Genomic DNA, 41,946 nt, shown 5'->3' on the forward strand with positions numbered 1-41,946 from the left:
TTAGCAACAACTAAAGGGAATTTCACTAAAATCTTGCTACTGCTAATGGTTTTGGGTGGCGGATATTTAATTTATCTATTATTAAATTATTTACAATTACCATTCATTGCATTTATAGTAAATATTCTAAGCTCATTTATTATCGTTCCACTATCAAGTGTTGCATTAACTGTGGCTTATCGTAAAATATCAAGCGAATATAAAGGAGATCAACATCCGGATATTTTGCATAATATTGTTTAACCCCCCAACCCCCTGAAGGGGGAGTTCAAATCCGATAAAAATTATGCAGATAGGTAAATACGATCGAAAGGCAAAGCCCCCTTCAGGGGGTTGGGGATTTAAAGCAGCATTAAGTAAACCATTTGCAGCGGTTGCGGTTTGGCAAGTAAACAAATGGAAGCATAATGCGGTCGAAGCTCAAAACAAAATATTATCAAAACTGGTTGAAAGTGCTCGTGAAACTGCTTTCGGAAAAGACCATCTTTTTAATGAAATAAAAAACTATTCCGATTTTAAGAAAAACGTACCTGTTCAGGATTACGAAGGACTAAAACCTTATGTAGACAGAGTTGTAGCTGGCGAAGCTGATGTACTTTGGAAGGGGAAACCACTATATTTTGCCAAAACATCTGGAACAACTTCTGGCGTAAAATATATTCCGCTTTCTAAAGAATCGATGCCTGAGCATATAAAGGCTGCTCGAAATGCTATTCTAACGTACATCAACGAAACGGGTAAAACAGATTTTGTTAATGGTAAAATGATTTTTCTTCAAGGTAGCCCGGTTTTAAATGTTAAAAACGGAATTAACGTAGGCCGCCTTTCGGGTATTGTGGCGCATCATGTTCCTGCATATTTGCAAAAAAATCGTTTACCTTCTTACGAAACCAATATTATTGAGGATTGGGAAGAAAAGGTTGATGCAATAGTTGATGAAACCATTGACGAAGACATGACTTTGATTTCAGGTATTCCGCCTTGGGTTCAAATGTATTTTGATAAGCTTTCAGAAAAATCGGGAGGTAAGAAGATTGCCGATGTTTTTAAAAATTTCAGTCTGTTTATTTATGGAGGTGTAAACTTCGAACCTTATCGTGCAAAAATTGAACAAAGCATTGGTAAGAAAATAGATTCTATTGAAACTTACCCTGCATCTGAGGGTTTTATAGCTTATCAGGATTCTCAAAAAGATAAAGGACTGTTATTATTGGCTGATGCAGGCATCTTTTACGAATTTATTCCTGCTGATGAATATCATAATGATAATCCAACCAGATTATCGCTTGGCGAAATAGAATTAGACACTAATTATGCTTTAGTTTTAAATACGAATGCAGGTTTGTGGGGCTACAGTATTGGAGATACAGTTAAATTTGTATCTAAAAATCCACATAAAATTGTGGTTACTGGTCGCATAAAGCATTTTATATCTGCCTTTGGCGAACATGTAATTGGAGAAGAAGTAGAATATGCACTTTTGAGTGTTGCAAATGAAGAAAATATAGAAATAACAGAATTTACGGTTGCACCACAGGTTAATCCAAAAGAAGGAGAATTGCCTTATCATGAATGGTTTGTAGAGTTTTCTACCACACCTAAAGATATGGCTGCTTTTAGTAAAAAGGTTGATTTAGCTTTGCAAAAGAAAAATATTTATTACTTTGACTTGATTGAAGGGAATATTTTGCAGCCGTTAATTATTCGTACTTTGCAAAAAGATGCTTTCGTTAATTATATGAAAAGCGAGGGAAAATTGGGCGGGCAGAATAAAGTGCCAAGGTTAAGTAATGATAGGAAATTGGCGGATGGATTGGGGAGATATGTTGTTTAATGGTTTTATTGTTATATTGTTGCATGATTCCCTGTTGCAACTTTAAACAATAAAAAATGGAACAGAATTATTTGCAATTGAATCAAATAACCGCTTACAAAAAATCCTTTCATCTTAGTAATTTGATATGGGAACTTACGTCGAAATGGGATAGTTTTGCGAAATAGAGAAAGCAAAAGTTAGGAAATTAATAAGCGAGGAAGATTAAAATAATATTTTTTCGATATTAGAAATTTTGCCAAAGGAAATTCATCAGCTAATAAAATTTACAAACGAAAAATTAAAAATTTGAGTTTCATGCATTTTAGAAAAAGCAATGAAATGATAGAAAGAAATAACAATTGAGCGATATAACAATAAAACAATCTGTTAAAAATATAATCATACTAGGTTCTACAGGAAGTATAGGAACGCAGGCGCTCGAAGTAATTCGAGATAATCCTGCAATCTTTGAGGTTTCTGTATTATCTGCGCTAAAAAATGCTGAATTACTTATTCAACAGGCTAAAGAATTTAAGCCTGATGTTGTTGTAATTTGTGATGAAAGCAAATATCTTGAAGTTAAGAACGCTTTAGCCTCCTTTGATATTAAAGTTTTGGCGGGAGAAGAAGCCCTAACAGAGGTTGCGGTTCACACAAAAGGCGATATCGTACTAACTGCATTAATGGGTTCAGTTGGTTTAAAGCCAACAATTGCAGCTATAAAGGCTGGAAAAAACATAGCGCTTGCAAATAAGGAAACCTTAGTTGTAGCTGGCGAATTGGTTACACAACTGGCTACGGAGAATAATGTTAAAATTCTTCCGGTAGATTCAGAGCATTCGGCAATTTTTCAATGTCTGGTAGGCGAGGAAAAAAACGAAATCGAGAAAATTTATCTTACTGCATCTGGTGGACCCTTTTTAGGTAAAAACAAAGATTTTTTATCAACTGTAAAAAAAGAGCAAGCTTTAAAACACCCAAACTGGGTAATGGGCGCCAAGATTACCATCGATTCTGCTAGCATGATGAATAAAGGCTTAGAAGTAATCGAAGCAAAATGGTTATTTGGTTTAAATGTCGACCAAATCGATGTAATTGTTCATCCACAATCTATAATTCATTCGTTGGTGCAATTTACTGACGGTTCGATGAAGGCACAAATGGGTGTTCCTGATATGAAATTGCCAATTCAGTACGCAATTAATTATCCCGATAGGCTAAAAAACAATTTTAAACGTTTTAACTTCTTGGATTACCCAAATTTTAGCTTTCAAAAAGCCGATATGAAAACATTCAGGAATTTAGAACTGGCCTATAATTCTTTAAGTAAAGGAGGAAATATGCCTTGTATTTTAAATGCGGCTAACGAAATTGTAGTGGAGGCATTCTTGAATGATAAAATTGGATTTTTAGAAATGAGCGATGTAATTGAGCGTTGTATGGAGGAAATCAGTTTTATTCAAAATCCGCAATTGGACGATTATTTAGAAACTGACAAACATAGCCGTATCTTAGCGGCCGAATTAGTAACAAAAAGTATAAATTAACATCTAACATAAAAATTTTATAATAGAGTATGAATGGATTGATTATGGCGGGGCAGCTGCTGCTCGGATTGTCTTTATTAGTAATATTACACGAATTGGGGCATTTTCTGGCGGCCAGAGCATTTGGTATCAAAGTAGAAAAGTTTTATTTATTTTTTGATGCATGGGGTTTTAAACTTTTTAGTTTCAAAAAAGGAGATGTAGAATATGGAGTGGGATGGTTGCCTTTAGGTGGCTATGTAAAAATTGCCGGAATGATTGATGAGAGTATGGATACGGAGCAAATGTCTCAACCTGCTCAGCCTTGGGAATTTCGCTCTAAACCAGCCTGGCAACGCTTAATTGTAATGCTTGGCGGTATTATTGTAAACGTAATTGTGGGTATAGTCATTTTCTGGATGCTAACTTTTAAATACGGTGAAACGTTTACACCAAATAGTGCCGTGGTAAACGGTATTCAGGTTGGTAAGGTTGCATCTGATATTGGTTTAAAGAACGGGGATAAAATATTAGCAATTAATGGTAACAAAGTTATTCGTTTTGAAGAATTAAAAAGCTCGAAAGTTTTAATGGGCAATACCATGCTAACGGTGATTCGTGGCGATAAAACAATCGAAATTAAAGTTCCAGATGATTTTCTGAATAAGGTAGCAGATGGTAAGAGTTTGTTTGCTGAGCCTCGCTTAAAAAGTATTGTAGATAGTTTAATGACTGGCTATGGTGCAGAAAAAGCAGGTATGAAAGTTGGTGATAAAATTACCGCTGTTGACGGTGTTCCTGTAAACTATCAGGATGAAGTAAAACCTCTTGTATTAAAGAAGAAGGGAAAAACTGTTGCGGTTTCAATTGAAAGAAACGGACAGCCGCTACAGTTAAATGTTAATGTTGACACTGCTGGCGCTATCGGTTTTTACGGTCACTTTAACGAAATTCAACGCAAAACTATAAATTACAGCCTTTTTGCCGCACTACCTATTGGTGCAAATATGGCCTGGAGTACCTTTATGGATAACGCAAAGGGCATTGGTAAAATGATAACCGGTAAAGTTAGCGCTCGTAACATTAGTAGTCCGATTGGTATTGCAAAAGTTTATGGTAGTACATTCGACTGGGTTAAATTCTGGACTTTAACGGGTTTAATTTCAATGGCATTAGCTTTTATGAACTTGTTGCCAATTCCTGGTTTAGACGGGGGTCATGTAGTGTTTCTTTTAATCGAAATGGTGCAACGCAAGCCAGTAAGCGAAAAAGTGTTAGAAAAGGCTCAAATTGCTGGTTTTGTGATATTGATAAGTTTAATGGTGTTTGCTTTTGGTAATGATATTTTAAAAATATTCGGTAAGTAAAACCAATTTTATATAATTGCCGCAGCTATTAGAAATTAAAATTCTATTAGTTGCGGCTTTTTTAATTTATACCCATGAGTGAGCAAAAAAAACAACCTAATTATTTTGAGTTCTATGAATTACCTATCCAGTTTAACCCTGATTTAAATACGGTAAAAACAAAATTCTATGCTTTTAGTAAGAAGTTTCATCCTGATTTTTATGCGAATGAAAGCGAAGAAAAGCAACAGGAAGTTTTAGAATTAGCTACATTAAATAATAAAGCATATCAAACTTTAAGTAATCCAAAAAAACGTTTGAAATATGTTTTAGAATTAAAAGGTATCGTAGAAACGGATGAAGGCTATCAGCTGCCTCAAACCTTTTTAATGGAAATGATGGATATAAATGAAGCTTTGATGGATTTAGAATTTGAACCAGATGTTGAAAAAATGATTCAGGTTAAAGCAGGTATAAGTTCAATTGAAAATCAGTTATCATCAGAATTAAATAATTTAGTTGTTAAATATGATGAAACTAGTGATGAATCTTTGTTTCCTGCAATTAAAGACATTCATTATAGAGAAAAATACATTGCCAGATTAAAAGAGCGTTTAAATCCGTAATATTCTGCGGTTAACATGGTATTGTAAAATCATTTATTAGTTTTTGATTGCCATTCTGTTTGCCTTACTTTCGGGAAAACAATCAGATATATGAGTTCTCTTTCCATTTTTAGAAAAGTTGCTGTTTTAGAAGGTATCTCTTACTTGCTGTTACTATTCGTAGCCATGCCTTTAAAATACTTTGCTGATATGCCTCTGGCTGTTAAATACACTGGTTGGGCACATGGGTTATTATTTGTGCTGTATGCAGCGTTATTAGTTTTAGCCTGGCAAGAGCAAAAATGGAAGTTTGGTAAAGCAGTTTTGATTTTCTTAGCTTCTTTATTGCCGTTTATGCCTTTCGTTGTTGATAGAAAATTGAAAGACGAGCGGGCATTATAATTGAATCACAACGGATTAAGATCTATTTTGAAATAATTTTGTGATTTAGCCTTTCGTTGCATACATTTGCATCCCCGCACAATAAGAATGCCCAGTTGGCGGAATTGGTAGACGCGCTGGTCTCAAACACCTGTGGGAAACCGTGCCGGTTCGACTCCGGCACTGGGTACATTAAACCCTCTCTATGTTATTTAGAGAGGGTTTTGTTATTTTAGGGTACGGTTTCGGGTACAAAAATTTTAATAAATTTTTCAAAAGTTATTGTTTACCGAATAGTTTATCAATTTGTTTTACGGTATACATATTAGTATATCCAACAATCCCGTTTTCATCTAAAGAGGTAGAATGATAAAAGCGTATTACTTTACCACCTAAAAATTTGCTAAAGTTCAAAAGCAAATAACCGTCTCCTATATCTAATAAAACATTTTCTTTAGGCATTTCTTTAAATCCATTTTGTAGGTATGAATATAATGTATTAAAATCTTCTGTTGATTTTAAGCTAAATTGTTTCCAGTCCGTAATTTTTGAAAATTTTGCGTCCAGATACCTGAATAAATATGTGCTATCTTCATATTTATAACATTCAATTGAGACGGTGGAGTTTCCACCCGGAGCAATTTTCCCAATCATTTCTTTTTTAGGAATATCCATTTTTTTAATTTGTCCATAACATACTGAACAAATTAATGTGATAGCAAGCAATAGGATTATTTTTCTCATTCTCTTTTTTTAACAAAGTAATAAAAAATAACTCACTTATGAGTGATTGCCTAATTTTCGTTTTAAAGTGATTTTGCTTCACTAATCTATTAGTGAGAATGAGTGCATCAATTGATGATTACGTTATATCAAAAGTAAAGGAATTTAGACTAATAAAAGGTTTCAGTCAAAGCTATATAGCCAACGAATTAAATGTTTCGGTAGGATTTATTGGAATGGTTGAAAGTTCTAAATATTCAAATCACTATAACTTAAAACACCTCAACAAATTAGCAGAGGTGTTAGGGTGCAGTCCAAAAGATTTTTTACCAGATAAGCCGATATTGTAATCTGGTAGGTCGGTTCTTTATCGTTTCCGCTCTTTGGTTTTAAATACGGTTACCCTCAAATTAAAGGTTTTCCTCAATGATTTAATATAGGTTTTAAACTCTGTTTCTGTGAACTCATTATTTTGGCATTTCACTATGCCATATCTTTCAAATGCAGTTATCCATTTATCTGGTTTATTATCTGGTTTAATCCTTTCCAGCACTTCATTAGCCTTTTTTATGTCTCCTGTAAATAAAGCTTTTAAAAACTCTCTTTTATCACTCATTGTTAATTTAATTTAGCCAGTAATCTGTTTACAAGGGCATCAACTTCATGGTCTTTCATTGATGAGATTATTTTTAATTCATCTGTATAAGCTCCTAAATGTCGCATTAGCAAATCCATTGCCCTCAATCTATTGCTCTCAATTTTACCATTCAAGGCGATATTTTTAATCATGTTAATTACTCTGGTTACAGTTATTTCAGCATTTTCAACCGCTATTTTATGGTATTTAGAAATCTCATCAATGATTTCAACATTTTTCAACAACCTTTGCCCTGCACTATATGCAGTTTTTTTAGAGTATCCGGCAAATTTTGCCGCTTCTGTTGCGTTCCCTAATTTTAAATATTCCGAAATAAATTTCTTTTGCTTATGGGTCATGGTTTAAGGTTTGAAAAATAGGATGTTTTAAGGCTGTTTAAAGCATTCAGATTAGCGAACACTTAAATAGTTGCGCTAATACTGATATTGCTTCTGGGTTGTTTTTAATGCGAAATAACATCGCTGTTTAATCAAAATAAATATCCAGTTTTTCTAATGTCGCTAATTCCTTATCTTTTAACTTATTCAGTCGCTCTGTTGTTTTTGCTTCAAGTTCTGCCGGGTCTGGCTCGCCATCATGTTCTCTAATCATTTTTTGACGTTCCTCTAATGTTAAACTGTTATCAGAGAGGTTTTTTATATATTCTGCTTCTGGGTTTGGTTTTCTTTCCCATACCTCTGAAACTTCTAAACGTGTTGCTGGTGGAATATCTGTATTATTCAAAAAATCAAATACTTTGCTCTCATCCATTGCCCACACTTTTACCTCTAATTGAGTTGGCATTTTGCTTGCCTCTGGGCTTCCCGGAGCGTATCTCTTTTCTAAATTCTTTATAATTTCCTCTGGGTTGTGCTGGCAACTAGTTCCACGCTCTGCGCTTGTAAATACTACATCTGTTAAACTAAAATTGTCTGGGTTAACATTCGCTTTTAATACTATATCCGGGAACGCTGAAAATGTTTTCATTATGTCATCATTTACCGGGGCTGGGAGTGTAGTGCCAAATTTGTTTTTCAGCTGGTTTAGTATCCTTGTTTGAACTTCTGTTTTTAGTGTTGAATTTTCCATTTTAATTGGGTTGTTTTTATTGTTAAAAAATGAGATTGACTATTATTTTTATGGGTATGTAAAAAGCAACGTTTGTAAACTCTTATCTAAATTGAACATTTGTTGTCTCGAAATTCTTTAAAACTGCTTTGCAAAAGTGGTTGCTTGCATATTGCAATTAACCGTTTTTATAAAGTCTATATTTTGCAGTTTATTATCATTTACTTCTTTGCTTTTGTGGTTGCTTCCATTAAGTTCAAATAGTTTTGAATTAATCAATTCTAAAACTTCTGTATAGTAATTTTCACAACCGTTTTTTGAGATAATTTGCTCAAATCTTTGTCTGGCTTTTGGGGCTGCATATCTGCTTAATTCCTGCCAATAGTCTGGGTTTCGATAGTTTGCTACTGCATTCCGTTGCCGGCTTGTTAGCTGGCTTAAATTGACTGATTTGTCATTAACCAATACCAGACTTAACATTTTCAATAAATCGTTGCTCAATTCCGCTAAGTTGCTTTGATTTAAGTCTGCCAAAGTGTTGATGTTTATCTTTTGTAGATGCCTTGATTTGATTACTTTTTTTTCAATTCTCAATAATGGATATGATAGATTATACTGTTTTCCTTTATTATAAATTTTCGCCGCCCAATCAGTAAAATAGCAATCACGTCCGCTTACAACTTGGGTGGGCTTCATTCTATTGAAAGGATGATATTTTATGCCAATTAGACGATTTAAAAAGCTGTCTGGCTCAAAACTTGTAGTAATATTTACTCCGTATTCCATTTTTAAGATATTCCAGTTTTTTGGTATTATACTAAACTGGCTTTGTAGGTACTCAATACAATCTGTTAGTTCTGGGTAAGTGAAATTAGAATAGTTGTTGCCATGCCATAGTTTATGCAAACTTCCAGTCAACCATAACTTGCCAGACGGGTATAACTTAACCGTCATAGCTGCATTTGAATAGCCATCTCTGCCAATAGTTGCTTTGTCAAATTTTGTCTTTATTTCGGCTGTATAAATATTTACTTCCCTTGTAAAGTCAAAACTATTCAAAAGTAATTTAGGGTCTGGGTGTTGGGCTTCTAACTTAATCCAGTCAATCATTACCCTTTCGTTTTGCCAATGGCTAAAGCTGCATCAACTTCCGATTTTTTGAAAAATACCGTTCTACCTGTTTGATAGTATTTGAAGATACCTCGCTTCTTGTATGCGTGTATAGTTGGCTTGGTTACTCCTAGATAATTGGCTAACTCTTGGATTGAGAATGTTTGCTCTGTTTCGTTTGTTATCGTTTCTGGCTTTGATACCGCCATTGCTGCGGTAACGCTTTTTTGAATAATTAACTCTAAACTTTGTAGGTTAATTGATGTAAGAATGATATTTTCCATTTGTACTATTTTAATTGATAGCCAAATGTATGCGTGAAATATTCTTTAGAATAATGTGATAACTATATCAAATATACCTTTGTTTATTTTGGTATAGTTGGTATAATGTTATAGTCAATTTCTTTATTGTAAACTGGGGCTTGTTTAAATGTTTGGTTTACCTCGTCCATATTAAACGCTTCGTTTACTAATTTGTGTAATTCAATATCTGTTATCTTTTTGAAATATCCGAGCCGTTTAAATCGCTTAATATACCCGTATAGTAAACTTGCCGTGGCTGTCTGGCTTTTGGTCATTGTATTATCTGGGTTGATTATTTTTTTTGCAATCAAAGTATTCTGCATGAAGATTAAATGGTCATAATCTTTTGCTGCATCTGATAGAGATTTGAAAATCGTTTTAACTTTAGGCTTCGTTTGATTGGTTTTTAGTTCTTCTATTAAGGCGGTAAATAATTTTATTTCTAACATTGCAGTCAATAAAAATGAAGTATATAAAGCAAGGAATATTTTTACTGTTTCATTGTCGTTACTACTATAGCTATAAGGTTTTAAATAATCTCTTTTCTCTTGATAAGACTCTTTTGCTGTATTTATGCGTCCTTTTAGAAAGAAAATAATTTCATTTTTACCCATAATTTCAATGTCCTCTCTAAATCTTTCAATATCCTCCAATGTTTCCTGTTTGATTTTTGGAATTGAAAGTTCAAGATACTCTGAGTAACTCGGATGTTTTTGTTCAAAAAATAGTATGGTGTCATCTGCAATTTTTGAATATTTTTCCATAAGCTACAATCCTAATTTTTTTAAAGTCTCTGCCAATAGATTTGCTTTATCTTCATTGTTAGCCCGGATATACTTTAGAAAACTGGTTTCTGTTTTGTGTCCGGTTGCGCTCATAATAAGCATAGGAGGTACACCTGCTTTAAACATATTGGTAGCATAACTACGTCTGCAACAATGGGAGGTAATAAGGCTATATAAAGGATGTGTGGTTTCATTTTTTGTATTGCCTTTGGTGTCCGTTACTTTGCGCTCCTCTGTTAAGTCTGCAAGTTTTGCAACTTCTTTTATATAATCGTTAAATTTTTGATTTGATAAAGTTGGGAGGTTATTTGAATACTTTTCTAAAACCGGGCGCAAACGGCTCATTATCGGTATGGTTATTCTACCTCCTGTTTTAATCTGTTTAACCTTTATAAAATTGCCATCAATACTTTTAGGCTCTAAAGTATTAAAATCGCTAAAACGCAATCCAGTAAAACAACCAATCAAAAATAAATCCCTTGCCTTGTCTAAAGAGGCATAACTTAATTGTTCAATTATTTTGCCTCTGGAATGTTGTACCGTCTTTTTATGGTCTGATAAATCTAAACCTCCTATTTTGTCAATCTGTTCTAATGTTAAATATAGCGTGTCAGCTTCATAGCTGGGCATTACGAAATCTTTTGCTTTAAACTCTGTTGAGCCTGTTTCGCCCATTACCGTTTTAATGTCTTTAATATAGCTCGCAAATGTGCTTACTTCTTTTTTTTCTTCATTGTAGCAATAAAACCTAAAAGCCTCATAAAAATCTTTATTTATATCATCAAGGGCTAAAATATTAATATTATAAAATTGCATGTATCTTTTTAAGGCAGATACTGTAATTCCGTAATTTTTTATTGTATTGTGAGTGTATCTATTGCCTGCACTTTTGCCAATTGAAATTAAACGTTTGCCACTTGTACTGTCAGCAATCATTTGCTCTAAATAGCTAATTAGATTGTGTTTAAATTTTGGGGCTGGTTGGGGTTCGGCTGGTTTTGGCTTATAGATTAAGTCCAATTGTTCCCTAATATGTTTTACCGTTAAATTTTCGCCTTTGGTTTCGGTTACTATGTTGACTGCATCTAATGCAATATCTGCAAGTCTTTTATTATGTTGCTCTCCATAAGGTGCAATTGTTTTAACTGGCTTAACGTTGGTGCTTGTATTGCACTTAGGTTGAAAATGCTTGTCATTTACACTTACTTGTGTATGGTATTTTAATCTTTGCCCATTAAATGAATAAAGCATTTTTATTGCTTGTGTTCCTTTTGCGCTTATTAAAGTATCTAAATAAAATTTAGGCTTTGCCATACTGTACCCTATTTAATTGTAAGGTACAAATTTAGGTACAGTTTTATCTAAATCCTACTATATTTCATTTTATTTTAAAATAGCTATAAAGTGCTTTATTTGGATAATAAAGGCATTTTAATTGCCTTTATTAAAGTTGTGTAAACTCTAACATCTTTATAAATGTATTCCGGCACTGGGTACAAAGCCGTGATCACTACGAATTTTCGTTCTGACACGGCTTTTTTTATTGCCTAATTTGCTGTTTATCAGATAAATAAGTTGCGCTGCTTCGTTCACTTTTCCGGTTCGATGTACCTGTCCGTCAAAACTCCATTTTTCGGGAAAGATCGAACCGATCATATCCCTCTGCCTCCGAATATCTGCGTTTAAATACAATAGATCAAGCTTTTTAAGATTTTCTACTGCTTTATAAACTACTTTATCAATATCAATTGTCGCAGCGCTATTCGCAAGGAAATTATTCAGTTTGACTTCTAGTCTGGCGATTTTCTCCTCCGCTTCATTTTTAATTAATTTATAATCAGAACCGCTAATATCGTCGGCCAGCAAAAGTTCCCTGGCTTTAGTAATACGGTTATTGTTTTCCGTGATCTCGGATATAAATTTCTTACGTTCGTTGCGTAAATATCCTGTTCCACCTTGATACAAATCCAATATTACTTCTGTATACAATTCGGCCATACCCGGCTTTGGAATAAATTCACGCAGTTTGTCTACAAAAGCCATATTAACCGGCTCTGCCTTATAACGCACACCGCAAGATGGCTGACAATGATAGTAATGATAATAATTATTCCTTCCCGTAGACGCGCTGCCGGTCAGTAAACGGGTACAACGATTACAGTTTAGAAAACCTCTTAACGGCAATTTATCGGGCGTAACAACCAGCACTCCATGAGAACTATTGATGCCAATGTCCCTCACCCTGCCGTCCATTGCTTCTTGTGCTTTGTAAAACAATGCTTCTGATATCAGCGGCTCGTGTAAACCTTGTACCATCTGTTCATCTTCATTCTTATAAGCAGCTACTAAAACTTTTCCGCAATATCCCACATTCCTTAAAGCCGTTCTGAAACTGGTTGCACTGCATTTCAAGCCCCGGTGAACTGCCATTTTCCAAATTTCCTGGGTAGTGAATACGCCTTCAGCAATCTGCTCAAAAGCCCAACGCATATGGGAAGCTTCCGGTTCATCTATTGCTACGTATTTTGTTCCGTTCTCCCTTGTTCTATTAATATATCCAGGTGGCGCAACGCCTAACCAGCGACCTTCTTTTCTCGCCTGGCGCATACCATGCTTGACGTTCAGGGCCCTACGGTCATTTTCAATCTCCGGTGTGGTCAAATAAACAGCCAACATCATCTTGTTTTCCGGCACGTTCATATCAAGTGGCTGTTCAATAGCCTGCGGTTCTACACCTATCTTTCGTAGGGTACTTATCATTTGGTACGCATCACTGGCATTCCGGCTGAACCTGTCCCATTTGGTAAATAGTACGAGATCGGTTTTACCCTTTGATTTCTTCAGCTCGCGAAGCAAATTCTTCCATTCCGGTCGTTCAAATGTTTTCGCTGAATGATCTTCAAAAATGATCTTTCTAACTTTGATAGTATTGATTTCACAGTACTTTAATAGTACGTCTTCCTGTAGCCGCTGGGAGTATCCTTTATCGGCCTGCTCGTCAGTACTTACCCTTATATATAAATCAGCTATCCTCATGATAAATTGTTAATTATAATAAAGCAATCAAAGTTATTTAACATTTTGTTTAAATCTGATTTCCAGTGCTTTAAGTTCTGTATCTATGGCTAATTTACCGAATTTATACATGAAATCCAAAATTAATTTTACCTCTTCAAGGCTAACATTTGTACCATGTTTTTCCAGTATTTCTACTGCTTTAGTGGGTGTTACGTTACGTTTTTGAGAATAGATTATTTCCATGCTTCCTGTTGTTTAGATCACAATATTGCCCACTCTTCAAGTCGGGCGTGGACAACTTGCCTAAAATAAAAGCTGCTTAATTTTTATATTGCAGCTTAAAATAGAAACCAATGGAAGCAATGGAATATGAATATTTAATGAGAAGCGTGTATCAATGTGGCAGAGGTGGTGCGCCTGGTGCGGACGCTGATTATTACAGAAAGATGGAGCATGCCGAAAGAGCCTACAAGTTAGATGTAGAAAACATCAAAAATCGTGTTATGCGCATTAGCACAAAACCTATTGAAGACCTTAAATACGAATACGAAATCGAATGTAATTCTATTTGGCTATACGTGTCAAAGGCCATAAGTAAAGCTACCAAGACTTTTCGTCACAAATTTTCGGACGCTGAAATCTCGGAATTAAGAAGTTTAACAAAAAGGCCAACTAAACTGAATAAAGAAACAATTGATAAAACTATCGACATAGCAAGTGAGGTTTTCATTAAACATGAAATCCAGCCTCAGTAATTGACTGGAAACGTAGATGTATATTGCAGAAATTAGGAATAATATATTTTATATGAAGGCTCAGCAAAAGCACTATATCGATCAGATAGAAGAGTTTAAGGGATTAGTTATACAGTATTATAATAATCCAACGTTAGATATCAGAACTAAGATTAGCAAGGGGATTTTGAATATTCAAAAAATCGTACGTAATGCTGGAACCGAAAAACGTGTAACGATCTCTCCTCCGCCAATGGTAGGCGGTTACCAATTGTCTAATGCAAATCCATTCGATTTAATATTTGATGCCCCTTACGGAATGGATATGACAACCGTTATTATTGATATCCTCGACTCAACTGTTGGTGTAATTGAGCATAACAAAGATTTTAATGTTACCAATCCTAAAAAACAAACAGTAAAGAAATTACCTGGTAAATCTAATTCTAAAAAAATATTTTTAGTTCACGGTCATGACAATGAATTGAAGGAGAAAACGGCACGCTTTCTTGAGAAGTTAGGATTGGAACCTATTATTTTGCACGAACAATCAAATCAAGGCAAGACAATAATTGAAAAATTTGAGGCAAATTCTGATGTTGCTTACGCAATAGTGCTTTTAAGTCCGGATGATGTAGGCCGCTCAATCAAAGATAATTCTGAAAAGCAAAATTTTAGAGCACGTCAGAATGTTATTTTCGAGTTGGGATATTTCATTGGCAAACTTGGAAGGCAAAGTGTATGCGGTCTTTTAAAGGGAGCCATTGAAACCCCTTCTGACTATGATGGTATATTGTATATTCAATATGATGAAGCAGACGGCTGGAAATTACTTTTAGCTAAAGAGATGAAGAATGCAGGATTAAGCGTAAACTTAAATAATGCTATATAGCTCAAATTATTGTGTGGATCAAACTTTATGTTAGGCAACTTGCCTAATCCCTTACACTCACCTTTCCACCTTTGACTATCAATTCAGATAGTCATGAGAAATGCAAAGACAAGACCCGACCTTAAAGGTCGCAAATTCAACGGCACATTGCTGCCGAAAATCAAGCGTATCCGCCAGGAGCCACGCCAGAAAATCCGGCAGCTTTTAAGAAGTTTCGTGCCAATGGAAACTATTCGAGCAAACGAAAAACCGGTTAGCCGATCCGCTAATTCCGGCGATACTTTATAAAGCGAATCCATAACATTTATTCATCACATCACCAAAGTTCAGGACACCTTCCCGAAGGAGCTTTCTTTAGCCCGCGTGGTCTAAGCAAAGATGTATTTTTGCATGCGCAAAAGAATCTTTGCTGGCCTCGAGGCCAGGGAATTTGCTCGGAACTCGCAAATCCTGAACTTTCAAAAAGTGTAGTTTATGACACGAAAGAAAGTGAACGACCCCGAAGGTCTGCTTAGCCACAACCTCATCATCCGGGTTACTGAAAGCACCTATAACGGACTGGAAAAATTAAGGAAAGAAAGTAAAAATCTTTCGATTGCAGCCGTTGCACGCAAGATCTTATCAAGTCAGAAAATCAACCTCTACCACCATGATGTTTCGCTAAACCCAATTATGGAAGAGCTTGCCCTGATCCGAAAGGAACTAAAAGCGATTGGGGTAAATATCAACCAGATCACGCGGAGTTTCAACCAGGACAGAACCGGAACAAGCCGGGCTTACCACGTTACCAAAGCAGCAGAATTATATAAACAGGTTGATGTAAAGGTAGACCGCCTACTAAAGATCATATCCAAACTCGCAGAGAAATGGTTGCAAAAATGAGCATTGGCAAAAGTATCAGGGGAATGCTGCATTACAATGAGAACAAGATCATCGCAGGGGAAGCCAGTCTGATCATGGCCAGCGGCTTTGCAGGAGAAATAGACCAGATGAATTTCCAGCAAAAGCTGCAACGCTTTAATAATCTGACCGAACTGAAGCCCAACGTCAAGACCAATGCGCTGCACATCTCGCTAAATTTCGATGCCAGTGAAACATTGAGCAACAGCAAACTTCAGGACATCGCCATTGCCTACATGGAAAAGATAGGGTTTGGCGACCAGCCTTTCCTGGTCTACCGCCATGACGATGCTGCTCACCAGCACATCCATATTACCACGACCAACATCACAGCGGCAGGCGAACGCATCGACCTGCACAATATCGGTAAACTGCTATCGGAACCTGCCCGCAAATCCATCGAGCAGGAGTATAAGCTCGTCAAAGCCGAAAGTAAAAAATTCAAGCAGGAACCCGGCATTATGCCTGCGGATTTGACTAAAGCACAATATGGACAGTTGCCCACCAAACGGGCGATCAGTAATGTGGTGACAGCGGTAACCAGGGATTATAAATATACCAGCCTTGCCGAACTCAATGGTGTGCTCAAAAGCTTTAATGTAGTCGCTTTGCGTGGTGCCGAGCATACCGCCATGTTTGAAAAGAAAGGCCTGATGTTTTCGCTGATAGACGCAGGTGGCAAAACACTTGGCGTACCGATCAAGGCCAGTTCCTTTTACAGCAAGCCTACGCTACGAAACCTTGAAAAGAAGTTTGAGCGGAATATTGATAAGCGTAAGGTTTACAAAGAGCCGCTTAAAAACGCCATCGACCAGATACTGAACAAATACACGGCGATCAGCAAATCCACATTTGTGGCAGAGCTGAAAAAGCAAAACATCATGGTGGCATTTCGTACCAACGAACAGGGACGCACCTATGGCATCACCTATATAGACCACGGTAATAGAACGGTATTCAATGGAAGTGATCTGGCCAAAGCCTACAGCGCCAAAGCATTGATGGAACAGTTCGCCACTACAGACAATTTAAAAGTAAAACCGCGCCAAACGTCCCTGCTAACCAGAAACAGGCCATCGCTCAACTTGCTGGAAAAAGAACACAAAGATTTACCTAACCTTTTGCACAGAGAACCGGACAAGTTGCTGCAATCTCTGCTGGAAAACCCCAATAAGGAAGACGGTTCACCACTGATGCCGAGAAAAAAACGCAAGAAACGCAAGGGCATGCGCTTCTGAACATCCATTAACCATAAAAATAAAAATATATGCAGACCGGAGAAGACACTCAGGGACTTAGGAAGATCATCGACTTTACGCGATTGATCAGCCTGTTTATACTCAGTATCCATTTTTATATTAGCTGTTATGAAGCCTTTCAGGCATGGCATTTAACAGTGGAGATTACCACCCGTATTATAATCAATATTGGCAAGACAGGCTTATTTATGGGTATGCTCAAACCAAAGTTGGCCGCACTGGTGTTCCTACTTATTTCCCTGGTCGGTGCAAAAGGCAAGAAAGAAGAAAAGACCAGGAAAGAAACTATTGCCATTTATCTGGGGGCGGGTTTGCTGTTATATTTTATCAGTAGTCTATGCTTCTATCTACAAGCTTCGGCGGTAATTATTACGATGAGCTATATCGGACTAACTGCTATTGGTTATTTGTTGATCCTGACTGGGGGTGTTCGCCTTTCCCGCCTGATCAGTCTCGGACTGACCAAGGACGTCTTTAATACCGAAAACGAAACCTTCCCGCAGGAAGAAAGGCTGCTGGAAAATGAATACTCTATCAACTTACCAGCCCGCTACGCTCTGAAAAAGAAAACTCGCAATTCCTGGATCAATTTTATTAACCCTTTCCGGGGGCTGCTCGTAGTCGGTACTCCAGGCGCGGGTAAATCTTATTTCGTTATCCGCCATGTGATAGACCAGCACCTCAAAAAAGGCTTCAGCATGTTCATCTATGATTTTAAGTTTGATGACCTCACAAAGATCGCCTACAACAAGCTGTTAATGTATAAGGATAATTTCAAGGTGAAGCCACAATTCTATCTGATTAATTTTGATGACCTTTCGCGTACCCATCGCAGTAATCCGCTTGATCCGCAGAGCATGGAAGACATTACGGATGCGACAGAAGCGTCCAGAACAATACTTTTGGGATTGAACAGGGACTGGATCAAAAAGCAGGGTGAGTTCTTTGTAGAAAGTCCGATTAACTTTTTGACGGCTATCATCTGGTACCTGCGCAGGTACCGTGACGGCAGGTATTGTACTTTACCGCATGTGATCGAGCTGATGCAGGCCGATTATGAAGAACTGTTTCCTTTATTAAAAGAAGAGGAAGAAATTAAAGTGCTGATCAATCCTTTTATCTCGGCTTACCAGAACAAGGCGACCGATCAGCTGGAGGGACAGGTCGCAAGTGCTAAGATCAGTCTGGCCCGTTTGTCTTCACCGCAACTGTATTATGTACTATCCGGTAATGATTTTACGCTGGACATCAATAATCCGCAAGCACCAAAGGTAGTTTGCATGGGTAATAACCCGCAAAAACTGCAAACCTATGGCGCGGTGCTATCGCTTTATATTTCCAGAGTGATCAAACTAGCGAACCGGAAGAACCAATTGAAAAGCAGTTTGATCTTTGATGAGTTCCCTACTATATTCTTCAATAATATAGACAGCCTGATAGCAACGGCCCGTTCCAATAAGGTATCTACTACTTTAGGGATACAGGATTACAGCCAGTTGAAGAAAGAATACGGACGCGAGCAGGCCGAGGTCATCATGAATATTGTAGGCAACATCATTAGCGGGCAGGTGACCGGCGACACAGCCAAACAACTTTCCGAACGGATAGGTAAGATCATGCAGGAACGCAACAGTGTCAGCATCAACAGTGCGGACACTTCAGTTAGTAAATCCACGCAACTGGAATACGCGGTGCCCGCATCAAAGATCTCAGGCCTGTCTTCGGGTTCTTTTGTAGGTATGGTAGCGGATAATCCGGATAAAAAAATCGACCTTAAAATATTCCATAGTGAGATACAAAACGATCATGCCGCCATCAAAGCTGAGGAAGATCAATACCAACCCATTCCAGCTATTGCAAACGTTAGTGCTTTAGATGTAGAAGAGATTTATAAGATGATCAAAGCAGACATCGCCGACCTGATTGAACTGGAGATTGGGGTTTTAAAGGCAAAGAAAGAAGCGTTGGATGCGGCGCAGACGAAGTTGGCTCCAGAGTCAAGGGAACAAGCCTGCGAAGGCATAAAGATAAAAGATACAAAGCAGAGAATCAAAAGATCTAAGAAAAGTAATATAACCCACGCAAAACAACCTATAATCAAGCTAGGATTAGAAGGTGAAAATGATAAACCGATGTCTATGTAAAGAGTATGTTCCTCGTTTCATCTAAGTTCCATTAAGGGAGGTTGTACTGTTTAGATAGTTTAAAGGGATTTAAGAAAGGCTGTTGGTGACATCTTAAATTGCCTTAAAAAAGTTCTACTGAAATGGTTAGGAGAATTGAATCCCGTGATGTTTGACACTTCTGAAATTCGATAGTCGCCAGTGGCCAGCAGTTCCGCCGCTTTTTTCAAGCGGGCTACTGTAATAAGTTCTACTAAGCTAACCTCCGTAATAGAGCGAATTTTCCGGTACAATGTTGGTTTACTGATGAATAACGCGTCTGCCAAGTGTTCAGATTGCAGATCTGATTTTTCCATATTATCAATTATAACCTGATTTAGTCTTTCCATGAACACTTCATCTTCCCGGTTATTTGCGATCGATTTAAAGTGGATAAGCGGTGAACGGGAAAAGTAAGCCTTGATCATGCTTCTGTTCGTTAGCAAACTGGCAATCTGCGCTTTTAGATGTCTAGGCGAAAATGGCTTTTCTACATAAGCGTCGGCACCGATCTCCAATCCTTCGATCTTTGACAACAAGGTGTTTTTGGCCGTTAGCAATAGTAGTGGAATATGATTCCACTGTGTACTTGCTTTTAAGCGTTTGCATAATTCAAAACCATCTATTATCGGCATCATTACGTCGCTAATGATCAGACTAACGGGATTTCTTTTTAGTATAAAGTCAACTTTGCTAGGGTCTTGCGTTTTAATAATATCATAGTCCTTCGTCAGGGAGTCTTCTATGAACTCCAAGATCTCGGCATTATCATCTATAAGGAGTATTAGAGGTTTCATAACACTTTAGTCAGATTCGAAAGTTTAAATTCTACATCCTGATGGATGGGTAAAGTGAGTAGAAACACGTTTGTTTTGCCGTTGTAAGCCGCAAGTACCAAGGAACCACCGTGAAGTTCCGCCAGGGACCTTGCCAGAGACAGCCCGATCCCAGATCCGGGTTTATGTGCAGAGTCAGGTATCCGGTAGAAACTCTCAAATACCTTGTCTCTCAAAGTATCGGGTATTAGAAAGCCGTCATTACAAATGCTGATCGTAAACGTATTGGGTCCAATTATCACAGCACACAGTTCAACAATTACCATTTTCTCTGCATATTTGATCGCGTTACTAATTAAGTTGTCCATAATCTTGGTAAAAGCTTCCAAGTCAATAAAAGCGGACAAGCGTGGCTCATGAACTAGTGTCTTAAATTCCAGCTCCTTTTCCCTGGACATTACTTGATAGGTTCCCGTTATTTTTTTTACAAATTTGGAAATATCCATCTGCACGTAACTCAAGTTCAATCCGTTGGTTTCTGTGGCCCTGAAATGGAGGAGCTGATTTGTAAGCGCCAGCAGACGGTCGGTATTCCGTTCTATACTTTTTAGGTTCTTTTGTACAGTTTTGTTATCACCAACATCATCCATTACGTTTTCAAGCGGTCCCTTGATTAGCGTGAGCGGTGTTCTAATTTCATGCGCTACATTGGTAAAAAATTCGATCTTAGCATGGTAGACCTCCTTTTCTTTAGCCAGTTCAAGTTGTTCAAGCTTCTTTCTACTTTTTGACTTAATTCTATGGTGATAACTTGTAAAACCCCAATAAATCAATGCTGCCGCCAACAATGCGTATAATATCCAAGCCCAACCACTAAGCCAGTAAGGCTGATGTATGGTGATTACAAGGACTTTTTCGGCCCCCTTTTTTCCAGTGGCGTCTACTGATCTAACCCGAAACGTGTAAGTGCCGGGAGATAGTTCTGTATAGTAAACGCGCCGGTTACTGTTCAGATAATTCCAATTGTGATCTACACCCTCTAATTTGTACGCATATCGTAAAACCTGTGGCGATATGAAGCTTAACGCGGCGAATCCAAGGTTAAATGTGGATTGATCATGCCGCAGTTCAATTGAATCTGTGCTAGTGATGGTTTTTTTTAAAATAGTTTTATCAATCTCAAGTTCATGGTTATCAATTTGAAAACTGGTTAGGTATATTGGCGGAACTACTGTCCCCGTGCTTATCTCCTCTGGTTTGAAGCAAATTAGCCCCGCAACTGTCCCGAAATAAAGCGTATTCCCATCGCTGAAGGCTGAATTATAATTAAATTGATCCGTCAGGAGGCCTTGTGCCCTGGTAAACAAGGACATTTGCTTACTAAACAGGTTCAAGCGCACCAGCCCCTTGGAAGTAGTAATCCAGAGATTTTTTTGCTTGTCTTCTAGTGTTTCCAACACCAAATTACTTGGTAAACCATCATCCGTTGTAAGGCGGGTGAATGTTTTCGCGTTATTGCTCATGTGGGTAAGTCCGCCGTTTTCAGTGGCAAACCAATAATCCCGGTTACTATCTTGGTAAACACCGCAAACCATATCGCTACTTAGGCTGTTCGGGAGTTTTGGATTGTGTCTGTAATTAGTATATGTTTTTAACCTTGGGTTATAGCTAAATACACCTTCTCCTATAGTTCCGATCCAAAGTATTTCTTTGTCATCCTCAATTATGGTGCTGACATACAGGTAAGATGGCAAGCCTCCAACAAGCTTAAAAGTATCTTTTTCCTGTTCATAAATGTAAACCCCGTTGTTTGTACCTACAAATATTTGACCTTTTCTGGTTTTGAAAATAGAGATGATAAAATCTGATTTCAAACCGCTGCGTCGGTCTTTTGCCCTGTAATGTCGTAAAGCTTTTCCGGTATTGATGTCGAGCACATCGAGGCCGCGTTCAAAGGTTCCGACCCATAGTTCTTTGCCCATACACAGCAAACCGTGAATATTATTTGAACTAATGCCACTGTCGCCGGCGCCAGCTCTGAACGAAGTGACTGCGCCCGTCGCTGCGCTTATCCTGTTCAACCCGGCGTCTTCTGTTCCAACCCATAGGTTACCGTTAGCGTCTTTGCGTATTTCTCGTACAGCATTTCCGCTGATGCGATTCACAGAAGAATTGGCAAAATATTTTTTAAAAATAGATCGTTGGGGATGATAATAATTAACGCCGCCAAAATAGGTGGCCAACCACATCCCTCCTTCACTATCTTTTTGAAGAGCGTAAATGGCGTTGTCAGATAGCGCGTACGGATCTGTATAATTCTGCCGAACTTTAGTTATGGTTTTAAGCTTTAAATCGTAGATATACAAGCCTGATTCAGTAGCGACCCATATTTCGTTATCGGTATATCTTGCTATGTCACGCACAAATACAGGTTCACCGGAAGGGACAGGATATATTAAAGGAGTTGTAACTTTTGAGTGCACGTCGAATGCTAGCAAACCGGTTGTTGCCCCAATAAAAAGAATGTTATCTGAGCGATAGATTTTAATGACACGACTAACTTCATTCTCTAATGACTTGATTCCCTGGTTCTGGGGTAAAAAAAGGTTTTTAGATGAATTATAGCTGTAAACGGATCCATAGTCTGTGCAGGCCCATATTTCATTACCATGACAGGTGAAAGATGCAACTGGTGAATGCTCATCTTTCAGATACCGTATCATGCTTTTGTTTCCGCCGTCATAACGGTACAGCTTTGAACTGGTCAATACCCATAACCGGCCAGCAGTATCAGTTTCAATGTGTTCAATCTCAGTTTCCGGGACAGCCTTTACCGCAGTAAATGTTTCGGTTCTCTCATCAAATTTGAAAACACCTTTTCTGGTACCGATCCATAATGCTCCATTTTCGGCATTTATGATCTGTAAAATAAAGCCACGTATAGGTTCCGGAAACCTTTTATCTCGAAAATTTTTAAACGTATAGCCATCAAATCTGCTTAAACCTTCCTTGCTGCCAAACCACATAAAACCTCTGCAGTCTTGCAATAGTGAAAAAACAGTATTGTTACCTAATCCGTCCTCCACGCGGTAGTGCTTGAAGTAATACGGCTGTGCAGCACTGCTGTAACTGACGAACAGGAATAGCAGCAGATGTATGATTTTTAGTTTAACGGACATATCGGTATATCAAATTTACACATACATATTTTAATAGAGAACTTGGAAAGTCAGAACGGTCAATATGATACGATTTGAATAGCATTTGATACCGTCAGTTAAGTCATTGAACGATAAGTGCCTTTAATTTGTAAGACTGCAATAGGTCCGGTCAGTTAACTGATCATTAAGACTATTGCGCATTCTAAACCTGATAACCAAATAAACCAATTATGAAAAAAAAATTACAATTTTTTTGGGCGGAATGGATTCCCAAATATAGGGTGGCTTTTGTATGGCTGGCTATCCTGATTTCGACCTGTAAGCCAGCGGAAGCCCACTTATCGTCATCCTTTTACTGGCAACAGGAGCAACTGCGTATTACCGGTAAGGTGACTGATCAGGCAGGAGTAACATTAACTGGCATAAGTATCAAAGTAAAAGGTCAAAATACAGGTGCAGTGACCGATGACAAAGGCAATTATGCAATCATTGTCAACAATGTGTCTGCCGTATTTATATTTAGCTATTTAGGTTTCACAACACAGGAAGTTGCGATCGGGGACAGACGGATCGTCAACGTCCAAATGATCGCCGCGCCTAATTCACTCAATGAGGTTGCAGTAATAGGCTATGGAACACAAAAGCGCGAACGTGTGACCAGTGCTGTTGCGACGGTTAAAGCTGAAAATTTCGCAAAGGGTGCAGTAACGGATGCCGGTCAACTGCTCCGTGGTAAGGTAGCTGGTTTAAGCGTCGTTACGCCTGACGGAAATCCTACCGGTGTCTCGCAGATTAACCTGCGTGGTATCACTACGATCGTTTCGGGCCGAGAGCCGCTTGTTTTGATCGACAACGTTCCAGGGACTTTGACAACCGTTGCCCCTGAAGACATTGAATCGATCGATGTTCTAAAAGATGGTTCTGCCGCAGCTATCTACGGAACGCGCGGAACAAACGGCGTAATCTTGATCACGACCAAAAAGGTCAACGGAGAAACGCCACCAACGCTGGAGATTAACAGTTACTTTACTACGCAGCGGATCACGCGCAAACTGGATTTTATGTCTCCAAGTCAGTACCGTGACCTAGTATCAATGAAAAAGATCGGTGCCTTTGATTATGGCGCAAGTACGGATTGGTTAAAAGAAGTTACACAAACCCCATTTTCACAGGTGTACAATGCCAGTCTGAAAGGCGGGTCTAATAAAACAAACTACATTGCTAATTTCAACTATCGTAGGCAGGAAGGTTTGATTAGGAAGTCTAATAATAACATCATGTATCCAAGGTTGGAGGTCAACCACCAGATGTTCGATGGAAAGTTAAAGTTTAACGTTAACCTAAACGGGTATCAGCAGGAATATTTCTCCGGGGCAGACGGGAGCGCATTTAGAACAGACGTATATCGTAACGCGCTCACCTACAACCCAACTGACCCAATTCGTGACGCGCAGGGCAACTTTACCGAACATACAGACAAGACAGATTATGCCAACCCTGTCTCTCTGCTGGAAGAGACAGACGGACTTATTCAAAACAGTAATTTCAGGACCATTGGTACAGTTACCTACAGCCCGATTAATGATCTAAAAGTTATGCTTTTAGGTTCGCGCGATCTTTTCAACAGCACCAGGGGCTATTACGAGACCAAGCAGCATTTGTCTACCCGCCGTGACCGTCGCAACGGGTACGCATCCAGAGGTACGACGCGGTCTGTTGAAGACCTCGCAGAACTGACGGCCACTTACAGCAAGGGATTCAATGATCACGACTTTACCGCTCTGGGCGGTTACAGCTGGCGACAGACGAACTACCAGGATTACTTTATGCAGAACTGGGATTTCCCGGCCGACGACTTTTCCTATAATAATATGGGTGCCGGCTTGGCCCTGGAACGTGGGGAAGCGCAGCAGAACTCATACCAGCGTGAAAACAAGTTGGTGGGCTACTTTTTTCGCCTAAACTATAGTTTTAAAAACAGGTATCTCCTTATGGCCAGTGTCAGACGGGAAGGATCATCTAAGTTTGGTACTAATTACAAATACGGTAGCTTTCCGGCAGTTTCACTAGGTTGGAACCTCATCCGTGAATCATTTTTGCGTGATAGCAAAGTCGTTAGCGCACTAAAAATCAGGGGCGGTTATGGTATTACCGGCACCGAACCTTCGGAGCCGTACATGTCGTTGGATCGATTGAACTTCAATACCCAGATTTTGATTAACGGCCAATGGATACAGGCTATAAATCCATCTACCAATGCCAATCCTAACTTACGCTGGGAAAGAAAACAGGAGACAAATCTGGGCGTTGATTTTGGGTTCCTGAATAACCGTATTACCGGTGCGATCGACCTCTATAAGCGGACAACAAAAGACCTCCTGTTAGATTACACGGTGCCGACTCCACCGTACCTGTATAATACAATTCGCGCAAATGCAGCCTCCATGGAGAACAAGGGCATCGAGGTACAGTTGAATTTCCGTGCGATAGAGCGCACTAATTTTAGCTGGAATACGACTATCAACTATTCGACAAACAGAAATAAACTCGTATCGCTATCAGATGAAAACTTTCAATTGGCCAGCGGATACTTCGATGCCGGAGACACCGGAGAGCCTATTCAACAACGCATAAGCAGGGTGCAGATCGGGCAGCCAATTGGTAACTTCTGGGGTTTTAAGTCTCTAGATATTGATCAGAACGGTTACTGGATCATTGAAGGTAAGGATGGAAAACCAAAACCGATCGCACAGCAACAGGCAGATGACAAACAAGTGATCGGCAACGGCCTGCCTAAGCATTTCCTAAACTGGAACCACTCGTTCGCTTATAAAAATTTCGACTTAAACATTATTATGCGCGGGGCTTTTGGATTTCAGATATTAAACACTTCCAGGATGTTCTACGAAGCACCTGTTATGCTCACACGCGGCAATGTGCTATCAACAGCCTACGATAATGTCTATGGCAAACGGCCTCTGGCAGACAACCAGTCGTTGAACTATGTCAGCTATTACATCGAAAATGGTGATTATTGGAAAATCGATAATATCACTTTTGGCTATAACTTAAAGTTAAAGAATACGCCTGTTAAATCGATGCGATTGTATCTGTCTGGTTCCAATATTGCGACCATTACTAAGTATAAAGGTATCGACCCAGAGGTTAGCATGGCGGGCCTTACGCCCGGGTTAGATAACAGAAACCGTTATCCGGCGACATCTACCTACACAATTGGTGCTATGTTGAATTTTTAAATAAAATCTCATGAAAAAGATCATAAAAACAATAACTCTGACTGCACTTGTCGGTCTAACCTTTTCCTGTAATAATAACCTCGACGAAGAGGTATTTTCGGATGTTACCCAAAAGACTTATGAATACAAAAACGCTTATCAGGCGATTGGTATCGTATACGCCAATATGCGTGGTTTGTTTGGCCATACAAACTATTACATGATCCAGGAGACCACTTCGGATGAATTGGTGATGCCCGCAAACGCTTCGGGCTGGGATGACGGTGGCATCTTCAAACGTATGCACCTGCATACCTGGAACTCCGAAAACCCCCAGCTAGCAAACATGTGGGACGCGCTGTACCGGGGCGTGACCAACGCGAACCGGGTAATTGAACAACTGGAAAAGGGGGTCGTTCCGGTGCCAACAGGTGTTACGAGGGAGCAACTGGTAGCCGAGATGAAAGTCGCCAGGGCGTTTAATTACTGGCTGATTTGCGACAACTTTGGTAACGCGCCGCTGGTTACCTCTACATCTACCGTACTTCCTTCCAAAACGAGCAGGGCAGATATCTGCAATTTTATCATCAATGACCTAAAGACGGCAATACCCTTGCTCAGTGAGGAGAATAATAAACTCTATTACGGCCGCTTTAATAAATGGGGTGCAAAGGTGCTACTGGCCAATGTTTATTTAAATAGTGCAGTATACACCGGTCAGGCGAAGTGGGCTGAATGCGAAAAAGAATGTGATGATATCATCGCCTCCGGTAAGTATAAGCTGGAGACAGATTACCGAAAGGCCTTCACAACGGTAAACGAAAACTCTCCGGAGATTATTTTTGCGGTACCCTTTGACGAGAACGTAGCGGGCGGATTTTTCCCGGAAATGTTCTCTTGGCATGGCGCACTAAAAGACAAAGTACTCCTGCAAGCCTCACCTTGGGGAGCGGGTTCAGCTAAGGGCGTTCCACAATTTATCGACACTTACGATCCAGATGATCAACGCTTAGCCAATACATGGTTGATGGGACCCCAATTTGCTGCTAACGGAACTACCGTACTTGTCGGTTCTTATGATCAGGATAAAAAACCACTTATATTTACTAAAGCTTTACCTGATGGCTTGTTTACTGGTGAAGCAGAGGGTTACCGTATGAATAAATTCGATGTGAGAACAGGAAGTCGCTATGATTTGGGAAATGACTTTCCGTATTTTCGATATGCCCAGGTGCTGCTTATGAAAGCAGAATGCCAATTGAGAAGTGGTAACGCATCCGGAGCGGCGCTGTTGGTTACTCAAGTGCGCACTCGCAGCTTTAGCAACGCCTCTAAAGCAACGGTGACTGGTGCCGAACTGTCACAAAACACAAAATACCAATACGGCTTTGTAGAGAATTATGTGGTAACCAACCCAGGTAACACCCAACCGGTTCAATTTGGTCGTTTCCATGACGAATTAGGCTGGGAGTTTGCCTGGGAAGGCCATCGTCGCCGTGATAACATCAGGTTTGGCGTGTTCACCAGCAAAAGTTGGTTGTCGCACAAACCAACAGGTGATGATAGGTCAACATTCATGATACCGCAATCTGTGATCAACTCAAATCCAAAATTAAGTAACTAAATACATATATATCTATGAGGTTTCAGATCCTTTTACTATCCGCACTTCTTTTAAGTACGATAACAGTAGCTGCCCAAACCAATGCACCAGCTACCAACCCCTACCAAGAGCTACCACTTGGAACGATCAAACCGCATGGCTGGCTTCGCGAGATGCTCGTTCGTCAAAAAACTGGCTCTACTGGCAACTTAGAGCAGTTGTACCCGGCCGTTATGGGTAAGAGGAATGGTTGGCTGGGTGGCGATGGTGATCAGTGGGAACGCGGCCCATACTGGCTAGATGGTTTATTGCCATTAGCGTATATACTTAATGATAAAGAGCTCATAGCAAAGGTAAAACCTTGGATTGAGTGGTCAATCGCTAGCCAGCGTGCTGACGGATATTTCGGGCCTTCTAAAGATTATGAGCCCGAAAATGGTCTACAGCGTGATAACGCGCAGGACTGGTGGCCAAAAATGGTCATGCTTAAAGTGCTGAAACAATATTATTCAGCAACTGGCGATAAGCGGATTATCAAGTTGATGACGAACTACTTTCGGTATCAGCTGAAGGAGCTGCCAAACAAACCGCTTGACAATTGGACATTCTGGGCTCGTTACAGAGGAGGTGATAATCTTATGTTAGTGTATTGGTTACATGGTATTACAAAAGACGGCTTTCTGCTTGAACTGGGTGACCTCATCCATAAACAGACATTTGATTATACAAAGGCATTTGCCAACTCGCCGATGCTGTCTACTAAAGCTAGTATACATTGTGTTAACCTTGCTCAGGGATTTAAAGAGCCGATCATTTATTACCAGCACCATCGTGAACAAAAATATCTGGATGCAACTCAAAAAGGATTAGATGACCTTATCAAGTTCAACGGGATGGCTCATGGATTATATGGCGGAGATGAAGCACTTCATGGCAATAACCCCACACAGGGATCAGAGTTGTGCTCTGCGGTAGAGATGATGTTTTCATTAGAAAGTATGTTGGAAATTACCGGAAATATCCGGTTCGCTGATCAACTGGAAAAAATCACCTTTAATGCCCTACCCGCCCAGGCGTCCGATGATTTCGTTACGCATCAATATTTTCAGCAGGCAAACCAGGTGCTCGCCACCCGTAAGACAAGAAACTTCGAGGTAAATCATCATGGTACTGACCTGTGTTATGGCGTACTTACGGGCTTCCCTTGCTGTACATCTAACATGCATCAGGGATGGCCCAAATTTGTGCAAAACTTGTTCTATGCCACGGCTGACAAAGGTATTGCCGCGCTTGTTTATTCTCCTGCTGAAGTGAGTTTGAATGTTTCTGGCAATGTTCCGGTAACTGTTGTGGAAGAAACTGAGTACCCTTTCAATGAAACCGTTCGGTTTAAAATGCAGATCGGCAGCAAATCCGGAGTTGAATTTCCGTTTCATTTAAGGATACCAGCATGGTGCAAAAAGGCTACTATAAAGATCAATGGGGAGGCATTTAGTGAAGAAGTTGGTAACAAGGTCGTTAAAGTAGCCAGGCGATGGAAAAATGGAGATGTTTTGGAGCTGGTCTTACCAATGCATATCTATAAGAATAATTGGTACGAAAACTCGGTATCGATCGAGCGCGGCCCGCTGGTGTACGGGCTTAAGATCGGGGAAGACAAACAACTCGTGAAAAACGAGAAGGATCCGCAGGAATATGGCCCTGACTATTTTGAGATCAAGCCAACTACGCCATGGAATTATGGGCTCACCAATGTGAGAAACGATAAGCTGGCAGAGAACTTTAAAGTTGAAAAGAGCAACGGACAACTGGCGGAATACCCGTGGAACCAGGAAAACGCACCTATCAAGATAACGACTAACGCTAGACGGATACCGTCGTGGCAAGTTTATAATGAAATGGCCGGACCAGTACCGTTCAGTACTATTTTTCAATTCGAAACCGAAAAGCACATGGAAGAAATAACTTTGATACCTTATGGCTGTACACAATTGAGAATTTCACAATTCCCGGTAATCAGGTAATTGCTTAACTAATTCAACGTATTGTACCTAATGGTCTTTGAAATTTGTATAGTGTAAGCTCTTTGTTCAACAGCTACAGGTGGACACCAAGTTTGTTGTGTGGCTTTAATTAAGAACACCTTTGTGATAATATAACATGAGGCAGGCACCTTTATAATATGGTTGCCTGCCTTTATTTGAAAGTTATGACCATACTAAAAAAGTTTCTATTGAATAAACTGTTGACTACTAATTAGACTTTGCAAAAGCGCATTTATAGCCGACTTAATTAATGAATTAATTACGCTCAATTGAGAGCGGTAAAGATATATAACAAATAAATATGATAACCAGGTATATAGTGCGCTTAGCCGCATGTTCAATGTTGACCTTTGCTATGGGTAACGCAGCAGTTGCACAACAAAAAAAATCAACCTTGTATAGCTTTAATAAAGCGCCACTAAAACAGGATGTATACGTTCAACTGCCGCTGGGAAGCATTAAGGCAAAAGGCTGGTTGCTAAAGCAACTTGAACTGCAAAAAGATGGTTTTACAGGAAATGCAGAAGAGCTCTATCCAGGAAAGAATGATCTTGGAAAAGACGCAGACTGGCTGGGTGGTAGTGGGAACAGCTGGGAAAAAGCACCATATTACTTAAAAGGGCTCGTTGCCTTGGCCTACACCTTAGATAATGATACATTGAAAGCCAAGGCTCAAAAATGGATGAATTACACATTGGATCATCAACAGGAAAGTGGTCTGTTCGGACCGGTAAAAATGAAAGACTGGTGGCCAAGAATGCCTTTTATGTATGCGCTACAAAGCTATTATGAAGCGACAAACGATGCAAGAGTTATCCCGTTTTTGTCAAAGTATCTGAAATATGAACTTGCCAATCTCGATCAGGATCCATTAAAGGAATGGGGCAAATCCAGGGCAGGTGACAACATAGAAATTGCTTTGTGGGTATATAATAAAACTGGAGAAAAGTTTTTACTTCAGCTCGCGGAAAAACTAAAAAACCAATCTTACCCATGGGCGGATATTTTTAATAGAAATCAGTTCGATTATTTCGGCAACGATTACCAGCCAAAGCATATGGTCAATGTAGCCCAGGCATTGAAATTTCCCGCTATATACTCGCAGATCAATCAATCAGCTTATTATACTGATGCTTTAGAAAACGGGATAAGCCACCTTTTGGAACATAACGGCCAGCCACATGGCCTTGCATCAGGCACCGAAAGATTGTCAGGGAAAAGCTCTGTACAAGGTGTTGAAACCTGTACCGTTGTAGAATGGATGCAAAGTCTGGAGACTGCATCAAGAATACTTCATGATGTCCAAATAGGCGATCAACTTGAAAAAGTAGCATTTAACGCCCTACCTGCCCAATACAGTAAAGACTTAAAACAACACACCTACTATACGCTACCTAATCAGGTAATCAGTGTGCGGGGTCCGCATGGGTTTAACCAGGATTATGGAAACGGTATAGTTCCCGGCCCATACTCGGGCTTTCCTTGTTGCAGATACAACATGCATATGGGATGGCCTTATTTTGTTAAAAACAGCTGGGCAGCTACACCTGATGGCGGTCTGTCTGTTATTACTTACGGACCAATGACCGTAACAGCAAGAGTGGCTCAAGACGTGCAGGTAACAATTGATGAGGAGACCGGTTATCCGTTCGAGGAGCAGATAAAGATGAATGTTAAATTGAATAGACCCACATACTTTCCGTTAAGATTTAGAATTCCGTCATGGTGTATTAAGCCTGTAGTTAAAATCAACGGGCAACTAGTCTCTGGGGTGAAACGCGGTGAGCAGTTACTAATAAAAAGAAAATGGAGCAACAGGGACCAAATCGTGCTTGAGTTTCCTATGCACCTTAAAACCGAGCAACAAGTTAATAACGGCATAAGTATTGAAAGGGGACCGTTAGTATTCGCATTAAAGATCGACGAAGAGAAAAAAAATATAAAAGAATTCTCAGTAAAAGGTTTCTATGAAACTGAGATTACTCCAAACTCCCCCTGGAATTATGGCTTATTGACGGAAAGTGGCGACATTAATAAAAACGTCACATTAGTAAGATCCTCAATACCAGAAAACCCTTTTGTTCAAGAACAAGCACCCTTAAAGCTTAAAATGAAGGCAAAGTTGATCCCTTCTTGGACGCTGGATTATAAAGGCACCGCGGCATTTGATGTTCCTTTTAGCCCAGTACTTTCGAATGAAAAAACGGAGGAGGTTACCTTAGTTCCTTTTGGGGCAACGAACTTGCGCGTTAGTATATTTCCAACAATCGGAATGCCGAAATATACAGATATGAACTATCTGGAAAACTTTGATCACAATACTTCAAAAGGACTGGTGGTATACGGAGGTGCATGGTATTATAAAGATAATGCCATCCATTCTGCTCCTAATGAAGATGGCCGTTCAGGCCCTGGTATAAAAGCAATTGCAACAGCCACTAAATTTGCTGATTTTATATACAGTGCTAACATATCGATAAGTACAGCAGGCGATGCCGGTTTATTATTCAGAGTAACAGAGCCGGCAATAGGATCAGAAGCATACAAGGGCTACTATGTTGGCCTGAATGCTAAGGCAGGCACACTAACGTTTGGAAAGTCAAGTAATAACCAATGGAAAGCAATCTCTTCCTCCAATTATCCGTTAGAAATGAACAAAATTTATAACGTTTCAATTAAAGCTGTCGGCGACAGCTTTGAAGTGTACGTTAATAACAGTAACAAGCCGGTTATCACCGCTACCGACAATGAATTTAAAGTTGGTAGCGTAGGTTTAAGGGCTTATAACGCCTTAGTAATTGTAGATGATCTTAACGTACGGGCTTTCACAAAGTAAAATAAAATCCGGTATCAACCTTAAATAGGTTCATATAACAAATTGGTTAAACAATATCTCTAAGGCAGTAAATTAATAATCGAATTAATAATTACCAATGAAAATACGCTTCCGCTAGCACACTGTCGCAATAGTACGATTTTTTGTTGCTGATCTGTTACTAAAATTCCATTACTTACTGACTATCAAGGCCTCAGTACTTTCTATTCCGAATGCTTGTCTTAGGCGTAGAAGCTAAAAAGATCGAGTGTAGTTTAGTGAATAGTTTACAAACGGTTTAAATATCGATTCGGCCGTAAAAGTGTATCAGCAGTCCCGACATTTGTATAAATTATTGTGTTCATGGTTATGGACTTTTGTCATATAACTTTTTAACAAAGAAATCATGTCAAAGAAAATCTTAATAACCGGGGCCTCAAGAGGTTTTGGAAAATTGTGGGCACAAGGCCTTTTAAATAATGGTCACCAGGTAGCTGTAACTGCTAGAAATGTAAACGACCTTGATGATCTGGTTCATCAATATGGGGATTCGGTTTTTCCCTTACAGCTAGATGTAAACGACCGGGACGCTTGTTTCTTAGCCATCAACAAAGTTCATGAGCATTTTGGAGCAATAGATGTATTGGTAAATAACGCAGGTTATGGTCTGTTCGGTGCCATTGAAGAAACCACAGAAGCACAGGCCCGCATGCAAATAGAGACGAACTTTTTTGGGCTGCTTTGGCTAACCCAGGCCGTCCTGCCAGTAATGAGGGCTCAAAAAAGCGGTCACATCGTGCAGGTTTCAAGCATATTAGGCTTAGTTACTTTGCCGGTGCTCGGGCTATATAATGCCTCTAAATTTGCTGTAGAAGGCTTAAGTGAAACCTTGGCCAGCGAAGTGAAAGATTTTGGGATTAATGTTACCATGATCGAGCCAAACGGATTTTCCACCGATTGGTCAGGCGCCTCCTCTGTTCAGACCGACGCTTCGGAAACCTATGAGCCCCTCAAAAAAGCCTTTAATGAAAGTCTAACCCCTGATATCTGGGGCAAGCCGGAAGCTACAGTTAAAGCAGTGGTCAATATGATCGAAAGCGAAAGCCCACCATTGCGCTTATTGCTGGGGAAAATGGCTCACCCATTTATCACCAGTGTTTATGAGCAACGCGTGAAGAGTTGGAACGATTTTAAAGAAATTTCCGATGCAGCACACGGAGCGTAAATCGGAGATAATATCAATCGATAAGCATTAAATTAAACTACCTTTAGGATATGAAACACTATAAAAGCCTAAGTGGATTATACCGTGAAAACGGTTTCCCTCCGCCAGAGCATCCTTTGATCAGCTTATATCAATGTAAGCGTACATGCCTGCTCGGCAACAGGGAATTCACCGGTGACTTCTATATTATCGGTTTCAAAAAACTAAAATCAGGTATTATTAAGTATGGACGCACTCGCTATGATCACGAGTGCGGCTCCATGCTTTTTATAAGGCCACGACAGGTGATTGAAATGAGCGAATTAGAACTCGAGGAAGCCGGTTTTTTGATATTCTTTCACGAAGACTTTCTTGTTGGTCACCCGTTGCATGAAGAAATAAAGAACTATCATTTTTTCGAGTATGAAACAAACGAAGCCCTGCACCTTTCTCCGAAAGAAGAACAGATGGTCTGGGAGTTGTACCGCATCCTGGAAAATGAATATCATAATAATCCTGACGAGTTTAGCCGCGAACTGATGTTGGCGAATGTTGATTCCATGCTTAAATATGCAAAGCGCTTTTATAAACGACAGTTCGTTAATCGAGAAGCACTTGCGGGAAAAATGGTTACCCGTTTTCGGGATGAACTCAATTTGTATTTTTCCAATGGTTCTCTTCAAACCAAGGGGCTGCCCTCTGTTCATAATATAGCCGAAATGCTCAATATTTCTCCCAGGTATCTCAGTGATCTTTTAAAGCAGGAATGCGGTAAAACAGCTTTGGAACTGATACATATTCAGTTAATTCTGGAAGCTAAAAACAGGCTTAAAAGATCGGAACGCCAGTCTGTCGCAGAAATTGCATACAGCCTGGGTTTCGAAAATTTGCCCTATTTTTCAAGGCTTTTTAAAAGAGAGGCCGGATTAAGCCCGGTTCAGTTCCGAAAGCTATTTCTCAACTAGGTATTGAGGATCTTACTGGAATACCCTGATTACCAGCCCACCTTCTCCATCAAAGAATAGTATTCTTCATAAGATAAAAATCATATAATGTCAGAAAAAGTTAAAAAGATCAATTATAAAAGACTGAGAAATCGGTCAGTTTTCCTGAATGTCCTATACAGGATTCTACTGTATGGAACGCTCGGTGTCTTCTCAGCCTTTATGCTTCCGTATCTTTTCTTTCACTTTAAAGAGCAAAGCACACTATCTGCCAATTTGGAACGCGAGTATAACAGATACGCTGAAAATAGCCGTATTAAAAAGGTTGACCCGTACAGTAATAAACCTCTGTTATCAACTAACTTTATAACGATCTCTAACAGTCTGACAAGCAGCATCAATAGCAAGGCTACGATGATCACGACAAGCTTGAGCGTCCTGCTGGTTGTTATTACAATACTGTTTAATATTAAGAGCGCACGTAAAAATGGGTTTAAAAGTACTTTTTTCGAATTTCTAAAAATCCATCGCAATAATGTTGATCAAATTCAAACCAAAGGAAAAACGGGACATGACGCCTTTATTGCGATGTACGAGGAGCTTATGGAAGTTATTCCTCTGGTACAAAGTGCGAATTTAGCAATAGGCCCTAAACAGGTATATGAGATCGCTTATCTCTCCTTTTTCTGGGGAGTTGGCCCGTCATCATCTGCGATATTAAAGGATTATTTGGCAAACCGATATAATTTTACCGAAGAAGCATTAGATTATTTTATTACATACCTGCAAAACTGTAAAGTTGAGCGCGATGAACAGATCGGAAAACAGAAAAATGGTAATCTGAGTGAAAAAAATGTTGTTTGCCTGTTGGATGGTCATCAGTCCGACCTTGGACACTATTTCAGGCACCTTTATCAAACAGTTACCTTTATTCATACTCAGCCATACATGCCATATTTTGAAAAGTATGAATATGGTAAAACCTTACGTGCGCAGTTCTCTAATCACGAATTGGCTATTTTTACGTACAATGCGAATTCGCCGCTGGGCAAAAACTGGGAACCAATGAGTGGCAGCAAAACGAGGAAATTAATAAGCTATTATGAGTTGATTAAAAATGTACCACCCAGCCTGGTCCGACATTTAAACGTTCGGCAAACCTTTCCTTCTATCACTTTTGAGGTCGATGAGCACTAATGATAAAATTAGCGTTAATAATTCGCGTCTTTCTTATACATGGGCATAAGATCGATGCTCAAAGAAGCTGGATAACTCAATAAACCTCTTATTCATTCGTCCGTCTTCAGTGCATTTCGCAAGCGCCCCTATAGCTAAGATTGGCACTAAAAACTCTTATCCCCTGGATTGTTTTTTACAGTTATTGGATTGTTTCGCGCAATGATCTTTATAAAGATTTTAGATAATCTTGTGTAAGAAATACACATAGCAGAAGTACATGTGACTAACGCAACGGCAATGCTTACGGTGTTTTAGGCCAGGCTACGAATTAAATAATCGAACTTAATATCAAACAAAAAAAGGGACGTATGAAAACAAAAAATATAATAAATATTGCTGCGGTGTTCGTGGTGCTTTTTCTGACTAATTTGAAATCCGAAGCTCAAAAAGTTGTGTTGGGTTTTTCCTCACCCGAAAGCGTAGTTTCGAACGGGAAAAGATTTTTTGTATCGAATATAGGCCCGGGTAATAATAAGGTCGGCAAAGATGGCGATGGTTTTATTTCCGAAATTTCATCAGCGGGCAAAATGAGAATAAGCCATTTTTTACCTGACACCGGTAAATTAAATTCACCGCATGGAATGGCAATAATTGGAACCACGCTGTACGTAGCCGATATAGACAGGGTGGTAGGTTATGATATTAACACCCGGGCAAAAGTGTTTGAGGTAAATATGGGTGAGTCTGCAGGTCTGTTAAATGATATCGCAAGCATTAATCGCGACCTAATTGTTGTTTCCGACACATTTAAAGATATTGTTTACGCCATAAATATCCAGACGAGAGCAATAACAGGCATAGGAAATGTTCCGGGTCCCAATGGTCTGGTTTATGATGAGACTAAGAACTTGCTATATGTTTGTACGGTAGGTCATCATAGTAATGGCGAGGGCCAAATGTATGTCAAATCTGGTTTTGGCGCTGATTCTCCTTGGGAAACAGTAGCGGGTGGACCTAAATCTGGCGTATTTGACGGGATAGAAATTTTAAATGCCGATCATTTATTATTGTCAGACTGGATAACTTATCCTTCGTTGAAAGGTCGGCTCGTTATTTATGATAAACAGCAAAATAAATATCAAAGTCTTCCTATGGGTACTGAACCGGCAGATATGTTTATTGACCATCATACAAACCTAATTTACCTACCGCAAACCGCTAAGGATCGCGTGATTATTCTAAAAGTAAGACAATTAAATCGCCGAAAAATAGCATTATTAAAATAGCCGTCTCTCGGGTCTATTTATTCGATTCCGACCTGGGAATGGGTTGTTATGCGACTTTTGTAGGTGTTGTAAATAAGTGAAGCTTAAAATGGATACGAGCCGAAGTTGCGAGCGGCAGTATTACAATATGGGATGCTGTTCTATAGGAATCTTCCTGTAGACTCTGGGACTTAGTATCTCATTCTTTTTGAAGAAATTTATGAAATGAGGAGCCTCTTCAAAGCCGAGACACCAGGCGATCTCCGAAATGTTCCAGTCCGTATGTTTTAATAAGCCCCTCGCTTCCTGGACTATTCTTTCAGCAATGAGCTGTGAGGTGGTTTTTCCGGTAATTTTCTTTAAAGACTTATTGAGGTGATTTACATGTAAACCAAGCTGGTTAGCAAATTCCAGAGGAAATCGCAGTTTCATTCTTTGTAAAGGCGATTCGATAGGGAACTGCCGTTCTAGTAATTCAACAAACATAGATGCCGCCCGCAGGCTAGCGTTTGATTCATTATATTGTTTACCTGTTGATGGCTGCATTTTTAGTGCGCAAAAAATCAGTTCCAGTACCCGGTTGCGCAAAACGTCATATTTATAGGTAAAATCAGACTCGATTTCTTCAAACATCTTTGAAAAAATGTCATTGATCTCATCTGCCTGTTCTGTAGAAAGCTCAAAGAGTGGCGTATTCCCTAATTTAAATACAGGATAGTCCTTAATATGAACTGACGCGTTGAAAAAATCATCGTAAAAAACACAAAAAACACCTGACTGCTCATTACCCACATGCTCCCAGGAATAAGGAACATATGGATTAGAAAAAAGCAAGCCGGTTTTTTTTATTTCCAAAGACTGATCCGCATAAAACAGCTTTGTATTTCCATTAATCAAACTGATCTTATAATATCCTTTTCGATTATAGATATTACAGTTAACTGTTTTTCCGCCGCTATCTTTTAATGAAAATATATTGAACTGCCCAATATCCTTTCGCAAAGTCTCCGGCATCCAGGTAAGCTTATCAATAAGATAACTGCCGCGGTTTTGATTCTTGTTCATGTTCTTTTAGATTAGGTATTTCTGTAGATCCCCTGGTTTTATCATCCGCAGATCGTAACGGCCCTTAATTGCTATAATGCAGTAGTCCAAATTTAATAGATAAAAAATGATAAGCTGCCCATTTATTACAACACTAGTTTATTCGTAATTTAGATGCTTGTTCGGCTGGCTGATTTTCACCCTCTCCATAAGATCATTGAGAATGTAAGTGTCTAAATAAGCGGTTACTTTGATAATACGATTATTTTTTAGAGTCATATACCATACGTAAGAATTTTTATAGGGCTTGCCGTCTAATGCTATCGAATTACCTTCCCACTGAGCCACTACAAGATTTCCCTCCGCCAGGATACTGACGAGCTTCGGGGACAATCGCCTGGAAAGTTTTGCAGAAATTGGGTATACTACTTTATCCATAAGCTGCTTTTTTGAAACATACCTACCGGATACGACACCCGGCCCACTACCAGAAACGGTCCAGATTGCCTGATCATCTAACAAATCAAAAACTGAACCTGTGCCTAATTGCCATTTTTTAAATTGATTCAGGATTAACTTCTTATTTCGATCAGTTTCAGTTATTTCACTTCTACATGAATACGTAGTAATTAAACTAATTACTGCTAAAGCGATTACCGCATATTTATCAAAGCTGTGTTGGTTTTTAAATGCTTTCATTGGCGCTGCTTATTTGGTTGTTATTGATTTAAAATCTGATATAGAAACTTAATCAAAAGTATCAGTTCCAAATGCTAAAAAGTTGTAAAATTCAATCAATTTATTGCTATAAAGGTGCAAAAGTACGTGTAAGTCTGTCCTACGATTTGTGATTGTAACCGTCATTCGCAAGCATTGGTATGGTTTGATAGAGCAGTAAACAAGCTTATTTTATTGACTTGCTGATTCGGTTAGAAGGCTTATAACTAGAATACCATAGTTAGAGGTGACTCAATGCAAGTTTGACCCCGAAGCAATTTTTATTTACGGAATAATTGATTTGAGCAATTATTGAATTGATTGTCGCAACTTTCCATGTCGGAACGGCCAATATCTTTACAAAAAAATGATTGATGAAAAATAAAATGAAAGCATGGCGATTGCATGATTTCGGAATGAACAATTTTAGCATGGATATTATTTCCGTTCCTGTTCCGAATTTTAATGAGGTGTTAATTAAAGTATCTGCCGTTTCTCTTAACTATCGGGACAAAGCGATATTAGAGGGAAACTATAGCGCTGACATATTAAAGAACGGACCTTTAACGCTGGTTTCTGACGCAGTGGGTGTAATTGTAGCCATAGGGAGTGGTGTAAGAAGATTTAAAGAAGGCGACCGGGTATTAACGCATCTCCATTCAAATTGGTTAGACGATCCGAGGAAGCCAGATGAGGCAGACTTTATGTTTGGCGGCCCACTGCAGGGTGCCCTTGCTGAATTCATGGTAGCCCATGAAAACGGTTTGGTAATGTCGCCGGCGTATTTAACTGATGAAGAGGCTTGTACTTTGCCTATAGCCGCATTAACCGCCTGGTATGCGCTTAATAGCATCGGACAGTTAAAAAGGGGCAATACTGTCCTAATTCAGGGAACCGGCGGCGTTGCGCTTTTCGCGGTACAAATAGCCAAAGCAATGGGAGTAGAAGCAACTGTTATAACTAGCCAGAATACTAAAGGTGAAAAAGCACTTCAATTGGGGGCTTCCCACTATATTAATTACACGTCTGAACCAAATTGGGATGAACGGGTTTTGGAGTTGACTCATAATGAAGGTGTCGACGAAGTGTTAGAGGTGGCAGGAGGTGATTTAAATAAATCCATCAGGGCAACCAAAACATCAGGCCTGATCACATTAATTGGATTCCTTGAACATCCCGAAATTAGTTTCAATATGTTTCCGGTTATAATTAAACAGATAAACCTGCAGGGTATTTCTACAGGTCATCGAAAAGCATTTGAGGAAATGATTGACTTTTTTAACGTCCACAGGATTAATCCGGTTATTGATAGCGTTCATACCTTCGAGAATTCACCTGATGCTTTCCGGCGACTAGAAGAGGGTGCTTTTGGCAAGATCGTGATTAAAGTGAACCCTCTAAAACAATGAAGTTAAAGTTGAAGCAATATCTGAAATGTGAATGGCTTAGAGCTTTAGATTTAATTTTAACAAATAAAAGAAAAAATGGATAATACTTCAATACTGGTGTTAGGAGCTGGTGAACTTGGCATGACAGTGTTACGCAATTTGGCGCAGCATCCATCGCGTTCTTCTGTAGAAACAATTACGGTACTGCTAAAGCCATCAACAATCGAATCAAAGGACCGTGCCAAGATACGGGATATCGCCGAACTTAGGTTGCTTGGCGTGGAGATTATTCCAGGTGATCTGTCTGCTTCAGTTGCCGAACTCTCCGGTATTTTCAATCGCTTTCATACAGTTATATCCTGCACTGGATTTGTAACAGGTCGGGGGCTTCAGATTAAGTTGGTTGAGGCAATACTAACTGCCAGGGTCAAGCGCTATTTTCCCTGGCAGTTTGGCGTTGATTACGACGTTATTGGAAGAGGTAGCGCTCAGGATCTTTTTGACGAGCAACTGGACGTTCGCGATCGTTTACGGTCACAACACAAAACTGAATGGGTGATCATCTCGACCGGAATGTTCACAAGCTTTCTGTTTGAACCATCTTTTGGGGTGGTTGACTTAGCAAACAGCACCGTGCATGCACTTGGAAGTTGGAAAAATGCTGTAACAGTGACTACACCCGAGGACATTGGGAAATTGACAGCAGAGATTTGTTATTATCAGCCCCGAATAATGAATAGTGTCGTTTACACTGGTGGCGATACGATTACTTACGGTCAACTGGCTGATATTATAGCTACAATTTCAGATAATAAAGTACATAGAGTAGAATGGAGCTTACGGAAACTTAAAGCTGATCTTGTTCAGGATCCTGACGATGTAATTAAGAAATACAGGGTCGTTTTTGCTGAAGGAAATGGAGTTTCATGGGATATAGAAAAAACTTTTAACGCGCAACAAGAATTAGAAACATCAGATGTGATACACTGGGTAAACAATCACTTAATTACAAAATCTACTTTAGTTAAGTGAGCTGAAGCTAATGCTTGATAAAACGCTTTAATCTTATAAAAAGTTTGAAAGTAACCAATAAAGGAATTCTACCAACTAATTTATAACGATTGGCGACAATTCATATGAAAAGAGCAGTAAAAAAAGACAAGGTCTTGGTGATTAATATACTGGCAAAGGCTTTTGTGGAGTTGCTACATTTGACTGGAGGAATTTAGTTGTCAGATTTAACTAGAAACTTTTAAATTTGATTATATGAGCAAACGAGTATTTGATGATTCCTTCAAAAAA

At 39.3% G+C, this 41,946-nt stretch carries 37 protein-coding genes and 1 tRNA gene (1 of these 38 running past the window's edge); 24 read left to right on the forward strand and 14 right to left on the reverse strand.

The features are described from left to right. From ACFOUY_RS06095 to ACFOUY_RS06125, 7 genes are all read left to right on the forward strand, one after another. Window positions 1–243, forward strand: the 3' end of a protein-coding gene (locus ACFOUY_RS06095) for a hypothetical protein (RefSeq protein ID WP_378959585.1). 585 nt of this gene lie to the left of the window's left edge; only the last 243 of its 828 coding nucleotides appear in the window; the start codon falls outside the window, past its left edge; it ends in the stop codon at window positions 241–243. Between the two features lie 43 nt (window positions 244–286). After that, window positions 287–1,834, forward strand: a complete 1,548-nt coding sequence (locus tag ACFOUY_RS06100; RefSeq protein WP_378959586.1) for a GH3 auxin-responsive promoter family protein — start codon at window positions 287–289, stop codon at window positions 1,832–1,834. 341 nt (window positions 1,835–2,175) lie between these two features. After that, on the forward strand, window positions 2,176–3,363 hold the full coding sequence (locus ACFOUY_RS06105) for a 1-deoxy-D-xylulose-5-phosphate reductoisomerase (protein WP_378959587.1): 1,188 nt from the start codon (window positions 2,176–2,178) through the stop codon (window positions 3,361–3,363). A 29-nt stretch (window positions 3,364–3,392) separates the two neighbouring features. Next, entirely contained in the window at window positions 3,393–4,709 is a 1,317-nt protein-coding gene (gene rseP, locus ACFOUY_RS06110; protein ID WP_378959588.1) for an RIP metalloprotease RseP, read from the forward strand. 74 nt (window positions 4,710–4,783) lie between these two features. Then, on the forward strand, window positions 4,784–5,314 hold the full coding sequence (locus ACFOUY_RS06115) for an iron-sulfur cluster co-chaperone HscB C-terminal domain-containing protein (protein WP_378959589.1): 531 nt from the start codon (window positions 4,784–4,786) through the stop codon (window positions 5,312–5,314). A 90-nt stretch (window positions 5,315–5,404) separates the two neighbouring features. After that, on the forward strand, window positions 5,405–5,695 hold the full coding sequence (locus ACFOUY_RS06120) for a DUF3817 domain-containing protein (protein WP_378959590.1): 291 nt from the start codon (window positions 5,405–5,407) through the stop codon (window positions 5,693–5,695). An 89-nt stretch (window positions 5,696–5,784) separates the two neighbouring features. Next, window positions 5,785–5,864: transfer RNA gene (locus ACFOUY_RS06125), tRNA-Leu, on the forward strand. Window positions 5,865–5,953: 89 nt separating this feature from the next. Here the strand turns inward: ACFOUY_RS06125 and ACFOUY_RS06130 are convergent. After that, window positions 5,954–6,418 carry a hypothetical protein gene (locus ACFOUY_RS06130; RefSeq protein WP_378959591.1) on the reverse strand — a complete coding sequence of 155 codons (465 nt, stop codon included), beginning with the start codon at window positions 6,416–6,418 and terminating at the stop codon, window positions 5,954–5,956. 98 nt (window positions 6,419–6,516) lie between these two features. Between ACFOUY_RS06130 and ACFOUY_RS06135 the strand changes: the two genes are divergently transcribed. Further along, window positions 6,517–6,747 carry a helix-turn-helix domain-containing protein gene (locus tag ACFOUY_RS06135; protein ID WP_378959592.1) on the forward strand — a complete coding sequence of 77 codons (231 nt, stop codon included), beginning with the start codon at window positions 6,517–6,519 and terminating at the stop codon, window positions 6,745–6,747. 17 nt (window positions 6,748–6,764) lie between these two features. Here ACFOUY_RS06135 and ACFOUY_RS06140 read toward each other — a convergent pair whose 3' ends face one another. The 9 genes from ACFOUY_RS06140 to ACFOUY_RS06180 all read right to left on the reverse strand — a co-directional run bounded on the left by ACFOUY_RS06140 (window position 6,765) and on the right by ACFOUY_RS06180 (window position 13,563). Further along, the gene (locus ACFOUY_RS06140; protein WP_378959593.1) at window positions 6,765–7,013 is read right to left on the reverse strand and encodes a hypothetical protein; all 249 of its coding nucleotides are present in this window, start codon (window positions 7,011–7,013) and stop codon (window positions 6,765–6,767) included. A gap of 2 nt (window positions 7,014–7,015) precedes the next feature. Next, window positions 7,016–7,393 carry a terminase small subunit gene (locus tag ACFOUY_RS06145; RefSeq protein WP_378959594.1) on the reverse strand — a complete coding sequence of 126 codons (378 nt, stop codon included), beginning with the start codon at window positions 7,391–7,393 and terminating at the stop codon, window positions 7,016–7,018. Between the two features lie 127 nt (window positions 7,394–7,520). After that, window positions 7,521–8,123 (reverse strand): hypothetical protein, encoded by a 603-nt coding sequence (locus tag ACFOUY_RS06150; protein WP_378959595.1) that lies wholly within the window; start codon window positions 8,121–8,123, stop codon window positions 7,521–7,523. 117 nt (window positions 8,124–8,240) lie between these two features. Then, window positions 8,241–9,212 (reverse strand): hypothetical protein, encoded by a 972-nt coding sequence (locus tag ACFOUY_RS06155; protein ID WP_378959596.1) that lies wholly within the window; start codon window positions 9,210–9,212, stop codon window positions 8,241–8,243. Beyond that, on the reverse strand, window positions 9,212–9,496 hold the full coding sequence (locus ACFOUY_RS06160; protein ID WP_378959597.1) for an excisionase family DNA-binding protein: 285 nt from the start codon (window positions 9,494–9,496) through the stop codon (window positions 9,212–9,214). Before ACFOUY_RS06160 ends, ACFOUY_RS06155 begins: the two co-directional genes overlap by 1 nt. An 83-nt stretch (window positions 9,497–9,579) precedes the next feature. After that, window positions 9,580–10,281 (reverse strand): hypothetical protein, encoded by a 702-nt coding sequence (locus ACFOUY_RS06165; RefSeq protein WP_378959598.1) that lies wholly within the window; start codon window positions 10,279–10,281, stop codon window positions 9,580–9,582. 3 nt (window positions 10,282–10,284) lie between these two features. After that, a complete protein-coding gene (locus ACFOUY_RS06170) occupies window positions 10,285–11,616 on the reverse strand; it encodes a site-specific integrase (RefSeq protein ID WP_378959599.1) in 1,332 nt (443 codons plus the stop codon). A 156-nt stretch (window positions 11,617–11,772) separates the two neighbouring features. Next, window positions 11,773–13,338: a recombinase family protein gene (locus tag ACFOUY_RS06175; protein WP_378959600.1), complete on the reverse strand. Its 1,566-nt coding sequence runs from the start codon at window positions 13,336–13,338 to the stop codon at window positions 11,773–11,775. Between the two features lie 33 nt (window positions 13,339–13,371). Continuing rightward, complete coding sequence (locus ACFOUY_RS06180; protein ID WP_378959601.1) at window positions 13,372–13,563, reverse strand: hypothetical protein; 192 nt, start codon at window positions 13,561–13,563, stop codon at window positions 13,372–13,374. Between the two features lie 110 nt (window positions 13,564–13,673). On the opposite strand from ACFOUY_RS06180, the gene ACFOUY_RS06185 reads away from it, so the two are divergent. The 6 genes from ACFOUY_RS06185 to mobC (ACFOUY_RS06210) all read left to right on the forward strand — a co-directional run bounded on the left by ACFOUY_RS06185 (window position 13,674) and on the right by mobC (ACFOUY_RS06210) (window position 19,249). Beyond that, window positions 13,674–14,075 (forward strand): hypothetical protein, encoded by a 402-nt coding sequence (locus ACFOUY_RS06185; RefSeq protein ID WP_378959602.1) that lies wholly within the window; start codon window positions 13,674–13,676, stop codon window positions 14,073–14,075. Between the two features lie 52 nt (window positions 14,076–14,127). Then, complete coding sequence (locus tag ACFOUY_RS06190) at window positions 14,128–14,946, forward strand: TIR domain-containing protein (protein WP_378959603.1); 819 nt, start codon at window positions 14,128–14,130, stop codon at window positions 14,944–14,946. 93 nt (window positions 14,947–15,039) lie between these two features. Then, on the forward strand, window positions 15,040–15,234 hold the full coding sequence (locus ACFOUY_RS06195; RefSeq protein WP_378959604.1) for a hypothetical protein: 195 nt from the start codon (window positions 15,040–15,042) through the stop codon (window positions 15,232–15,234). Window positions 15,235–15,420: 186 nt separating this feature from the next. Further along, window positions 15,421–15,828, forward strand: coding sequence for a plasmid mobilization relaxosome protein MobC (mobC, locus tag ACFOUY_RS06200; RefSeq protein ID WP_378959605.1), 408 nt, complete (start codon window positions 15,421–15,423; stop codon window positions 15,826–15,828). Beyond that, window positions 15,813–17,084 carry a relaxase/mobilization nuclease domain-containing protein gene (locus ACFOUY_RS06205; protein ID WP_378959606.1) on the forward strand — a complete coding sequence of 424 codons (1,272 nt, stop codon included), beginning with the start codon at window positions 15,813–15,815 and terminating at the stop codon, window positions 17,082–17,084. The genes mobC (ACFOUY_RS06200) and ACFOUY_RS06205 overlap by 16 nt, the downstream gene beginning before the upstream one ends. Before the next feature lie 29 nt (window positions 17,085–17,113). After that, on the forward strand, window positions 17,114–19,249 hold the full coding sequence (gene mobC / locus ACFOUY_RS06210; protein WP_378959607.1) for a conjugal transfer protein MobC: 2,136 nt from the start codon (window positions 17,114–17,116) through the stop codon (window positions 19,247–19,249). 59 nt (window positions 19,250–19,308) lie between these two features. Here mobC (ACFOUY_RS06210) and ACFOUY_RS06215 read toward each other — a convergent pair whose 3' ends face one another. Together ACFOUY_RS06215 and ACFOUY_RS06220 are read right to left on the reverse strand one after the other, a co-directional pair. After that, window positions 19,309–20,064, reverse strand: coding sequence for a response regulator transcription factor (locus tag ACFOUY_RS06215; RefSeq protein WP_378959608.1), 756 nt, complete (start codon window positions 20,062–20,064; stop codon window positions 19,309–19,311). Beyond that, on the reverse strand, window positions 20,061–23,222 hold the full coding sequence (locus ACFOUY_RS06220; RefSeq protein ID WP_378959609.1) for a ligand-binding sensor domain-containing protein: 3,162 nt from the start codon (window positions 23,220–23,222) through the stop codon (window positions 20,061–20,063). Before ACFOUY_RS06220 ends, ACFOUY_RS06215 begins: the two co-directional genes overlap by 4 nt. Window positions 23,223–23,434: 212 nt before the next feature. Between ACFOUY_RS06220 and ACFOUY_RS06225 the strand changes: the two genes are divergently transcribed. From ACFOUY_RS06225 to ACFOUY_RS06260, 8 genes are all read left to right on the forward strand, one after another. After that, window positions 23,435–26,461 (forward strand): SusC/RagA family TonB-linked outer membrane protein, encoded by a 3,027-nt coding sequence (locus ACFOUY_RS06225; protein ID WP_378959610.1) that lies wholly within the window; start codon window positions 23,435–23,437, stop codon window positions 26,459–26,461. A gap of 10 nt (window positions 26,462–26,471) precedes the next feature. After that, the gene (locus tag ACFOUY_RS06230) at window positions 26,472–28,064 is read left to right on the forward strand and encodes a RagB/SusD family nutrient uptake outer membrane protein (protein WP_378959611.1); all 1,593 of its coding nucleotides are present in this window, start codon (window positions 26,472–26,474) and stop codon (window positions 28,062–28,064) included. Between the two features lie 14 nt (window positions 28,065–28,078). Then, window positions 28,079–30,067 (forward strand): beta-L-arabinofuranosidase domain-containing protein, encoded by a 1,989-nt coding sequence (locus tag ACFOUY_RS06235; RefSeq protein ID WP_378959612.1) that lies wholly within the window; start codon window positions 28,079–28,081, stop codon window positions 30,065–30,067. A gap of 376 nt (window positions 30,068–30,443) precedes the next feature. Next, a complete protein-coding gene (locus tag ACFOUY_RS06240; RefSeq protein ID WP_378959613.1) occupies window positions 30,444–32,924 on the forward strand; it encodes a beta-L-arabinofuranosidase domain-containing protein in 2,481 nt (826 codons plus the stop codon). 385 nt (window positions 32,925–33,309) lie between these two features. Next, window positions 33,310–34,128, forward strand: a complete 819-nt coding sequence (locus ACFOUY_RS06245; RefSeq protein ID WP_378959614.1) for an SDR family NAD(P)-dependent oxidoreductase — start codon at window positions 33,310–33,312, stop codon at window positions 34,126–34,128. Window positions 34,129–34,178: 50 nt separating this feature from the next. Next, the gene (locus ACFOUY_RS06250) at window positions 34,179–35,072 is read left to right on the forward strand and encodes a helix-turn-helix domain-containing protein (protein WP_378959615.1); all 894 of its coding nucleotides are present in this window, start codon (window positions 34,179–34,181) and stop codon (window positions 35,070–35,072) included. 87 nt (window positions 35,073–35,159) lie between these two features. Beyond that, the gene (locus tag ACFOUY_RS06255; protein WP_378959616.1) at window positions 35,160–36,248 is read left to right on the forward strand and encodes a putative phage abortive infection protein; all 1,089 of its coding nucleotides are present in this window, start codon (window positions 35,160–35,162) and stop codon (window positions 36,246–36,248) included. A gap of 350 nt (window positions 36,249–36,598) precedes the next feature. After that, complete coding sequence (locus ACFOUY_RS06260) at window positions 36,599–37,516, forward strand: YncE family protein (protein WP_378959617.1); 918 nt, start codon at window positions 36,599–36,601, stop codon at window positions 37,514–37,516. 120 nt (window positions 37,517–37,636) lie between these two features. On the opposite strand, the gene ACFOUY_RS06265 is transcribed toward ACFOUY_RS06260, so the two are convergent. Beyond that, the gene (locus tag ACFOUY_RS06265; RefSeq protein ID WP_378959618.1) at window positions 37,637–38,560 is read right to left on the reverse strand and encodes a helix-turn-helix domain-containing protein; all 924 of its coding nucleotides are present in this window, start codon (window positions 38,558–38,560) and stop codon (window positions 37,637–37,639) included. Window positions 38,561–38,698: 138 nt separating this feature from the next. Then, complete coding sequence (locus ACFOUY_RS06270) at window positions 38,699–39,238, reverse strand: nuclear transport factor 2 family protein (RefSeq protein WP_378959619.1); 540 nt, start codon at window positions 39,236–39,238, stop codon at window positions 38,699–38,701. Between the two features lie 404 nt (window positions 39,239–39,642). On the opposite strand from ACFOUY_RS06270, the gene ACFOUY_RS06275 reads away from it, so the two are divergent. After that, window positions 39,643–40,665, forward strand: coding sequence for a zinc-dependent alcohol dehydrogenase family protein (locus ACFOUY_RS06275; RefSeq protein WP_378959620.1), 1,023 nt, complete (start codon window positions 39,643–39,645; stop codon window positions 40,663–40,665). Between the two features lie 75 nt (window positions 40,666–40,740). Next, window positions 40,741–41,676: an aromatic alcohol reductase gene (locus tag ACFOUY_RS06280; RefSeq protein WP_378959621.1), complete on the forward strand. Its 936-nt coding sequence runs from the start codon at window positions 40,741–40,743 to the stop codon at window positions 41,674–41,676. Window positions 41,677–41,946: the final 270 nt, after the last annotated feature.

This window comes from Pedobacter jamesrossensis, from assembly GCF_042650905.1.
Taxonomy (GTDB): domain Bacteria; phylum Bacteroidota; class Bacteroidia; order Sphingobacteriales; family Sphingobacteriaceae; genus Pedobacter; species Pedobacter jamesrossensis.

Coding starts and splice junctions, on each gene's coding strand:
- ACFOUY_RS06100 (WP_378959586.1), top strand. CDS start 287: ATGCAGATAGGTAAATACGATCGAAAGGCAAAGCCCCCTTCAGGGGGT.
- rseP (WP_378959588.1), top strand. CDS start 3,393: ATGAATGGATTGATTATGGCGGGGCAGCTGCTGCTCGGATTGTCTTTA.
- ACFOUY_RS06115 (WP_378959589.1), top strand. CDS start 4,784: ATGAGTGAGCAAAAAAAACAACCTAATTATTTTGAGTTCTATGAATTA.
- ACFOUY_RS06120 (WP_378959590.1), top strand. CDS start 5,405: ATGAGTTCTCTTTCCATTTTTAGAAAAGTTGCTGTTTTAGAAGGTATC.
- ACFOUY_RS06130 (WP_378959591.1), bottom strand. CDS start 6,418: ATGAGAAAAATAATCCTATTGCTTGCTATCACATTAATTTGTTCAGTA.
- ACFOUY_RS06135 (WP_378959592.1), top strand. CDS start 6,517: ATGAGTGCATCAATTGATGATTACGTTATATCAAAAGTAAAGGAATTT.
- ACFOUY_RS06140 (WP_378959593.1), bottom strand. CDS start 7,013: ATGAGTGATAAAAGAGAGTTTTTAAAAGCTTTATTTACAGGAGACATA.
- ACFOUY_RS06145 (WP_378959594.1), bottom strand. CDS start 7,393: ATGACCCATAAGCAAAAGAAATTTATTTCGGAATATTTAAAATTAGGG.
- ACFOUY_RS06150 (WP_378959595.1), bottom strand. CDS start 8,123: ATGGAAAATTCAACACTAAAAACAGAAGTTCAAACAAGGATACTAAAC.
- ACFOUY_RS06155 (WP_378959596.1), bottom strand. CDS start 9,212: ATGATTGACTGGATTAAGTTAGAAGCCCAACACCCAGACCCTAAATTA.
- ACFOUY_RS06160 (WP_378959597.1), bottom strand. CDS start 9,496: ATGGAAAATATCATTCTTACATCAATTAACCTACAAAGTTTAGAGTTA.
- ACFOUY_RS06165 (WP_378959598.1), bottom strand. CDS start 10,281: ATGGAAAAATATTCAAAAATTGCAGATGACACCATACTATTTTTTGAA.
- ACFOUY_RS06170 (WP_378959599.1), bottom strand. CDS start 11,616: ATGGCAAAGCCTAAATTTTATTTAGATACTTTAATAAGCGCAAAAGGA.
- ACFOUY_RS06175 (WP_378959600.1), bottom strand. CDS start 13,338: ATGAGGATAGCTGATTTATATATAAGGGTAAGTACTGACGAGCAGGCC.
- ACFOUY_RS06180 (WP_378959601.1), bottom strand. CDS start 13,563: ATGGAAATAATCTATTCTCAAAAACGTAACGTAACACCCACTAAAGCA.
- ACFOUY_RS06185 (WP_378959602.1), top strand. CDS start 13,674: ATGGAAGCAATGGAATATGAATATTTAATGAGAAGCGTGTATCAATGT.
- ACFOUY_RS06190 (WP_378959603.1), top strand. CDS start 14,128: ATGAAGGCTCAGCAAAAGCACTATATCGATCAGATAGAAGAGTTTAAG.
- ACFOUY_RS06195 (WP_378959604.1), top strand. CDS start 15,040: ATGAGAAATGCAAAGACAAGACCCGACCTTAAAGGTCGCAAATTCAAC.
- mobC (WP_378959605.1), top strand. CDS start 15,421: ATGACACGAAAGAAAGTGAACGACCCCGAAGGTCTGCTTAGCCACAAC.
- ACFOUY_RS06205 (WP_378959606.1), top strand. CDS start 15,813: ATGGTTGCAAAAATGAGCATTGGCAAAAGTATCAGGGGAATGCTGCAT.
- mobC (WP_378959607.1), top strand. CDS start 17,114: ATGCAGACCGGAGAAGACACTCAGGGACTTAGGAAGATCATCGACTTT.
- ACFOUY_RS06215 (WP_378959608.1), bottom strand. CDS start 20,064: ATGAAACCTCTAATACTCCTTATAGATGATAATGCCGAGATCTTGGAG.
- ACFOUY_RS06220 (WP_378959609.1), bottom strand. CDS start 23,222: ATGTCCGTTAAACTAAAAATCATACATCTGCTGCTATTCCTGTTCGTC.
- ACFOUY_RS06225 (WP_378959610.1), top strand. CDS start 23,435: ATGAAAAAAAAATTACAATTTTTTTGGGCGGAATGGATTCCCAAATAT.
- ACFOUY_RS06230 (WP_378959611.1), top strand. CDS start 26,472: ATGAAAAAGATCATAAAAACAATAACTCTGACTGCACTTGTCGGTCTA.
- ACFOUY_RS06235 (WP_378959612.1), top strand. CDS start 28,079: ATGAGGTTTCAGATCCTTTTACTATCCGCACTTCTTTTAAGTACGATA.
- ACFOUY_RS06240 (WP_378959613.1), top strand. CDS start 30,444: ATGGGTAACGCAGCAGTTGCACAACAAAAAAAATCAACCTTGTATAGC.
- ACFOUY_RS06245 (WP_378959614.1), top strand. CDS start 33,310: ATGTCAAAGAAAATCTTAATAACCGGGGCCTCAAGAGGTTTTGGAAAA.
- ACFOUY_RS06250 (WP_378959615.1), top strand. CDS start 34,179: ATGAAACACTATAAAAGCCTAAGTGGATTATACCGTGAAAACGGTTTC.
- ACFOUY_RS06255 (WP_378959616.1), top strand. CDS start 35,160: ATGTCAGAAAAAGTTAAAAAGATCAATTATAAAAGACTGAGAAATCGG.
- ACFOUY_RS06260 (WP_378959617.1), top strand. CDS start 36,599: ATGAAAACAAAAAATATAATAAATATTGCTGCGGTGTTCGTGGTGCTT.
- ACFOUY_RS06265 (WP_378959618.1), bottom strand. CDS start 38,560: ATGAACAAGAATCAAAACCGCGGCAGTTATCTTATTGATAAGCTTACC.
- ACFOUY_RS06270 (WP_378959619.1), bottom strand. CDS start 39,238: ATGAAAGCATTTAAAAACCAACACAGCTTTGATAAATATGCGGTAATC.
- ACFOUY_RS06275 (WP_378959620.1), top strand. CDS start 39,643: ATGAAAGCATGGCGATTGCATGATTTCGGAATGAACAATTTTAGCATG.
- ACFOUY_RS06280 (WP_378959621.1), top strand. CDS start 40,741: ATGGATAATACTTCAATACTGGTGTTAGGAGCTGGTGAACTTGGCATG.